Consider the following 57,671-nt stretch of genomic DNA (forward strand, 5'->3'; position numbering starts at 1 on the left):
CTCATTGGTTTCCCATAGTATTTATAATTCGGAACACTCTTTTCGATCATCCAGCCGACAAATGCCGGTAACGCTACTCCAATTCCGTTGACAACACCGTGAATCCAAACCATTTGAGCAATTGTAATCGTCATTACATGCTTCAAATTTCCGTATGAATATATAAGTGAGAACATAATTGTAACCATGAGTGTACTAGACGAAACGATTAAAAGAATCTTTGCACTGATAGCATTAAATTTTGCTCTCCAAACGTAAAATCCATATCCATAAATGGCACATAAATATAGGAGCACTGCAAAAAATTCAAATATTCTCGAGTATGTAATTCCTATTGCAACTGTCATAGGTGAAATCATGATGATAAACATAATAGCATCATATACTTTACTTCTCTTTTCTCTTTTTCTCCCTATTAAACCAGCTGATAATGGCAATAGAAACGCCGAATAATGAAAATGCGCTGCTGTGAGTAAAACAATGTCAGAGCTAAAATGCATAATTGAAAGTTTTGCTACTGAAGCAAAAAACCAAAAACCACCTAAAAACAAATAAATAAACGCACTATCTATGGCGATTTCTTCTAACGGCTTCCATCCTCTTTCTAGCAATCTACTTACACCAAATAACGCAACAATTCCTGTATATACAAACCAAACTAGCGCAAATACATTGTAATTTGTGACGAAAGCTAGCATTGCACAAATTGCTGCGATTGGATATAAAAACGATACGAATTTATAAAATAATAAATACGATCCATCTCTTTTTCTTTTATCAATAATACAAAGTGACATTGGTATAAATAATAAAACAGACAATAATATAATTGCTTCAACAGGATTTATATTCGACCACTCATATATTAGAAAAACAACATAACAAGCAAGCCCAAATATTATATTTTTCATATCGTTTATTTCCTTTCCACAAATGTTCCCTTATATGAAAAAAGCGAGCCAATTAACGGGTTTCGTACTTGTACATGAATTCGAAAACACTGTAGTGTTGCATCATAACTTTCAACAATTTTTGCTTCACCATACAAAAATTTTGGTAACGGCATTTTTCTTCCAAACATATAAAACCATTGTTTCTTTGAAGAAATATGCATTGCCCCTAACTCATCGATATGAAAATGCAGTGTAGAAACGAGTAAATGTGGTTCGCCAAAATAATCTACAATTTCATTTTCGTTTCCATCCAATTGCATAACTGCATTAAAATATCTTTTCTTATTTCACCTATTGATTCCCCTTCTCCAGCTATTTCAAACCCAAATCCAATCTTTGTTTTATACAAAAACTTCTGTGGTTCTCCTTCTTTTTTCTCTAAATACGAAATTTCAGTAAAGCGAGCATCCCACACTGTATGTATATGTGGTTCTTGCGTATATTCCCGTAATTTTCCATCTTCTTGTTCATTTTTGTCGCAACATAAATAGGCTGTTTCCTTTTCATTCTCCCCACCTCCTATGCACTATAAGTTTAATGTACATGCAATGCATTTATTTTGCTACATTTTTCACAAACTTCCTCAGAAAAAAGAAAGAATTTTTAAAATATATATAAAACACTTGATTCCCCGAAAAATTTAAATTATTATAAAACAAATGTTACCAACAACTTCATAAATCAAACACTCTCGCCTAAAACGTGAGATAGAGGTTGCGATACTTATGAGTATTCTAATGGAGACACAGAGATGTCTATGAACTTAGATGAAAGGAAGTATTGCCGAAATTGATAAATTTCTCTGCATTTATCAATTGGGGCTGTTTTCGAATAGAAACAGAACTGTCATATGTACAGACGTGTACGTATGAAGAGCTATCTACAAAAAAGAGATATCATTTTTTATGATATTCCTTTTTTGGCGGTTTTTTTATTAGCTCCGTTTTCTGTTTCCCTTTTCCTGTAACAGCACCATCCTCACTTATTTGAGATGGTGTTTTTTGTTTGTCTTTCTGGTAACTACAGGAGTATTGGGATTGATATATTTCCTAATCTATTCTTAAAAATAGACGAAAGAAGGAATTTGTAATGGAAACAATTGTTCAAAAATTTGGTGGCACTTCTGTCGGAAGCGTCGAACGCATTCAACATGTAGCAAATTTAATTATTGAAGAATATGAACGAGGTCATAGCATTGTCTCTGTCGTTTCAGCAATGGGAAAAAGCACAGATGAACTTGTCGCACTCGCTAACGCTATCACAGAAAATCCAAGTAAACGTGAAATGGATATGCTTCTATCTACAGGAGAACAAGTAACTATTTCATTATTAACAATAGCACTGCAAGCAAAAGGCTATCATGCAATTTCATTAACAGGGTGGCAAGCAGGTATTACGACAGAATCTGTACATAGTAGTGCACGGATTACTGACATTCATACAGATCGTATTCAATCTTATCTTGCTGAAGGTACGATTGTTATTGTAGCTGGTTTCCAAGGAGTCAGTGAAGATTTTGAAATTACAACGCTTGGACGAGGCGGTTCTGATACAACTGCTGTCGCATTAGCCGCTGCACTTAAAGCAAAAAAATGTGATATTTATACGGATGTTACAGGCGTATATACGACGGACCCACGAGTTGTAAAAGATGCTTACAAATTAGACGAAATTTCTTATGACGAAATGTTAGAGCTTGCTAATCTCGGTGCTGGCGTATTACACCCGCGCGCCGTTGAGTTTGCTAAAAATCATAACGTAGTTTTAGAAGTTCGCTCAAGTATGGAACAAGAAAACGGAACAATTGTAAAAGGAGAATGTAACATGGAACAACAATCAATCGTTAAAGGTATTGCATTTGAGGATAATATTACACGTGTCACAATTAAAGGACTAGAACAAGGCTCGCTTTCAACAGTTTTCTCTACATTAGCAGCAGCACACATTAATGTAGATATCATCATTCAAAGTATTACAAATGAAGGAACTGTACATCTCTCCTTCTCCATTCACTCGAATGATTTAAGAGAAACTTTAAAAGTTTTGGAACAAAATCAAGAAACTCTTCACTATGAATCTGTAGAACATGAAAACCACTTAGCAAAAGTATCAATCGTAGGATCTGGCATGGTATCTAACCCAGGTGTCGCTGCAAATATGTTCACTACTTTAAAAGAAGAAGATATTCATATTAAAATGGTAAGTACATCAGAAATTAAAGTGTCTGTCGTTATTGACCGCCTTCATTTAGTAACAGGCGTTGAGGCGCTGCATCAATCATTTATGGCGAAAATTGAGCCTTTCGTGCAAATGAGCTAATTTGATATGTTTAGTAACGCTTATAAAAAAATCATATTAATCTACTTCCTTCCTATTAAATAAAAAGCTATTCGTTAACAAGATGCTATATGACATATTAAAAGCACCTTGTCAATTTTTCCTATACTGTGACAAGGTGTTTTTGACTGAAAGGAATTTGTAACTACTTAGTAGTATAATTATGAGGATGATTAAATAATGAACTTTTATACATAAGGAGATAAGACTATGGCAAAAAACAAATTACTACGAATGGACAATGTCAGCATCGTTGTAGAATCCCTTGATAACGCAATCTCTTTCTTTGAGGAGATTGGCTTGAATCTCGAAGGTCGAGCCAATGTCGAAGGTGAATGGGCTGGTCGCGTAACTGGACTCGGTTCTCAGTGCGTAGAGATCGCTATGATGGTCACTCCAGATGGCCACAGCCGAATTGAACTTTCGCGATTTCTCACCCCTCCTACTATAGCAGATCACCGAACAGCTCCTGTAAACGCCCTCGGTTATCTACGCGTCATGTTCACCGTCGAGGATATTGACGAAATGGTATCGAGACTCACTAAGCATGGTGCAGAGCTCGTTGGTGAAGTAGTTCAGTACGAGAACTCGTATCGTCTCTGCTACATTCGTGGAGTCGAAGGAATTTTAATCGGTTTAGCGGAAGAACTCGGTAATAAATAAGCAAGTGACGTTTTATAAAAAGGCACTATCATTGAATAAAACGTAGACTCTTAAGCGATTTTATTATTATATTTTGAACCCCGTCCTAGCTTTAGAACGGGGTTATGCTTGTTTGAGCTTTTAAAATTAAATAACTTTATTATCATTTTACATATAGATTTCAAGGATCTACCCAAATAGCTTTCATATTACCGATATCCCAAAATCATTATAATACAATAAAAATATTCGTTATACCCTTTCCTAGGAAATATAACTAACTCTTCTCACTTTTTATCACATATATCTTTTCGCTCTTTCTCTTGAAAAAACGATCTATATTCATTCAAAATAACTTTCTTCACATTCGAATAAAAAACCATCATGAATAGTGCAACTCCTAATACAAATACTTGTATTCCTTCATAATCAATGAATGCACTCATAATTAGCAATCCAAACCCAATATAAAAACCAAAATCATTCTCTTTCTCAAAATCCTCATCTTCTGCATCACTATGTATTTTCTTTTTGAAATCTTGATTCCCTTTTATCAACTCATCTAGCGTAACATTATACATTTCGCTCAGCAAAATTAAATTATCAATATCAGGATAACTTTTATCATTTTCCCATTTGTATACTGCTTGCCTCGTTACACCAATCTTTTTAGCAACATCCTCTTGTGAAAATCCCTTTGACTCTCGTAGTTTTTTTAACTGTTCTCCTAAGTTCATAACGTCCCCTCCTTTGACAAATTATTACATAAAAAGAGATGTAAAAGAAAGAAACCATTAGTAAAATTCACTGTAAACCATTCGTTTACACAATAAAAAGAGAGGATAACTCTTTGAGCTACCCTCTCTTACTTCTATTAAAACAGATGAATGTTTTCTTTCTTGCAAGCTTCACGTAAATCGTCAGGCCATACAGAAGATTGAACTTCACCGATATGTGCTTTACGTAAGAAGTACATGCACATTCTTGATTGTCCAATGCCACCGCCGATTGTTAATGGTAGTACGTCTTCTAGTATACCTTTATGGAAATCATACTCACGTTTGAAGTCTTCACCAGTTTTCGTTAACTGCTCATCAAGTGATTTACTATCAACACGAATTCCCATTGATGATAACTCAAATGAAGATTGTAGTACTGGGTGCCAGAATAAAATGTCACCGTTTAATTTCCAATCGTCATAATCAGCTGCGCGTCCGTCATGCTTTTCACCTGAACGAAGTGCATCACCAATTCCGATAATGAAGACTGCACCGTGTTCTTTTGCAATTGCATGTTCACGATCTTTCGGTGTTAATTCTGGATATTTATCTTCTAATTCTTGAGAAGTAACGAAAACAATTTCTTCCGGTAAATACTTTCCAAGGAACGGATATTTTTCAAATAAGTGATCTTCTAAATCTTTGAATATTCCATAAATTGTTTGTACTGTTTTTTGTAAGTATTCAACAGTACGCCATTCTTTTTGAACGATTTTTTCCCAATCCCATTGGTCAACATAAATGGAATGCGTTGCATCAAGTTCTTCATCACGACGAATCGCGTTCATGTTTGTATATAAACCTTCACCAGCTTCATATCCGTATTCATGTAATGCAAATCGTTTCCATTTCGCTAGTGAATGAACAATTTCTAATTCTTCTCCTGAATGTAACATATCAAATTCAATTGGACGTTCTACACCGTTTAGGTGATCGTTTAATCCTGATTTTTTCGTTACGAATAATGGTGCAGATACGCGGAATAGTTCAAGGCGTTTTGCTAATTGGTCCTCGAAAAATGTTTTAACTTCCTTAATTGCGATTTGAGTCTCTCTTACTGTCATTAATGATTGATACATGGTGGTTTCCTCCTAAAATGTTTGGATGTTGTGAAAAGAAGCCAACAAAAAAAGCCCTTCTTTCCCAAAAAACTGGGACGAAAGGCTTTGGTTCCGCGGTACCACCCAAATTAGCAACAGAGGTTGCTCACTTATACAATACGGAGATGAAATATCTCGATACTGTTCTTCTTGTAACGGCGAAGTTCCCGGCTAAGTCTACTTTCCTATAAAGGATTTCGGTTAGCAACTCCAGGAGGTTCTTCATAATAGGCTTCGTATCAGGCTCACACCACCCCTGACTCGCTTAAACTACGTCCTACTACTACTCGTCCTTTCATAGTCGTTTTGTTGTCACATCTCTGAAACATTTTATTAATGATTATTCTATACAAAAAATAAAGAAAGTCAACAAAAAGTTTTAAAATATTTTTCAATTCTTTATTTTACGGCTTTATTGATTGTTGTTAATTTAACATCTTTACTTTTTCTGCCTCGTCAATCCAAAAAATGTTTCACTGACCGAAACTAACGTATACACAACAATTAATGTGATCGTTCGGAATATAGAATCTGCAGTATTTCTTATTATTTTCATTTTCTTTATAATTCCTTTCAGTTTACTTGCAAATTCATGTTATACTATAGCATTCAAGCAGTTTATTTTTACTTAAAGCAATCATAGTCATTTATAAAGAGTATTTTCTAAATCATTGACTATTATCAAATAAGATTTTTATATAACGGAGTGATCATATGAGTAAAACGAAAGCAAAACCGAAAAAAGGTGTAGGACAAGGTACAGGAAGTAAAGGATGGAACCGTTGGCAATCAAGTGCAAAGAAAAAGGCAGCTGCCAAACCATACAAAAGTAAAGGTACAAAGAAGTAATTTAAATAACATTTGATTTCTTTACTTTGTACAAAACAAAATATAATTATTACAACAAAAAAGCTATGCCCTCATAAATTTGAAGGCATAGCTTTTTTATATTAAATCATTAAAATATCTCGAATTTCTTCCTCTGTGATTGAGGACAATTTCTCTTCTCCCGGCTCAATCACTTCAGCGATTAAATTTTTCTTACTTTCTTGCAGTTCATGCATTTTCTCCTCAATTGTTCCCTGAGCTACTAGCTTTATAACTTGCACTGTATTTTTTTGTCCCATTCGATACGCCCTATCGGCCGCTTGTTGTTCAACAGCTGGATTCCACCATAAATCATATAATATTACTGTATCTGCACCAGTTAAATTAAGTCCGGTACCACCAGCTTTTAAAGAAATGAGAAATAGATCTCCTTCTCCTTCGTTAAACCGATCGCACAGCTCTACACGATCCTGCGCTGGTGTACTCCCGTCTAAATAAAAGTATGGAATTGCTTGTCGATTTAACTCACGACCAATAATGGAAAGCATCTTCGTAAATTGAGAAAAAATTAATATTCTCTTCCCTGTACTTCTACATTCCTCTAAAATCTCTAACAGTTGTTCAAATTTAGCTGAACTTCCTTTGTAATCATCAACAAATAAAGCGGGATGACAACAAATTTGTCGCAATCTCGTTAAACCAGCTAAAATTCTAATTTTATTTTTACGTAACGTGTCTTTGTCTAAATGCTTTAACGTTTCTTCCCTTAACTTCGCTAAATAAGCAGCATAGAGACTCTTTTGATCGGGTAATAACTCCGATGATTGTAAGTGCTCTATTTTCTCTGGCAACTCATTTAATACGTCCCCTTTTAATCGTCTTAATACGAATGGTTTCACTCGCTTCGCTATATCTTCACGCCTTAAATCACCGAACTCTTTTCTTCCTGGTAATAATTCCGGGAAGACGACATGGAAGATAGACCATAGCTCTTCTAATGAATTTTCTACAGGTGTACCAGTTAGTCCGAAACGGTATTCAGCTTGAATTGTTTTCACAGCTCTTGCCGTTTGCGTTGTAGGGTTTTTAAACGCCTGTGCTTCATCAAGAAATAGTGTATGAAATGGTCTTGCATATAATCTTATATCTCTTCTCAGTAATGGATATGACGTGATTACGACATCAAATCCCGTTATATCTTTCAAAATTTTCCGGCGCTCTGCTTGGTTTCCATCTGCAATAACTGCTCTAATATGCGGGGCGAATTTTTTCAATTCACTAAACCAATTATAAACAAGAGATGATGGTGAAACGACTAATATTGGCAGTTTCTTTTCTCGAATCTCAGTCAAAACAGAATCTATAAAAGCAATGCTTTGCAACGTTTTTCCAAGTCCCATATCATCTGCTAAAATACCGCCAAAACGGTAATGAGCAAGTGTTTTCATCCATTCGAACCCATATACTTGATACTTTCTCATTTCTGCATTTAAAGTATTTGGCACAGCAAACTTTAATTTTTTCGGGTTTTGAATGTTTTCTACTAACTCTTGAACAGAATCATCCAAACTTAAAACATTGCCTTCATGAAGTCCGTTCATCCATTTTACACTTCGAATAAGCGGAACATTTACCTCTTCTCCATGTAAAAATTCTTTCCGAATACCTGATTCTTTTATAAACTGATTAATTTCATTAAACTCTTTACTCTCTAGCGATAAAAACGAACCATTCGCCAATCGATAATATTTACGTTTCTCTTCAAGGGCCGCTAATACACCTTTAATTTCTGCTTCTGGTATTCCTTTTATATCAAAACGAAATGACAACCAATCAATTCTTTCTTTTCTTCTCACTCTAATAAGAGGAACTGCATCCCCTTTACTAATTCGCAATTTGATTGCTGTTGTCGCATAAATATCAACTAAACCTTTTAATGTTGGCACGACGTGATATAAAAAGTTATACTCAGCTTCTTCATTATGCATAAAGTAACCGCCTTCTGTTTTTGCAAAAGCACTTTCACTCATAATGTCTAAAATCTCTTTTTCTTTTTTCTCATCACGATTAAAAACAGACGGCTGTCCATCCTCTTCTAGCGGATTAATCATGACGTTCCCATAGTGAAATTCAAGACCTGCTAATAAGCGATTTTTCACGCGGTCTAAATACAATTTCGCTTTTAGCGAAGGTGTTTCAACACGATCCGATATTACTTCATCAATGTGTACAGTTCCGAGCTTCATTAATCCTGGTACAACTTTCGCGACGAAATGTTCCATCTTACTTTCTGGAATATAAAACTGATTACTATTTGAGCGACTCATCATCTTTTGTAATTCAATAAGTCGCATACAATCTTCAATGTGTAAGTGATATAATTTCCCATCGTAAAGTGCATTGTTATACATATCCATAACTTGTACACGATTTAAACCATCTATATGAAGTGTAAATCCGCCATTATTTCCCTTCGTAAATTCAAAGTGTAACGGCAACAAACCTTTTGAAACTTGTAATCCCTGAAACAGTTGTTCATTTTGTTTCAGCTGTACATATTCAGCTTTAGAAAGTGAAAAGAGCATATCTTTCCATGAAGCTGGTGGTATAAATATCATACTTTCATCTTGTTTCGCATGTACTTCTAGCGTATCTTCATACATTTTTTCGTTATGATACATTTTAATGAGCTGCTGAATAATTGCATCCGTTTCTTGTTTAAAACTATGTACATCTGGTGTATATGTAAATTCATTTGAACAATGAAAAGACTCTCTTTTCTCCACCTTAGAAAGAAATTCTCTAATATGATTTATGAAATACACTTTGGCAAGTTTCAATTGAATCCCAAGAAGAGCCCCACCACTTCTCGTAGCAACTGGTGTACATATAAACTCAATATCTAATATTTCACGTGTATCAAAACGGTGTTGTTTACTTTTTGGCCTCAGTGGTTTGTCTGCAAACAGCTGAAACATACCACTTGTCAATTGATCATTTCTGCTACTAGTGGAGCTCATTCCACCTGTTTGTTGATTATAGTTTATTTGTATTAATACTGCTGCAACATGTTGACAGTACGTTTGAAAAGACGCTAATGAAGGACAACTACATTTTGCAACAACATCACCCTTTTTGGCTTTTGCTACTGTAACATGGAAATCCTCGTTCCCTTTTACTGTCGCCTCACAAATTTCTTTATTTTCATCGTAATGATCTATTATCACTTTATTTGATTTATAATAGGCTTCACCTCTTTTATATGAGGTCTCTCCGCACACTTCTTTAATAATCAATTTATTCAATGTGAAACTCATCGCTTTGACACTTCCTTAATATAAAACCATTTTCTCTTACTTAACATTTTACATGCTCCACGAGAAAATATAAAATGTTGATTTAACAAAAGAAGATGCTTATTTATAAGCATCTTCTTCACTCTATCTCCATCAACCTCTTCGCCTCAAAATACAACACTTGAATAAACTTCTTCGTATTAATTCGCGTATGACCAGAAGATGCGAGTTCATCTTTCGTCATTTCTGTCATCCGTTTTCTAACTACGGTAAAATCGAAAAATTTTGGAGCATAGCTTTCAAATTTTGGATTTGAAAAGTCTGTTAATCCTAAAGAAGCCAAATGATTTAACGACTGATAAATAGCTCGACGTACTCTTTGTTCAGACGCTTTTTTCTCTTTATCAATATCCGCCTCTAAAGCTAGATCCCCTAATTTCCTTATCGTAATATGATGAAAAATTTCTTTTAACGCAGGAAAGCCAAACTCAAATGTCTGTGCCTTTTCTTGACCATATAAATATTCCAGCATACTAAGTAAATCTTTACTTCCATTCTCTCCGGCAATACCGAGTTCTGATAGTAAAAAGCGCCCTAAATCCCCTATCTTTTTTCCTTCTTGCACTGGTTCAGTACGCAATTGCGGCTTTTCCCACTGAAACACGTTATTCAATGATTTTTGAATATCATGTATAGAACGCTCCAATCTAATACGCTCCATCACTTTGCGTACAACAGATACAACTTCGATTTTGTTTAATGGTTTTGTAATATAATATTCTACACCAAGTGTATATGCCTCACCTATAAGCTGCTTCGATTCCACTTGAGAAATCATAATGATTTTCCCCGTGAAAGTTGACGCAATGTGACGAACTGTTTCAATTCCGTCCCTCATCGGCATCAACAAATCAATAAATAAAATATCTACTTTTTTAAAATTTAGTTGATCCGCTTCAATAAAAGCTCCGTCATCCGCCTCACCAATTACTTCTCCAAGATCTCCATCTTCAATAATTTGCGAAAGCATCGAACGGAAAACTTCATCATCGTCTACGATATAATAAAACAAATCTATTCCCCTTCCTGCTTTAAACTATCCTCTGGTAAACAAACGATAAACTTACATCCTCTTTTATTTTCTCGGTCTTCTAATTTCACTTCTCCGCCTAGCTCTGTTACCATTTCATTTATGTAAGAAAGCCCAATACCAGTTGACGGTGTTCCCGTTTGATCATACTTGGAAGTAAATCCTGGCTTAAATACTAATTTCTTATACTTTTGTGTAATACCAGGCCCATCGTCAATTACTTCAAAAAATATATGCTGATTTCTTTTATATAGCTTAATAATAACGAAACCTTTATCTTCAATTGCTTCAACTGCATTTGCAACTAAGTTATTAAAAATTGATAGCACTGTATACACGTGGTATGCAGCATGCTCACCTTCTATATGTTTAGAAAAACGTATATCCTTTTCTAGCATTTCAGCATACTTCTCGTTTATTCTAACAATCATCTCTGCTAACTCATGTCCTTCTACATATTCAGCCACATTTTTATCTAATAACAGTTTAGATAATCCTGCAAATATCCTTTGATTATCCTTTTTTATTTCATGCACTTCCCCCGCTATTTTCAATGCTGTTTTACTACTTGAATCAGCGCTTACTTGTAAATTTCGATATAGTTGATATGCTTCTTGTGTAATTAACTCCGCATTTTGTAACGTCTTTTTCAAATGAACAGATTCCACATATAAATTAGAAAGATGCATTAACATATTTTCATTTTCTTTTCGAACTTGCGATTCTTTTAATTTCGTTTCATATAAATTCATCATATTTAAAAAACCAAGTGCAAAGAAACTACGAAAAATAGCAATAATAATAAGTTTATTCACTTCAGAAATCGTTATTGTTGTACCTAGTACTAACATGTGATAAAACGCAAGTTCTGACATACTTGCAACAATTTCAATTGAAATTCCAAGGCATCCAATAATGATTGGTTTCTGATGGAACTTATTTACCCTACAAAGCGAAAAAAAACTGCCATAAATAAAATAATAGAAGAACACAGGATAACGCAAATAAAATGATTCTGTCATATGAAATGAACCTTGCATGATCCAGTCAAGACATACTCGGAATAAGACTACAGATATACCAACAAGAATACCTGCAACTCCTGCTGGTACTCTTCTTAAAAATAATAATAAAAAGAAGAATAGCGGTGTACCGAAGCTAACTCGAAACGTATCATTAAAGGGATGAAAGTTCAGCTCCCCAGCAATCGGAACAACGACCATTAATATAATTAAAAGGGACATATCTTTCTTCCATAATTGATTCCAATTCAAAGGTGACACTTCCTATACTTTTTTTCAGTAGTAAAAGTGAAAGCCCGCTTATTGTTATAAACGGGCTTTTTTTCTATATTCTAACCTTTTCTACCGCTTTTATTTGGCGATACTCTGGCTTCCACATTGCTTCTTGCACTGCCATCTTGATATCGTTATCACTTAAGTTCACTCTTGCAACACCTTCTGCAACTGCAACTTTCGCTACTTCAATTGCAACCATTTCTGAGATATTACGTAATTCTTCGACCTCTGGTAAAATAGGTGCTCCTGGCTGACTTGTATCTACCATACTTGCAACTGCTTCAGCAGCCGCTGCGAACATTCCATCCGTCATGACGCTTGCTCGTACTACAATTGTTCCAAGACCAAGCCCTGGGAAAATAAGTGCATTATTTGATTGTCCAATCACATACGTTACACCGTTATATGTAACTGGTTCAAATGGACTTCCTGTTGCAACTAACGCTCTTCCTTCTGTCCACTCGATTAAATCTGCTGGTTTTGCTTCAGCAAGTGGCGTTGGATTCGACATTGGTAAAATGATTGGTCTTTCTACGTGAGAAGCCATTTCTTTAATAATCTCTTCTTTAAATGCACCTGCAACAGTAGATGTACCAATTAAAATTGTCGGTTTTACATGTTTCACAACTTCAGCAAGTCCGATCACATCATTTTCTTTCCACTCACTTACTTCTGCTTCTTTTCTTGCGTACGGAATTTGGAAATCAAGAAGATCTTCCATATTATCTGTAACTAACCCGTTACGATCAATACACCAGAAACGCTTATATGATTCTTCTTCAGATACGCCTACGCGGACCATCGCATCTCTAACTTGATCTGCGATACCGATTCCAGCCGTACCAGCACCAAATACAACAACGCGGTGTTCACTTAGCGGTACACCAGAAGCTTTCACTGCCGATAATACTGCCGCAAGTGAAACTGCACCTGTACCTTGAATATCATCATTAAACGTACAAACGTCATGACGGTATTTATCTAAAATTTTTCGTGCGTTACGAGAGCTAAAGTCTTCCCAATGTAAAAGTGCTTTCGGGAATTGTTTGTTTACCGCTTGTACAAACGTATCAATAAATTCATCGTAAGCTTCACCTGTTATACGAGGGTGACGATTTCCAATATAAAATGGATTGTTTAATAGCTCCTCACGGTTTGTACCTACATCTAAAATTACCGGTAATACACGACTAGGATCGATTCCAACTGCAGCAGTGTAAACAGCTAATTTTCCGATTGCGATGTTAATACCACCAACGCCCCAGTCACCAATTCCTAATATGCCTTCTCCATCTGTTACAACGACTAAATCAATGTTCTCAGCTGTTGCACCGATATTCGTGAATGCTTCTTCGATACCTGATGGATCGTTAATTGATAAATAAACACCACGTGGTTTACGATATTCATGACTATATCTTTGAATTGCTACACCGACAGTTGGTGTATATACAATCGGTAACATTTCACGTAAATGATCTGTTAATATACGATAAAATAATACTTCATTTCGATCATGTAACGCAGTTAAGTATACATTCTTTAATAAATCATCCGGCTGAGAACTAAATTGTTCGTATGCTCGGCGTGCCTGTTCTTCTAACGTTAAAACCGCTGGCGGTAATAACCCTTTTAAACCTAACTCTTCTCTTTCATTTTGTGTGAAAGCTACCCCTTTATTTAAAAGTGGTGTTGATAATACTTCTGCTCCTCTTAATGTTGTTTCTAATGCACCATTAGAAGCTACTGTAAACTTGCTCATAACATCCCTACCTCTATTCATATATAGCATTTCTATATTGTAAACAAAAAAGAGGGGATTGTCCCCCTCTTCTTTTAATTTTTCTTTAAAAGAGTTGCTCCTGCAATCCCTGGGTGTGTCATCTCGAATGGATCTAGAATTAACTCTAAGTCTTCTTGTGACAATACACCATTTTTCACACAAAGTTCTCGAACGGATTGGCCTGTTGCAATTGCTTCTTTCGCAACGCGAGCTGCTGCTTCATAACCGATATGAGGGTTCACGGCTGTAATAATTCCTACACTTTTCTCAACATACTCTTTTAAGCGATCTTCATTCGCTTCAATTCCTTTTAAGCAATTATCTGTAAAGGCACGGAAACCGTTATTCATAATGCTAATCGATTGCAGTAAGTTGAAAACAAGTACTGGTTCCATCACGTTTAATTCTAATTGTCCTGCTTCTGAAGCAAGGCAAATTGTATGATCATTACCTATTACTTGGAACGCAATTTGATTAATAACTTCTGGCATAACAGGGTTTACTTTCCCTGGCATAATAGAAGAACCTGGTTGACGAGCTGGTAACATAATTTCCGCTAAACCAACACGTGGACCTGATGCCATTAAGCGAAGGTCATTTGCAATTTTAGACATATTCATCATACATACTTTAAGCGCTGCAGATACTTCAGTATAAGCATCCGTATTTTGTGTCGCATCTACTAAATCTTCTGCACCAACAAGCGGTAATTCACTAATTGCAGCTAAATGTTTTACAACTGCTTCAATATATTCTGGGTCTGCATTTAAGCCTGTACCAACTGCAGTTGCCCCCATATTTACTTCATATAAATGTTGACGCGATTGTTGAATTCGTTTCATATCACGTTCAAGTACGCGAGAGTATGCTTTAAATTCTTGTCCAAGACGGATTGGCACCGCATCTTGTAAATGTGTACGACCCATTTTAATAACATGGTCAAACTGTTCTGCTTTTAATTCAAATACATCATGCATATAACCCATCGTTTGTAATAAGCCTTCTAATGCATTTAATGTTGCGATATGAATCGCCGTTGGGAATGCATCATTTGTTGATTGGGCCATATTTACATGACTATTTGGACTAATATAATGATAGTCTCCCTTTTCCATTCCTAATAATTCAAGCGCACGATTGGCAATGACTTCATTTGCATTCATGTTCATTGAAGTACCTGCTCCGCCCTGAATTGGATCTACGATGAAATGATCATGCCATTTTCCATCAAGAATTTCTTGAGCAGCTTCTGCGATCACACCGCCCTTGTTTAATTCCAATCTTCCTACATCTGTATTCGCAAGCGCTGCTGCTTTTTTTACAATTGCGAACGCTTTAATTAAACCTTCATGGATTTTGTATCCTGTAATTGGGAAGTTTTCAACTGCACGCATTGTTTGTACGCCGTAGTATGCATAGTTTGGTACTTCTTTTTCACCTAAAAAATCTTTTTCAATTCGAACACCATTTTTAACTTCAGTTAATGTTGCCATGATTATTCACTCCTTAACGATTTCTTATGCTGCTTTTGTTTCTTTGACTGTTTCTACATATTGTTTTGCTTTCTCATTATCGAATTCGCCTTCCCACTTCGACATAACAATGGCCGCTAATGCATTTCCTAATACATTGACAGATGAGCGAATCATATCTAAAATGCGGTCAATTCCCGCAATTAATGCGATACCTTCTAGTGGTAACCCCATTGAACCTAACGTTGCTAATACAACAACGAACGATGCACCTGGAACTCCCGCCATGCCTTTGGATGTTAACATGAGAACGAATAATAACGTTATTTGCTCCGTTAGTGACATGTGCACACCGTACATTTGTGCAACAAACAATGCCGCTAACGCTTGATAAATAGCCGATCCAGTCAAGTTAAATGTATAACCTGTCGGAATTACGAAAGAGGCAACTGCCTTTGGACAACCGAACTCTTCCATTTTTCTCATTATATTAGGTAAAACAGCTTCTGAACTTGCTGTTGTAAACGAAAGAATCAGTTCTTCTTTTAAAATTTTCATTAATGTAAAAATGTTTACTCCAACCATTCGTGCATTAATACCTAATACAATCACAACGAATAGTATAACAGTTACGTATACAGCTAGCACTAGTTTTCCTAACGGAAGTAATGTTGCTACACCAAATTTTGCAACCGTAACGGCAATTAATGCGAATACACCAAATGGTGCAAATTTCATAACTTGATTTGTAACCCAAAACATGGCTTCGAGTACGCCTTCAAAGAAGTTAAAGACTGGCTTTCCTTTTTCTCCAATTGCCGCAACTCCTAAACCGAATAATACTGAGAAGAATATAATCGGTAATAGGTCACCTTGTGCAATCGATTCAAATACGTTTTTCGGTACAATGTGAACAATTGTCTCAGCAAAACCTTTCTTCTCTGTTGCATCTGCAGTTTGTTTATAAGAAGAAATATCACTTTGCTGTAAATTACTCATATCAACGCCAGTACCTGGTTGGAATATATTCGCTGCAAGTAATCCCATTAAAATAGCAATCGTCGTAATAATTTCGAAATAAAGAATTGTCTTACCACCCAGTTTCCCAAGCTTCTTCATATCTCCTACACCAGCTACTGCAACAATTAATGCTGAAATAACAATTGGTACTACAATCATCTTAATTAAGTGAATAAATATATCCCCAATTGGTGTGATATAAGAAATCGCCGTTTTATTGCCATAAAAGACTGCCCCTACTACAATCCCTAAAACAAGCGCGACAAAAATTTGTGTTGCCAATCCGAATTTTTTCATTTATGTTCATCCCCTTCATGCGAACGCTTTCAATTTGAATTTATAAAAGCTACTCACACATCTTATAAGCGAACCTACAAAATCATACAAAAACCTACAAGTTCGTCACAAAAAATTCAAATATTTTTCTTCTTTTTTTCATTGACACCATTTTGTTAAAAAACGATAAAATAAACTTGATAAGTAATCAGATTGTTTCGTATAATCAAAAAGATATATACTTAAAACAAATCAAAATGAAAAGGAGTGGATGTTATGAAAAACTATACAAAGCAATTCGTCCTATCTTCTTCTTTTCTTTTTCATTTTCTTAAAAAGGAACAAAGGCATTCGCCTTTGTTCCTTTTTTATTGCGATCTATATAGGGGGAATTGTTATGAGACCATATAAACGTGTCTTAATTAAATTAAGCGGCGGTGCACTTGCCGATCAAACTGGAAATAGCTTTAACTCCAAACGATTAGAACATATCGCAAACGAAATTTTATCCATTGTTGATTTAGGTATCGAAGTATCCATCGTCATCGGTGGCGGTAACATTTTTAGGGGGCATCTAGCTGAAGAATGGGGAATCGATCGCGTAGAAGCTGATAATATCGGTACGTTAGGTACAATCATTAACAGCTTAATGCTTCGCGGTGTTTTAACAAGTAAAACAAATAGAGAAGTACGCGTTATGACTTCCATTCCATTTAATGCAGTAGCTGAACCATACATTCGCTTGCGTGCAGTCCACCATTTAGATAACGGTTATATCGTTATCTTTGGAGGCGGAAACGGGCAACCGTTCGTGACGACAGATTATCCAAGTGTACAAAGAGCCATTGAAATGAATAGTGATGCCATATTAGTCGCAAAACAGGGTGTCGATGGCGTTTTTACAAGTGATCCGAAGCATAACAAATCAGCAAAAATGTACAGCAAACTAAACTATAATGATGTCGTTAGACAAAATATACAAGTTATGGATCAAGCGGCATTACTGCTTGCCCGGGACTACAATTTACCAGCACATGTCTTTAACTTTGATGAGCCTGGAGTCATGAAAAAAATATGTTTAGGCGAACATGTGGGGACGTTGATTAATGATGATGTTACGATGTTGGTGCATGAAAAATAATGATTTCCCACCAAAAAAGGGTGTCTTTTGTAGGCACCCTTTCCTAATTCATCATCACAAATAGAAGTCAACCAATCCCGCCACTTTCTCCTTACAACGCTCCCAAAAAGATAACTTTTCAAAAAACTCTTTCGTCATTTCTTTCGAATCATGAAAATCCTCTGTTAACGCCTTATTAACTTGTCCTACAATAGGACCACCATAAATATAAAAATTCATTTCATCATTTATATTGAAGCTACGCGAAGTAAAGTTTGTTGTACCAATAACGGTTAATTCATTATCAATAAGCATTAATTTGCCATGGAACATTCCTTTTTTATACCCATATACAGTAATCCCATTATTAACAGCTTGACTTATGTATGGATACGCCGCTTCTTTTATAAGAGGTAGATCTGGTTTATATGACCAAAGTATTTTTACTGTAACACCACGCTTTTGTGCTGCGATTAAAGCATTCATGGACTCTTTATTTTTTGCTATAAAATACGGCGTTGCAATTACAATGGAGTGCTGAGCTTGTTTTATGAGCTCTATATATTTTTCAGCAACGTAATGCCCATTGTAACTAGTCATAGTATGTAATGTATTCCCTTTACTAGCTTTATTCGTACTTCTCTTTATCTCTTCTTTCGTATCTCGTTTCCAGTCTAAAGCGAATTGCTGTTCTAAATCTTTTGCTCCTTCTCCTTTAAGTCGTACATGATAATCACGCCAATATCCAAATCGCTTATCTTTCCCTAAGTACTCATCTCCTATATTAAATCCGCCTGTATAGCCAATCTCCCCATCAATCGTCGTAATACGGCGATGATTACGATGGTGAAGTGAATAAAATCCGAATGGCAATGTAGGTTTTCTACTATATGTAAAATGTACACCACTTTTCCGCAATTCATTTATCACCTTTCTTTCAAATGATAAATCATTAATGCGATCAACTGATAAATAGACGTTTACTCCTTCTTTTGCCTTCTCTTTTAATAAGTTTAAAAAAGTATGACTACTTTTATCATCCGACAAAATGAAGAAATAAGTGTAGATGGAGCTTTTCGCTTCTCTTATATCAGTAAATAATTGTTTATAAAAAGACTTCCCTTCTACATATAATTGAAAGTCACTATAATGAGGCGCATACTCTGTCGGCATGTTTTTCCCGGCTTCCATTTTCCTACCTAAGGTAACATCGATATGCATCCAAATTAAAATAAAAACGAAAATAGCAATAATAATAGAAGTAACTCTTAATATTTTTTTAATCATTTTGGTTTCCTTCCAATCATATTCCTTACTATTTCGTAGTGTTTCATTTAAATATGTTTTCATACGAAATGTATTTCTTATTTTTATTGATACTAAACAGTTAAAGGAGATACGAATATGAGAAAAGGGAAAACTCCTATTGTTTTTATCCCAGGTCTTTTCGGTTCAATGAGCAATATTATTATTCCCGGCACTGGTAATTGGAGTTTTGGACTTTCTGCATTTGTTTACGAACCATTCATCATGATGCTAGAAAGTATGGGGTACGAACGAAATAAAGATTTGTTCATCTGTTTTTATGACTGGCGGCAGCGTATTGTTTTTTCTACACAAAAATATTTATTACAAACGATTGCTTATGCTAAAAAGATTACAGGTTGCGATAAACTAAATCTAATTTGTCATAGTATGGGCGGCCTTCTTGGACGTTCTTACGTTCAAAGTGCAACATATAAAAATGATGTAAATCAGCTTATAATACTCTGCACACCAAACGCTGGATCTTCACCAAATTATAGTTATTGGACTGGAGGTACTCTCCCTATCCATGCCTCTTCTAAAATAAATATCGTTCATTTTTATGTGGAACAATATATTTGTTACTTAAGCATCTTACATAAAATGAATAAAGTTGAGGCGATACACATTTACTTTCCAGGATTACAAGATGTTATTCCTTGTAAAGATTACGGAAATTATTTATTTATAAGATCCGGCTCTTCTATTACATTTCTTCCTTATAGTAAGATGAAAACGAAAAACCCTTTCCTCGATACATTAAATGAAAATAGATTTATTATACAAAAAAGAAATATTGAAACGACACTCATTGCCGGAGATGGAGAGGAAACAATTCAATATTTACAAGTCGTCCCTTCACATTCCAAACTGAAATGGACAGACGGCAAAGTCGTCGGTGATTTACTTACAAAACATGGTGACGGTAACGCTGTTCTACATAGCGTTTTTCTTCTAGAGGGAAATAAATATGTTTTGCATGCTTCACATAACGAAGTGCTCTACAAAAGCATTCCTATACTACAAAAGATACTCTAAATTTCAAAAAAAGGTATGGCATTAAGCCACACCTTTTCACATTAAACAAAATTCCTCGCATCATTATTTCTTCCAAACTTATAAATAGCAATTAAGAAGAATGCAATTGCGAAAGCGAATAAAATTAAAATGTTTAAATACAACTCCGAGAATGGTATTCCTTGTTGTAGTTTCGATACTGTGTCTAACAACCAGCGCTGTGGAAGAAAATTAGCTACTTTTTGTACTGCACTTGGCATAATGTCATATGGGAAATAACAACCCGCTAGTAAGCATGTTGGTACAATGACCATGTTTTGCATCGCATTTGCCGATGCTGAGTTTTTCGAAAAAGCTACAAGGACTAATGATATTCCAATTGCGATTAATGCAAATAGCATTAGTACGCCCATCATCACTATGAAAGGCATATTGATATTCGTATGAAAAACATTCGTTAGGAATAGGATTGTAATCAAAATTTGTACTGTTAGTATTATCATATTTACCCCGACATTAGATAATATGAACTTCTTCCCATCTATCGGCGTTGATAATAGTCTAAAGTACGTTCTATTCTCTTTTTCTTTTAAAATATGACCTGATAAGTTCGCTGCTGAAAACAGCATAAACATAATAAGGTAACCCATCGTTTGATTTGTCATATCTTTATTTTTCGAAGTATCTTCTAGCGTCTCAGTTTTCATTTTAAATGAACTTTTTTGATACCCTGCGTACATATTGTCGAATGTACTTTGATCTGTTCCTGCTACTTTACTAATAGCTGCTATATTATCAATATAATTATATAAATATGATTTTATAAATCCTGTTACTTGATCACCTTTAATCGATGAAATTTCAATATGCTCTGGTTTCCCTTCTCGAACACTTTTTGAAAAACCAGAATCTAATGTAATAACTCCATCAAGTTTTTTGGAAGTGAGTTTATCTTCTACTTCAGACTCCTTAACCTTACTCACATTCACATGATTTAATCCTTCTAAAAACTTTATCGTATCATTTGCTATTGGCTCATTTTCTTTATTTACAATCCCGATATTTAACGTTCCTTGCCCTGCATTTCCGTATATCGAAAAGGAAATGAGCGTCCCTATTATGGGCAAGCTAATTATAATGAGTAAACTTTTTTTATTTTTCAAAAGCACAGATAACGTTTTTTGTATGAGCCATAAAATATCCTTCATGCTATAGCCCCTCCCGTCTACGTAATGCAATAATTGCAATTAATAAAAAGAGTGCTGAAATTCCAATGTTTAAAGAAATGACTGGTAGTGCTGCCCCTACATCATTTGCATAAATAATTTTCATAACAGCTGTATTTGCCCAAGTTAATGGCGATAAATTCGTAACGAAATTTTCTTCTACTACGAAATATGCACCTCCAAAAATAGAAGCTAATTGCACAACAACCATAATAATTGCCCTAGACGCTTCAGCTGTTTTCGTGATATATCCGATTCCTAAACCGAAGCTAATTGCTAGAAAGACTTGTGTTAATAAAATAAGAAATATGATTCCAAGATGGTCGCCCCAATTCGCTTGAAAAACAAATTTACTAAATAACATGACGAGTAATATGCACAGGGCATTTGCTACTAGGCTACCAAGTACTTTTCCAATGAATATTTCAGCTTTACTTATAGGTGCAGCAATGAGACGATCTCCTGTTTTACGTATTCGTTCTCCTCGAATTAAAGAACTCGCTCCCATCGCAGCATATAGTGCAATCATCGTTGTCATTACAACCGCATAGTAATCCATAGAACCTGGTTTTTTCGCAGCTTGTAAAGATGTTTCTTTTATATAATCATTATGATTTCCGTTTGAAATAACCGTACTAACCTTAGTAGGATCTACTTTTGCAACTTCGACCGCTACATTGTACTTATCAACAAATGTTGTAAGCATTCCTTCCACAATACTTCCCTCAATACTACTTTTGTCACTCCCATAAAATTTTGCACCATCTTTATTTAACTCTACATAAGCGGCATATTTATTTTGCTTCACTTCTTCTTTCCCATCTATACTGCCGGAAGCTTTTTTAAAATGAATACCTGATTTATCCACTTCTTTCGTAAATGCTTCAAATGATTGAGAAAACGTGCTACTCGCTTCATCTTTATATAGCACTTGTATATCTTTAATCGAATGACTATCACTATTAAATGCGTTGGTTAACGCTGTTCCTAACACAAGCATAAGCACAATCGGAAATGCTAACATAAAAACTAAAGTTCTTACGTCTCTGAAATCTCTTTTAATATGCATAATTGCAATATTGAAGATGTTCAATTGATGAACCTCCCTTTACCTTTTCTTCATTTACTTTTTATTTATCTCGTAAGTTTCTTCCTGTCAATGTAAGGAATACTGTTTCTAAGTTGGGAGCCTGCTCCTCTAATGAACGAATTTCAATATCATGATTGATACAGTGTTGAATGATTTTATTTAAATTATTTAATCCCGCATCAGAATTCACTTTAATTACGTTTTCTTCAATTTGAACTGCTTTCACACCGTTTATCTCTTTTAATTTTTCTACATCTAAATTCTCTACCGATTTCACTTCAATCCAAATATCTTTCGTGTCAGTAATAATCGATTTTAATTGTTCTTTCGTACCTTCTGCAATCACTTTACCGTGATCTACAATCGCTATTTTCGTACAAATCTCTTCTACCTCTTCCATGTAATGACTCGTATAAATAATAGTGCTTCCCATTTCATTTAACTTCCGGACAGACTGAAGAATATAGTTTCTTGACTGTGGATCAATTCCAACTGTCGGCTCATCCATAATAATTAACTTCGGTCTATGTGCAATTGCACAAGCAATATTCAATCTTCTTTTCATCCCGCCAGAAAAGTTCTTCGGATAGCTTTTCTGTTTATCACTAAGTCCTACAAATTGAAGAGCTTCCTCTACCCTAGCTTTTAATTCGGCCCCTCTTAATCCGTACAATCCAGCAAAGAACTTCACATTTTCATAAGCAGTTAACTCTTCATAAATCGCAATATCTTGCGGAACAATACCAATATTCATCTTTGCAAATCGATTATGTTTCTTTATATTTTTTCCTAGTATGCTAATTTCACCTTCATTACTTCTTAACAAACCAGCAATCATATTTATCGTTGTACTCTTACCAGCACCATTTGATCCTAAAAAGCCAAATATTTCTCCTTCTTTAATAGATAAAGACATATTATCAACTGCGATGAAATCACCAAATTTTTTCGTTAAATTTTTAATTTCTAATGTATTCATCATTTCACCCCTATTTCGGTTTCTCTGCTGTTATTATAAACAAAAAGAATGAACCTGCTCAGTGCAGAAATTCATTCTTTTCACATGAGAATATTCACTTTTTTCATATGAGATGGTTCATCTTCATCCCATTCTCTTATATCGGAAACAACATTGTCACTGAAAAACCACTTGTTCCATCTACAATAATTTTTCCGTTTACTGATGCTGTTCGCTCCTCCATCCCCATAATACCGAGACCTTTCTTAACAAAAGCTGCGCCTTTCCCGTTATCCTTCACTTGCACCTTAACCATCTTGTTAAGCACATGAATATCTATAGAAATAACTGTCGCATCAGCATATTTCATTGCATTTGTTAGTGCTTCTGTAACATTCTCACCGATAATTTTCCACTGAATGGGAGAAATCATATCTAAGTTCCCTTTGTATACAAAAGGAATATTCACATCATTCTTACCGGCAAATTCCTCTATGAATAATTTCATACGATGAATACCAATTTGCTCAGTTGGTGGCTTCATATTTTTTAATGTAATGCGAATACTTTCAATTCCATCTTTTGAAATGTGAATTGCATTTTGTAATAACTCCGCAGATTTTTCTTTATCTATTTCCATTAATCTTTTTGCTGCTTCCATTTGAATAAGTGCACCCGTCATCGAGTGACCAATTTTATCATGAATTTCTTGCGATAACCGATTTCTCTCTTCTAGCTTAAATGTGTATTCAGATTGTCTTATGTACTCTTTATTTTCATGTAAGCTTTTCGTAAGTCGTTGCATATCTTTTCGCATCTTATCATTTTGTGATTCAAGCTTTACTACACGCGATATATATCGATCTGCCATAGTTAAAACGAGAAAAGAAAATGCAACAATTAATCCATAAGTCATTCGAATACTTTCATCTGCAATCGTAATTGGGAGCATCATAACGACAAAGCGTGGCCAATTCTTTTCTATGTAATGGAATGTAATTTCGTATAAGTTCAAAGGTAAAAACAAAATAAAAAATGGATGAACCCTCCATGTAAATAACATAACTATGCCAATGGACATACAGATTAATATTTTTTTATACATATCTTTTTTAAATATAGAAATCATTACGTTTACAGAGAGGTAAATAAGTAATGTAAATATAACCCATGGTAAATTTGCTACATTTGCGTAAATATAACTAAACACAATATATAAAAAGACAATTAATTTACTTACAGTTAACCAAAACTCCATATCATTAATCTACTTTCCCTGTTAAGTAATAAATCGCAATTTGTGTGCGATGTTCAAGTCCAGTTTTCCCTAAAACTGACGTAATATAATTTGCAATTGTTCCCTCAGATATAAAAAGCTGTTTCGAAATTTCTTTATTTGAGAAACCTTTTGCAATTAATGCGATAATACTAAGCTCCCTTTCTGTGAAAAGGCTCTTATCAATTTTACATTCTTCCTCCTTACTTTCCATTAAATTAGACTTAATTTTATCGAGGACAACATCTTGCATAACAGTTTGACCGTTATATACTCCTTTTATCGCATCACGAATACGCTCCGGATCGTTATTTTTTAATAAATAACCTTTCGCTCCGTTTTTTACTGCATCCAAAATATACTCATCATCATCAAACGTCGTTAAAATAAGCGGTTTTGTTTTCGTCTCTTCACAAATGAACTTCGTCGCCTCTACACCGTTCATATTTGGCATACGAACATCTAAAAGAGCAATATCAACTTCATGATTTTTACAATATGCTACAGCTTCTTCTCCATCATTTACAGTATCTACCACTTCGAACTCTTCGTATGTATTTAAAATAATTTTCATGCCTTCTCTAATAAAAGAGTTATCATCCGCTATTAATATTTTAATTTTCATGTTTGTTAGTATGGCCCTTCCCCTACTAACATTCACATCCTTTCTTCCCGTAACATTTCCTACTTGCTCATTATATACTTCTCTTTACCATTTTTTCACACCTTTTTTCATCTAGCTCTCCTGCAAAAAATATATTATTCTTTTTTTACAATATGTGTAGGGTGACTTATCATTCTTTACGTCTATATAATAGAATGCGTCAAAAAGGAGGGAGAGACCGATTGAGGAAAAACAATTAATTGAAAAAGCAAAGCAAGGAAGCGAGCATGCTTTTCGTATCCTTGTACAAACATATCGTCATTATATTTTTCAAATTATCTTTTCTATTTTAAGACATGAAGAAGATGCGAAAGATGTTACACAAGAAGTATTCGTAAAAATTCACACCTCTCTCCCAAATTATCAATTTCGCGGATTAAAAACGTGGATGGCACGTATTGCCACCAATCACGCTATTGATTATAAGAGAAAGAAAGCTAGAGAAAACGAAGAACTCTCCTTATGTAAAGAAACAGAGGAAAATATAAAATCCTCTCATAACATTGAAGCTTTACTATTGACGAAAGAGCAAAAATTACTCATTGCTCAAAAACTGAGAGAACTTCCCGAAAATTACCGTGACGTCGTTCTCGCACATTACTTAGAAGAAAAAAGTTATCAAGAAATTGCTTTACAGGAAAACATCGAAGTAAAAACAGTCGAAATGAAACTGTATCGAGCACGAAAATGGATTAAAAAACATTGGAAGGAGGAAGAGTTTCTATGATGCATTATTCAAAAGAAGATTGGCGCAATTATACATTAGATTTTATAGAAAGTAATGAACGTGAATCTATGGAAGAACATCTTTATGAATGTGATCATTGTTTAGCACTTTATATGGAAAGTATTGATGAACAACATGAAAACCTTCCAATGATAAATGATGATTCATTTACGAACGAAGTTATGACGCAAATTAATTTTGAAACACTACAGTCTAATGAAAATATAAAAACAACCTCACTAAAGCGCACGATCATTCATTACATAATTGCGACTGCGGCTACAATTATTTTTATGGTAAGTGGTTTATTTCAGTATATTTTTACAGCGACATCAAATTTAGAGAAATCTTCAAAACATAACGAGTCTTCTATTTCACAACAAATTGTAAACAAATCGGTAGACACATCGAAAAAGGACGGAGGTTCAAAGCATGAATAAAAATCCCTTTTTAGCACTTGTATTAGGGCTAATTCCTGGGCTTGGACATTTATACTTAAAAAAGCTAGGACGGTTTATTTTATATAGCGGGGGATCACTATTTCTATTCTCCTTTGCAGTATTTTGTACCATAGTAGTAAGAGAACGTGATATTGCTTTTCTTTCTCTATTTTTACTAGCTGTTCTATGGGCAATTAACTTACTAGATTTAGTTATCACCATTATAAAACAAACGAAAAAACAAGAAGCTGGAGAAGTGATAAATTCCTCTAAAGAGAGCGAACGATTTTATATCATTCTCTTATCCATCATCCCTGGACTTGGCCACTTCCAATTAGGACTTATGCAACGCGGACTTACATTTTTAGTAGCTTGCACAGGAATCGGAAGTATGATCATTTTCGTTGCACTTTTAACATCGCAAGAAAGTTTTCTTATCTTCCTTATTACGTTACCTGTTTTATGGATTTATAATTTCTTTGACGTTGTTCAGCAACTACAGAAAAAAGAACGTGGCGAGCAATTAATTGACCGTACTATTTTCGAAGATTTTGAAGAACATCGAGAGCAGGGAAAGAAAAGTAAAACATTTGCTTCTATTTTAGCGATGTTCCCTGGAGCAGGTCATATGTATTTAGGCTTACAACGCCGTGGTCTTCAGCTTATGGCGGCCTTCTTACTATCTATTTATTTACTCGACTTATTAAGACTTTCTGCGTTTTTATTTTTAGTACCAATCATTTGGTTCTATAGCTTTTTTGATGCGTTACAGCAAACAACAAAATACGGAAAAGAACGAGTTCAAGACGAACCCATTATCGATTATTTTATAAATCATCAAAGATGGATCGGTATCGGATTAATTACACTCGGTGGTTATTATTTATTAAATCAAACAGTCCTTCCTATTTTGAATGATTATTTTGCAACTATATTTAATATTCATCTTAGTGAACTATATTATCGCTATTTCCAAACATCTATCGTTGCGCTCCTTTTAATTGGCGGCGGCTTTAAATTGTTACTTGGAAATAAAGAAAACAAAGGTGGGACAAGCGAATGAGGACTTGGCGTGTTGGAACATTCTCAATGGGGCTTTCTATTATATCGTTAGGATGCTTTTTACTATTTTCAGTCGTAAAAGGAATTCAAGTATTAGATACACTAACTGCATGGTGGCCAGTTTTACTCATCATACTTGGAGCCGAAGTTTTACTATACCTTCTATTTTCTAAGACGGAACAATCATTTATTAAATATGATATTTTTAGTATTTTCTTTATCGGCGTTTTAGGAAGCGTCGGAATTGCTTTTTACTGTTTATTATCAACTGGATTACTAGAAGAAGTTCGTCACTCTATTAACACAACGAGGCAAACGAGTAATATTCCAGACGGACAATTTGATATACCTGAATCTATCAAAAAAATCGTAGTAGATGCAGGACATCAGCCTCTAACGATAGAGGGAAATAATACAAATCAAATTCATCTTTTGGGAACTTATGAAATGACAACGAAAGCAAATGAAAAACTCAATTTAAAACGAGATGATTTCCTTTCAGTTCAAACGGCTGGAGAAACGATGTATATCACTTTAAAATCTTTACCTGTTCAGCATACATTATTTAATTCAGCACCACAGGTGAAACCAACGCTTGTTCTTCCGCAAAATAAAAATGTGGAAATCCGTGCTTCAAATAACGAACTATCTCTTTATCCAGGTCAATTACAAAATAATTGGTTTGTACAGGAAAGCTCAAGAGTGTCTGTCCATCTTGCAAAAGAAAGTGATGTATCTTTAACAGCAGTAACGAATCAAAAAGAAACCCATGGAAGTACACCTTGGGAACAAGTAGAAGATTTAACGAAAAACGAAAATACTTCTTCAGAAGAACATCCAGAATTAAACAACCAAGAACATTGGTATAAAAATTCGATTAAAACTGGAGATGGGACGTACAAGTTAAATATTGAGAAAGCTTATAATTTGAATATGAGTGTTCTCGAAAAATAAAAAACCTTCCGCAATTGCGGAAGGTTTTTCTCATATAATCGCTTTAATTCCTTCTAACACTAATCCAATCATAAATCCGCAAACAGCCCCGTTTACTCGAATCCACTGTAAATCTTTACCGACGTTATTTTCAATCATTTCGATTAACGTCTTATCATCTAACTTATCAAGGTTTTCTTGTACAAGCTTACCAATTTTCGAATGGTTCTTCTCAACAAGACTTACAACTTGTTTTTGTAACCAATCTTCTATTTTTTGAACTGTCTGTTCATCTTCTTTTATTTTATTCATTTGTTTTTGTAAAAATGGAATAACATATTTATCAGCAAATTCTTCATTATTTACAAAAGCAACTGCTCTTTGCTGTACTTGCTCTAGCATCTCTTTTATTTTGTCAGTAGCATTCCAATTGGCAATCCATTTTTCTTTCCAATTTTCTAATTCTTGTAGTAACGCTTCATTTTCTTTTACATTTATAATTTCTTGACGAATTTTCGCTAATATAAGTTGTCTCGTGCTATTATCTGCATCTTGTAAGCTGTTAATATTGCTAATAATAAACTTCTGCAAAATGCCGCCAATTTTATCTTCATCTACAATATTCATAAACGATTTCAATGTAAACTGTAAGAATCCATCTACTTTTATATTTTCCATCGCCTTCATACCTAAACTTCCAAGCTGGTAGCGTGCTTCATCTTGCGCTGTCCAATCTTTCACTTTTACTAAAATGTAATCAAGTGTCTTCTCATCATATTCTTGCACAACTAATTGATCAACAAGCACTTGTAAGATGTTACTTGTATTAATTGTATGTAAATACGTCTTTAATTCTTTTTCAATAATAACCGCTAATTTTTCTGTATCGATTGAAACAATCGCCTTCTCAGCAATCGTTACAATGCCTTTTTTCACAGCATCAGACTGTATTTCTCTCTCTGCAATTTGTAGCACCATTTGTGCTAGCTGCATTTCTTTTACTTTATTCGTAATACTTTCTTTCGTTAGCCACTCATTTTCTAACGTATTGATGAGCCCTTTCGTTACTCGTTTACGGTTTTTAGGTAACAAAGCTGTATGCGGAATTGGAATTCCCATCGGGTGACGGAATAATGCTGTAACTGCGAACCAATCTGCAAGCCCGCCAACTAACCCAGCTTCAAATCCCCCTTGTATAATCTCTCCAGCTATCGTTCCTTGAAAAGGGATAGAAGCCGCAAAGCCTACACCCATAACCCCAAGCGAAATACCCGCTATATATTTAGTCTGTAATGACATCGTATACACATCCTCTTATTATGTAAAATAAAGCTTTTTGTTGTATTTATTCAATATTAGTTATCCTTTATATATACTATAAAGAACTATTGTGAAAATAACAAAGATTTTTATGTACATGAAAAAATGAGGCTACAACTAGCCTCATTTTCCTTATACCGTTAATTCCAAACCTTTCCTATAATATTCATTCATTACATCTTTTGGAACCATACTTCCACCCGTTCCCCACACAATATGAGTACCTTTTTTCACCTTCTCTGTTAACTGTTGCTTTTGTAAATACTCATCTTCTTTACATACTTTCACTGGCCCTATCATACCTGCTAGTGCAGAAGGCTCTAAATAAATATTCTCCGTATCAGCTAGTTCTTTTAACAATCTATATAACTCTTCATCGCTTACTGTGTAATTCCCACTCAAAAATGGTTCCATCGTTTTCCCGACAAATCCAGACGGTCTTCCTACCGCTAGTCCGTCCGCGTCTGTTACATTATCAATTCCGATATCTTGAACGGCAATTTTGTCATGAAGGCCTGTCATTAAGCCGAGTAACATACATGGAGAGTGCGTAGGCTCTGCAAAGAAACAATGAACATTGTCTTTATACAATAACTTTAAACCGAATGCTACTCCACCCGGTCCTCCTCCTACTCCGCACGGAAGGTAAACAAATAAAGGATGGTCTTTATCTACTACAACCTCTAACTCTTCTAATTGCTTTTGTAATCGTGATGCTGCTACTGCGTATCCTAAAAATAAATCATGTGAGTTTTCATCGTCTACAAAATAACAGCTAGGATCCGCATCCGCTTGTCTTCTTCCTTCTTCTACTGCTTTACTATAATCATCTTCATATTCAATAACGTTTACACCTTTACTTCTTAATAAATCTTTCTTCCATTCTTTTGCGTCTGCTGACATATGAACAGTTACATTAAAACCTAGATTCGCACTCATAATCCCTATGCTAAGTCCTAAATTTCCTGTTGAACCGACTGCAATTGAATATTTGGCAAAAAACTCTCTACATGTATCACTATCTAAAATGGAATAATCATCTTCTTCTGTTAACATACCATGCTGCAAAGCTAATTGTTCAGCATATTTTAGCACTTCATAAATGCCACCCCTAGCTTTAATTGATCCTGATATTGGAAGATGACTATCACATTTTAATAATAATTCTCCTGAAATAGGTTGCTTGTAAGTTGTCTCTAAAGCTTCTTTCATAGAAGATATTTTCACTAAAGGTGATTCGATTATGCCGTTCGTCCCTTTCGTTTCAGGAAAAACTTTCGCAATATATGGTGCAAAACGCTTTAATCTCTCTTCCGCATCTTTTACATTCTCTTCATTAAGTGGTGAATCTTTTATTGCCCTTTCATACTTTTCTATGTGTGGGTTTATCCAAAATACTTCTTCTGTTGCAATAAGTTTATTCACTAATGGGTATTCTGCTTGTAATGCCCCTATTTCTTTCATTTTGTTTCCTCCTTATATCCTTGTAGCTCACCATATAATAAATTATAATTAAATTAATTTTAATATAGTTTAACACAAATCGTTCACTTTAGTTAATTTTAATTTAATTTATTTAAATATAATTTAATAATCCTTAAGGAGATTTTCATTATGGAAAATATAGATATTGGTAAAAAAATTGAAAAACAAAGAAAAGAAAAAGGTTTAACTAGTAAAGAACTAGCAAAGATGGCCAATATTACACCATCTATGTTAAGTCAAATTGAACGTGGGTCCGCTAACCCTTCTATTCAAACATTAAAAGTGCTTGCTAAAGCTCTTGATGTGCCAACATTTAGCTTTTTACTTGAAGATACAAATACAGACGATTTAATTGTACGTTCCCATAAACGAAAGAAAATGATTATCGATAATTTATCATATGAAATGCTTTCACCTGATTTCACTGGAAATTTAGCAACAGCAATTATGACCGTCCCGCCTAATACAGCTTCATCAGAAAATGTGCTAGAACATAAAGGAGAAGAATTAGCATTTGTCTTAGAAGGGAAAATCATATTATATTTAAATGAGGAAGAATACGTATTAGAAACTGGTGACAGTGTAAAAATACCTGCTTATTTAAAGCATAAATGGGTGAATCATTTTGAGAAAAATACGGTAGTCTTATTTTCTGTTACTCCGCCGATTTTTTAATATATGTAATAAAAAAATAGCCATGTACGGGGAATATCCGTTAATGGCTATTTTTTATTTTTTAGGCACCAACAAAATCCCTAAACTAATAATACAAAAGCTCATTATTTGCTGTGCTGATAGACCAAACAGAACCGAATTTTGTTCACTAACAAGCGAAATAATAATATGAGCAAACCCCTCAACAATTAGAAAAATACTTATATTCCTTCCATTTCCGAGCCTTTCATTTTTCATCCATAACAAGCCCATTATACAAAGAGCAAGGATGATCTCGTATACGAAAATAGGGTGATATAATAGTTTAGATTCATATATTTTCATTCCCCATGGTAGTGTCGTTTGTGCACCTACTTCATGATGAAATAGAAAATAAAAGATAATGCTCACACACAATCCAAAAGGCAGTACATCAAGTAAAATACGAAGCGAAAATTCTTCCTTTTTACTTTTCCAAACAATGTATACACTAGCAATTACGCATCCTACTACAATATGTTGCATACTTCCAACAGCTAATATTGCTTGCACTGGCGATCCAAAAGCCCATACAGGATTTAAAATTGCTGGTGCAAACTTCCATACAAATACGATGATAAGAAACGCATTTGTTACGGCATCCATCATTTTTTCATATGATACATTTTGATGCCTCATCTTTCGTTTCATCAACATAAATCCAAATAGACTTCCAATTATAAGAGATACGGGTTGTAATCTCACGATCCACTCCATCATCACGAAATCCCCTTTTAGCTCTCAATCAATTTCTTAAATTTCTTTTCTAATTGATCTGGTGGCAATACACCTCGTACATGATCTACTATAATTCCATCCTTATTAACAAAAAATGTCGTCGGTAAAGAGAATACTTTATAATCTAGTCCAGCTACTCCGTCCATATCTAGTAGAACCGGAAACTCAAATCCATAGCGATTAGCAAATGCGCTTGCTTCTTGTACTGGGTCACTAACAGTTGCATTCACCGCAAAAATTTCAACATCCTTTTTATATTTATCATACATATGAACTAAGTCAGGTGCCTCCATTTCACACGGCCCACACCATGATGCCCAAAAATTAATAATATATGGTTTTCCCTTGGCATCATTTAACGACTGCAACTTTCCGTCTAATCCTTTTAATGTGATGCCAGGTGCTTTAAAACCTACTTGTGGTAATACTTCTTTCTCTTGTAACTCTGCTTGCCTTGCTTTTCTTTCCTTTTCTTCTTTCTTTGAATTATAAAAGTTAACCCCCGCCCAAGCGAGAGCACCTACTAGTATAATAGCAATTAGTTTCTTCACTTTTCTTCCTCCTCATTTTTAAAAACCTGTAAATCCACCGAATAGACGAATAAAGAATGCTGTAATTTTCGTCATTTGATTTGTATACAATAAAATACCTGTTACAATCATCATTCCACCGCCAATTTTCATCATGACATTGGCATATGTAACAATCCATTTTACCTTCCCAATAAAGAATGCCATCACGAAAAATGGAACCGCAAACCCAAGAGTATACGCTGTAATATAAAGAAGCGCCCCTTCAGGATTCGTCGCGCCAAGCATGAGTACAGCTGAAAATATCGGTCCAACACATGGCGTCCAACCGGCTGCATATGTCATACCGACTAAAATCGAGCGAATATATCCAGTCGATTTACTTCTATACTGCACCTTTTTCTCTGCCATAAGCCACTTAGGCTGAAACAAGCCCGTCATAAATAGCCCCATTAAAACAATAAAAATCCCACCAATTTGTTGAATCAATTTTTGGTTAGATGAAAATGTTATTCCAATCCAACTTACCGATAAACCTAACGCGTAAAATATAACCGAAAATCCGATCATAAAAAATACTGTATGTATAATCGCTGATTTTTGCATAATCCCACGATTTTCTTTTAAATCTTGAATAGACACACCTGTAATATAAGATAAATAAGATGGATATAGCGGTAAAGAGCACGGTGATATAAATGACAATACTCCCGCCCCAGCCACAAGCCAAATTGTTAAATCTGCTGCATTCATTTTATTCCCCCTAAAACACTACAATGAGTAGTGTTTATTCTTAAAAAAAGAGGCTATATGCACTCTCCGACAATAAGTACAACCGACATACAGAATAAACCTACTGTTACATATACCGAATTCGTATGTAACGGAATAGTAAGCTTAACAACCTTTTCATTTAACACTTGCTCGATTCGTAAATTTATTGCTGTTTTTGCAAATGAAGCTGTAACACATCGATTTTCCATTGTCTTTATTTTAATTAATTTTAATAACGCGCTACCTAACTCAAATGAAGATTCCATTTTTTGCATCGCATATTTATCAGCAGCTAGCTCCTGATACGTATGATATCGCTGTAACAACCCTTTTAATATCGGTATGTACATCATTCCTTCTGCTAATAGCGTAAAACAAAATAATTTTAGCGGATCCCAATTCTTTTCATGATATTCTTCATGGAAAATAATCGCATCAATTTCTTCATCTGAAAATGTTTGAAGCAACCCTTCCGACATGACAACTTTCGGACGGAATAATCCAATTGTAAATGCTGCAACTTCTGCAGTCGGCAGTATATGTATTTGTTTCCCTTTTCTAATAAATGGGATAAGTGCCTTTTGTACTTTTTTACTATAGAAAAATTGTCGCCAAATTCTTTTACAGACAATCAATACAGTAATTAATAATAACCCTGCTATTATAATACGAACCATTGATAGTTCTTTCATATGTTTTTCTAACTGAAACAAGCAAAACTTTGAAAGGAATAATGCCTTATTTTGAAAAAGAAATGGGTATGTAACATAATACAATAACAAGTTGAAAAAGAGGGTACTAACAATGAGCGCTAACAATACGATTTTACGCATTTGCCATTTCATTTCATTAATCCTCTCTTTTTAACTGACTCAATTTGTCTTCTAACTTTTTTATTAAAGTCGGATCAGCCTGCTCTAACTCATCTAACATATGATTTACAACTAAATCTCCAAATTCCCCCATCAATTCCTGTGTCATTTTCTTCGTTTGATTGGATAAGAATTCTTCTTTTGTTTGTACAGCACGATATATACCACTTCTTTTCACAGTCTGTTTTTCTAAGTGTAATTTCTCTACTAACCTGTTCATAACTGTCATAACAGTGTTAAAATTCACAGGTGATTCTTCACTTAATTTCTGCTGCACTTCTTTAATAGTAATACCATCGCTAGACCAAACAATCTCCATAATTTTCGCTTCAAGCGGTCCAAAGAAATGATTTAACCCGTGCTCATTTAACTTATAGTTTTGAGTAAACATTGTACAACTCCTTTCACACTACGAATTGTAGTATAAATTAAATGAAAGGTCAAACGTAAATGATATATATGAAAATTAACTACCCATAAATACATAGGCTATTCCATTCATTTTAAACCTAATTTTTCTCCAAATGTATCAAAAAGATACTGCTCTAATATTTGTACACTAAACTTCTCATTACGTCCAAGTGCAAATAATTCCCGATCTTTCGCTACGATAGTATCTAACGGAATAGCTACATTATCCACTATTTTTGTAATTTCAATTATATTACTTTTTACATTTACTTCTGTTTTAAATTCAACGTTTTCTAACACTATATGTGAACGTCTTCCTGATGCAAAAAAAGTAAAATTAGGATTTTTAACAACGCCAATTTCAGTCTCTAACGCATATAAATAGTGAAAAATTACATCTCTGTGTCCATCTTTTATTATTTTTTCATCCTTCTCATCGTCTAAGTATTCTTTCAGCTTCGTTGTAAATTCAAATCGAAAATCCACTTTTTTCACGCTCCTTCTTTGTATTTCATATTAAATAAATATATTGAAATAATTTTAACATATTGTAATACAACTTCCTATTAAAAGTAAAAACTGTTTTAAAAAATCGCTATTATTTCCGATACCCTTTTAAAATATAAGTATAAATTCAATATGAATCAATGCGTCATTATATCTATTTAAACATATTTTTTCCATATTTTGAAACATTAGTATGAAATATTATATATCAATGTATGGTTTCTAATGCATTGGTATATATAGTCAGTAGTTTCTTTACTATTCCGATATACTTAAGCTACATTTTCTAATTATTGATTACATTACGGAAGGAATGTAACTCTCTTCTATCGAATTTTTATATAACAAAAATAATTAGGTGGTGCTTTACTATGAAATTAGCTGTCATTGGTGGCGGTGATTTACAAGATTCAAATCACTTGCCTATTAATGAACGCCTTATAGAATTAACAAATAAACAGTACCCAAAAATATTGTTTATTCCAACGGCTAGTCATGATGATGAAAGCTATATAAAATTATTTTTAGACACGTTTGAAAAACAATTACATTGTGAAGTACAAATTTTACGCATTACAACAGATTCACCTTCTAAGTATGAAATAGACGAGATGATTCATTCAGCCGATTTAATTTATCTAGGTGGCGGGAACTATATTCACATGCTTACGCAATGGAAAGAACATAGACTCGATGAAAAATTATTATTGGCTCTGCAACAAGGAACACTTATTGCTGGTTATAGCGCTGGTGCTATGTGTTGGTTCACGTCTAGTATCCGATCAGATTATGAGGGTTCTGGTTATATAGAGAGTAACGGTTGGGGAATTGTTAATAAAAGATTCTGTCCACATTATAATCAATTAAACAGAATGAACGCCTTCCATTCCTTTTTACAAAATCATCAAGGGAATATAGAAGGAATTGCACTGGAGGATAATTGCGCTTTATATATTACAGAGGAATCCTTTGAGATTATCGGTGAATCGGAAAAAGCATGGGAGTTTTATATGAGTGATAAAACACTCATTAGACAACATTTTGATATAACTTTAAAAAGCTATTTATAAACCTGAACTTACGAAAAAATGTCCCTAAGTCTAATAACTTAGGGACATTTTTCTATTTAACTAACTAATCGTGTAATTCGTTTCTTTTGCCATGAAAGCTTATAATATGCATACTGTAATATTAAGCTGACAATAAATGCTGCTGGATACCCGATCCAAATGCCTTCTATTCCAAGACTTGTATGGTAAGAAAGATAATATGCTACGGGTACTTCTACAAGCCAAATTGAAACAACTCCAATAACAGTTGGCCAAAGTACTGTACCGCTCGCTCGCATTGTCGCACTAATAATTTGTGCATGACCGAAAATTAAATAACTCCATAATGTAATCATAACTAAGCTATGAGCAATTTCAATAGTAGTTTGACTCGTTAAAAATAGTGATAAAATGTCTCTTGAGAATACGTAAATAAGAGATATTAACACACCACCGATGACGTAGTTCATAATAATTCCGGCCTTCACAACTTTCTGTAATCGATCAAATTGATTCGCACCAATCGATTGTGCCGCAAAAATGGAAACTGTAATACCAAGGCTAACTGCTGGCATTTGTACATAACTTGCAACTTGATTCACAACGCCGTAAGCAGCTGTTGCATCCGAACCGTAACGATTTACAAATGCGATTACGGCAATTTCAGATAATGAAACTAATATCATATTAATACTCGCTGGAATACCGAGCCTTAGTAATAGCTTTAATAACTCCCCATCCATTCGAAGGTATTTTCTAACCGTTCCATCTAGTTGTAATGGGTGATTTTTCTTCTTTAAATACACAAGCATGACAATAAACGTAATAACTGTAGATATAACAGATGCATAGGCCGCTCCATACACATCTAATTTCGGAGCTCCTAACCATCCAAAAATAAGAATCGGTAATAAGATCATATTTAGCGCTGTACTTACAATTAAAAAGTAAAATGGCGTTTTAGAATCTCCTGTACCTCTCATAAATGTTGTATATGCGAAATATAAAAATAATACTGGCATCGATATAAATAAAATCCGTGCATAATGTACACTTATTTCAATAATATTTTCTGGCGTTCCCATTAGACGCATAATATCCATCGCAAAAATACTGCCTATTATCGCCAACACAACTCCAATAATAAAGGTAAACGTCAACGTCGTACCAACGATAGCTTTTAAACGATCTTCGTTTTTAGCACCAAACGCCTGACCAATTAAAATAGAGCTTCCTGAACCGATACCAATTACAAATGAAACGAGCAAGAAAAATAATGGGAAGAATGCTGATATAGCCGCTAAATCATTAACTCCAAGCCATCTTCCTACTACTACCATACCAAATAATTGTCCAACCGATTGTAGTACATTACTTAATAATAACGGTACTAAAAACATCGACATCGATTTCCAAATCGGTTTACTCTCACTTTCCAACTTATGTGACTCCGCACCTTCTTTATTGTTATCTGCAGGTGGTTTCAAATGTCATTTCTCCTTTTATTAAAAATCTATTTTCAATCTCTATCTCTTTGTATAGTTGTTATAATACTGTGCTTCTATTCATTTTCTTTTCGTATGATTATAACTTCACCCAATATTGACTTCCATCAGCTGTTCTATCTAAAAATCCATATTCGATTAAATACCTTCTTAAAGTTACAAAATCAGGGTATACATTTTCTATCACTGTATTTACTTCTTTTTCAGTATACTTTTTATTACTATCAAACTTCTTCACTAAATGGCGCAATATAATTAATTTACGCTTTTGTTTCTTCGGAAATTTAGAGAGAGGTCCATCCAATCCTTCTGGAAAATGAGCTTTTAATACTTCATTATTTTCTTCTTCCGTAATATTGTATCGATCATCCACCATCGTTGCTGTTCTATGAATTGGCACAAATTTCGTTTGTACTTTTGATTTTTCTTCTGATAATTCCATTAGCGCTAAAAATACTTTTGCTTGCTTCATTTTCTCTCGCAGTGTAAATCGATGATTACGAATTGTTGATGTACTCCCGCCATCCAACTCTTTTACAATTTCTTTATCATTCAGTCCCGTATAGAAAAACTGAACCATTTTCTTTTGTAAATCCGTTAATCCAGTAAATTTCTTATCCATATTTAGCAAATAATCAAACATAGACGTATGCTCATTTTGAATATGCAATTGGACGAACTTCTCTGCTTCATACAAAACTTGATTATCTTGATAAATAACACCTTTAATAAATGTTTCACCACAAGCTAAGCAAATGTACCCCTCTTTTTCTTCATCAAACACATACCCTTTCTTTAATTCCTCTATTGACGCATCCCAAAACTTCTCTGAAATATCGCTCACACTAAACACTCCTTCAAAATGTTTATTTAAAAACCAAACAAATCACTATATCGTTTATTATTACTTCATCATCTTATCACAACACAAACAAACATTTCAACGTTTCGTTTGCCCATTTTATAAACTTTTATAAAAACATCTATCGAAAGGATTTAATACAACGAAAAGCGAATATGTTTATACAAATTCATTTTATAGGATGTAAAATAGAACATGAATATTCTTCAAGACCTATGGTTTACCGTTAAGTAAATTGCACAGAATACATATGCGATTAGTGAATATGAAACCGGTATTCACTCATTCCAAAACTTCAGTATTCAATTTTAACTACAAAAAAGATGTTTCCGTATAAGAAAACACCTTTTACTTTTTATCCCGCTATTTACCGGGCAGTAAGCCTCCCACTGATTAACGTTTCACTTTATATATTCTATTTACAGTCTCTACTAAAACCTTACTTGCTTGTACAAATGTATGCTTTCGATTTCTATCTTCAACAAATTTATTAGCACAACTACTCATAATCATCATACAACTAATTATGACTAACGCTATCTTTCTATTCTTGTAAGTCACTTTATGCCACTCCACTATTACAAAACTTCTTTTGAATTTATCCCATCAAGAAATTTTACATGAATAATAAAATGTATGAATATGCAATTCTGCATATTCATACGTTTTATCACAATGTTATGATTTAATTTAGTTAAAGGACAAGTATACTGAGGTGACTAACTTGAAGTTTAAAGCGAAAAAAAATCCATTCCACGTCATTTTTATTACATTATTTATAATTATTTTTTTCATTTCGCTATTCTTCCAAAATGAAAATTCTATTTTTTTCACCCTCATGATGCTATTAAACATCGTGAATCTTTCTTCATTCTATTTCTCTCACTACAACATAACGGAATCATCTCTTGTTGTAAAACACGGTTTCATTTTTCATACTGAAATTCCATTTGAAGATATTCGTCACGTTAAATACTCTGGTAAAAAACTTCATTCAAAAAAATGGACTAGACAACAATTAGAAATCCATTACAATTTATTTGACTCAGTGACCACTTTCGTACCACTAGAAGAAGAAAAATTCATTTCACTCTTAAAAGAGAACTGCCCACAGATGAAAGTAATGAATACGCCTGCTAACAAATAATATATTTTGAAGCTTGTAGTATTGCAAGTAGATGAAACATAAAAATGAACATCAAAAAAGCCAAGATTCTATACTAAGAACCTTGGCTTTCTCTATTACTCTTTTGGAGCAATCATTTTCTTTGGATCTACAATTTCATCAAATTGCTCTTCTGTTAGTAGCCCAGATTGCAATGCTGCTTCTTTTAAAGTTAACCCTTCTTTATGAGCATGCTTCGCAATTTTCGCTGCATTTTCATATCCGATATGTGGGTTTAGCGCTGTTACAAGCATTAGTGAACGATTCACATTTTCATTAATTACTTCTTCATCTGCTTCAATACCAACTGCACAATTGTCATTAAACGAAACAATTGCATCCGCTAATAAGTGAGCTGATTGTAAGAAGTTATAGGCAATAACAGGTTTAAATACATTTAACTCAAAGTTACCTTGGCTCGCAGCAAATCCGATTGTTGCATCATTCCCCATCACTTGCGCTACAACCATCGTTAATGCTTCACTTTGCGTTGGATTTACTTTCCCTGGCATAATAGAGCTTCCCGGTTCATTTGCTGGAATAATAATTTCTCCAAGACCACTACGTGGACCACTTGCAAGCCAACGTACATCGTTAGCGATTTTCATTAAATCCGCAGCTAATGCTTTTAATGCACCGTGAGTATATACAACTTCATCATGGCTCGTTAATGCATGGAACTTATTTGGTGCAGAAACAAATTGTTTACCTGTAAATTGACTAATTTCCTCTGATACCATCTCACCAAATTTAGGATGAGCATTGATACCTGTTCCAACCGCAGTTCCACCAATTGCTAACTCTTTCATATATGTATTACTCTCTGCAATCATACGCTCTGTTTTTTCAAGCATACGGTGCCATCCGCTAATTTCTTGCCCTAAAGTTAACGGCGTTGCATCTTGTAAATGTGTACGACCAATTTTTATAATATGTTCAAATGCAGTTACTTTTTCTGCTAAAGTTTCTTTTAATTTCGTAATTGCTGGTAATACGTGATTTTCTACTGCGATTACACAAGCTACATGAAGCGCCGTTGGAAATGTATCATTTGAACTTTGTGACATGTTCACATCATCATTCGGATGAATATGTACCTCAGATCCCTTCTCTTTCAAAATGTGATTCCCACGATTTGCAATTACTTCATTCACATTCATATTTGACTGCGTACCACTACCTGTTTGCCATACGACAAGCGGAAAATGTTCATTCCATTTCCCTGCAATGACTTCGTCAGCTGCTGCAACAATTGCTTCTGCTTTTTCTTCTGATAGCTTTCCTAATTTTTGATTGGTAAGTGCTGCACTCTTCTTTAAAATTGCAAATGTTTTTACAATTTCAAGCGGCATTTGCTCTGTTCCAATTGGAAAGTTTTCTTTACTACGTTGTGTTTGTGCTGCCCATAATTTATCAGCTGGAACTTTTATTTCTCCTAATGTATCTCTTTCAATTCTGTACTCCATGTTTTCATCCCCTTGAAAATATAATACCTACATCTCTTATAATAACAGACTTTCTCTTAAATGATAAGAATTCTCACTCTTATATATAGATATTCTATATTTATTTTAAAAAATTCCTCTTGACCTAAACTTAAGTTTAGGCTGTATCCTTTCCATTGTAACCTACTATAACACTACTGGAGGAATTCAAAATGAAAAAATATGCTTTTATAACAGGTGCAAATAAAGGAATTGGATATGAACTTGTTCGTCAATTAGCAGAAAAAGATTATCACGTATTTTTAGGTGCTCGCAATGAACAACTTGGACAACAAGCCGTAGAATCTTTAAATGTTTCAAACGTTTCCTATATTCAAGTAGATATTTCAAATTCACAATCCATTCAAGAAGCAACAAAGAAAATTTACGAAACGACTGACCACTTACATTTATTAATTAATAACGCAGGCATAGCGCTAGACTTCAATATACTACCTAGTGAATTAAATATTGAAACTTTACGCCAAGGATTTGAAGTTAATTTTTTTGGAACTTTCCAAATGATGCAAGCCTTTTTACCATTATTAAAGAATTCGAGCAACAGTAAAATACTAAATGTAACAACTGACATGGCCTCACTAACAATGTTTGCTAATGGTGAAACACATCCAATTAATACACTAGGATATAATTCTTCCAAAACAGCTATTAATGCTTTAACATTAGCTTTTAGTAAAGAATTTGCCACTAACGGTCCAGAAGTATTTGGGGTAACTCCTGGTTTTACAACTACGGATCTTAATGGAAATTCCCCCGGTGGCCATACAACCACTGAAAGTGCTAAAATTATTATTAAATATGCATTAAGTGAAACAAACTATAATGGTAAAATACTTAACAAAGATGGCATTATACCTTGGTAATAAAAGGATGAATGATATGTATTATACAATTGGGCAAGTCGCCAAAATGCAACATTTAACTATTTCTCAAATACGTTATTACGATAAACAAGGACTGTTTCCTTTTCTGCAAAGAAACGAAAAAGGAGATCGAGTTTTTGATGAAGAAGCACTGAAATATTTAGAAATGATTTTGTGTTTAAAAAACACCAGTATGCCAATTCAAAAAATAAAACAATTTATCGACTGGTCTATGGAAGGAGAATCTACCATCCTTCAAAGGTTAGAATTAATGAAACAACAGGAGACCAATGTCTTACAGCTCATGCAAGACACTGAAAAAAACTTAAAAAAGATACAACAAAAAATTGCTAAATATGAGAATGAAATTACTTTAGCAAATGCTATTAAAAAATAAAAAAATCACCTTCTACATATTGTAGAAGGTGATTTTTATTTTATGATGCTTGCTTTCCTTTATCTGCATCATCTACATACCAGATGAATTTGCCTGTATATCCGTAAATAACTGCTAAAATTAACGATACGAAGCTTAACCACATAAACGGAACGTATGAGAACGTTGCTACACCTAAAATACCAGCCATAAAAATACCATTATCAGACCATGGAACCATACCTGAAGTTAACGTTCCACCTACTTCTGAGTTACGCGCTAATACACGACGGTCTATTTTTAATTTATCATAGCTATCTTCCATAATTTTTGGTGTTAAAATTAGTGATACATACATCGCACAACCAAATATATTAGCTAAGAATGCCACGATTAATGTAGACAATGTTACATTACCTGCAGAATTTAATTTCTTCTCAAATTTTGATACGATTACTTTTAAAACACCTAGTTTTTCAAGTAATCCACCAAATCCTAAACCGAAAATAATAACGGCTACTGAGCCAAGCATGCCGTTAATTCCACCACGGTTTAATAACTTGTCAACAAACTCAACACCAGATTGAATTGAGAATCCGTTATAAGCTGTTCCAATCGCCTCTCCAAAGTTCATCCCTTGGAAAAGAGTTGCCCAAATTGCACCAATTAAAGCTCCCATTGCAATTGTTGGCATAGACGGTTTCTTCATCGCTAATAGAACGATAACAATGACCGCCGGAACAAGCATCCATATTTTAATATCAAATTGCTTTAATAAAGCTTCTTTTAAAAATTCTACTCGATTCAAATCTACATTATCGCCGCCATACATCCAACCAGCTACAGTAAACATAATACTAGTAATAATATAAGCCGGAACATCTAATACGAGCATAGCTCGAACGTGAGCAATAACATCTACTTTCGCCATAGAAGCTGCAAGAACTGTGCTATCAGAAAGTGGTGATAATTTGTCGCCGAAATAAGCTCCTGAAAGAACTGCGCCAGCAACAAGCGGAAGTGGTAAACCAAGTCCTTCACCAATCGCCATCATAGCAATACCTGCTGTTCCCACTGTTCCCCAAGACGTTCCTGTTGCGATAGAAGTTATAGAACAAATAATTAATGTTGCTAATAGGAATATGCTAGGGTGAATAAATTCTAATCCATAATAGATTAATGTTGGTACTACCCCACCAGCAATCCATGTTCCAATTAAAGCACCTACTGCAACTAAAATCAGTATTGCTTCTAATCCGTTAGAAATCCCTTTCGTAATTGCATCTTGCAATTCTTGATAACGAAATCCTAATCTTAATCCAAGCGCAATTACTAAAAACCATGAAATAAATAGCGCTAATTGAATTGGGAGATCAAAAATCGTTTGGAAGGAAAAGACAACAGCAAGAAATAGTAATAAAAGAACTATGATTTCTAGCATCGATGGTAATCTTACACTTTTCATTTTTTTCTCTCCTTACAAGTCGATAACATGACGTATGTCGTCTTACATGTATGTAATATACAATTAGCGAAGACAAAACAAAATTTTCATATTATTTCGATTTATTTTTCCAGTATAATATATTCACAACCCTTTCTATTGTAAAAGTAGATTACGTTTTTCGCAATGAAAAATATAAAAAATGTTGTATTTTTATTTATCCCGATATTTCCGGCCAATAAGACCTCCGCCTTAAAATTCAGTAAGTGCAAAGCAATTAGTTAAGAAATTAACTACTGTAAAATCCCGGATTGACATGAACGTATTAAAGCTTCACTTTATTTACAAAGAACAATCCCATACTAACTTTTTTAATATTTGCTGCAACAAAACTTTTTACAACTATCTTAACTTTTTAATTAACACCATAATTTCCCACACAAAAATAGGGCACACATCATTAAAATGATGCATGCCCTACCTTTATTTATACATATTTTGTATTTCTTCTTTATTTTTAAGTATTTCCTCAAACTTATCACTACAACCCTTCGGAAATAACACTCCCAGTCCATATGAATGCGCAAATTGAAAATGAGGGTACTTCGCTTTTACCTCATCCCAAAACTTATACACGCCGAAATCACTACTTCTAACTTCAATATCATGAAATAATACAATACCGTTTTTCGCGACTTTCGGTATCCATGTATTATAATCGTGAGAAACAGCTTCATACGTATGATAGCCATCAATATGCAAAAGATTTATCGTTTCATCTTGAAACCGGTCTACAGCATCATCAAAAGTAGATCGAATTAAATTTCCTATATTAAGGTAGTTATCGCTCACTACTTTCTCTACTATTTGAAAAACCCCTTCTCCATATGGACCTGTATGCCCATCTCCAGCCCAAGTATCTACTGCAAAGCATTTAGTCGATAACCCTCCATCTTTTACTCCCTGGCAAAAACTAAAAAAGGAGGCTCCTAAATGTGTACCTAACTCAACTAAAGTTTCTGGTTTTTCAAATCGTACTAAGTCATATGCAAAATCTAAATGTCCACTCCAAGCAGATTGTGACCGAATAATAGGACTAAATGTTTCAAATTCAAATGATGGTTTATGAGTAACCCAGTTCATCGCATAACTCCTTCTGCACATATTTTTAACAAACCAAATTACTCTTATCTTTATTTTTTTATCGCCATGATTATGATTCTATTTCATGAAAATATGAAGAATTTATTCTTTTCTATTGAGGTAAAGCATCATATACATATGGATCAGTTGGTTTATTAATTTTCTCGATTTTGTTTACTTTTACAAGTGGAAAGACTGTTCCTTTATATGTCGTTTCATCTAATAATCCTGTTATTTTCACCCATGTTTCTTCTGGAATTTTTTCAATATTTTTCCCGGTAACAATCATCCCCCAGACTGATGCATCCGCAATACAACAAGTTATGCCATATCGAGCCACTACTACTTTATTACCCGTCACATCTTTATCCTTATATATAAACCCTAAGAATGTAATTTCTTTCCCTTTAAACCAATTAACATTTTGACCAATTACATTCATTGTTTGAACATAGTCCTTATCCTTTACTTGTAGTTTACGCTGTCCTAACATACTTTTTACTACTTGCTCTTCCGTTTTATAAGTCGTTGCTAAATTTGATGTTTCTTCTGGATCAACGGATACTTCTCGCCCATCAAAATTAACCTGTTCCCCCTCTTTTTCATTCCTTTCCAGACTTCTCGACTGTACACTTTGATTCATACCCCTTTTTCCTGCTAAACTTCCATCAATTGTTACACTTCCAAAGAGAAAAGCACTAACTATCGGAACAACAAATAAAACATATACAAAGAAACTTTTTATCCCTGATTTTGATGTTGTATGATGTTTACAACAATTACAATCATGCTGTTTTTCTCTTCCATCTCCCCAAACTTGTACAATACCAAAAATTAAAATTACTACAAAAGCTATATACGTAAATTTAATCATTTTTGGAGCGATAAAATTATAAATATTCCCTGTTACAAGTAGTTTAAATAAGAGCATTGCTAAACCAATTAAAATAATGCCACGTATATAGCGATGATACGCCTTCTGCTCCTCTTTCTCCATTCTTTCTCACCTCCTATAACATTATGATTTGCAGAATGGTATACACAGATACAATGACAATTCCTATCAAAAAGAATACAAATCTCTTTTGAAAATACGCAAATAGCATTAACGTATTTTTCATATCAAGCATAGGCCCAAACACAAGAAATGCGAGAAGTGCCTTTACCGAGAAAACATGTCCAAAAGATGCGGCTATAAAAGCATCGGCTGCAGAACAAATTGATAAAACATAACCAAATCCCATCATAATAACGGGAGCAATTACTTCGTTATGTGCTACTACATCCAGTACATTCCGATCAAAAAACGTTTGAAATACACTTGCTAAAAAAGCACCTATCAATAAATACTTACCAGTATCAAAAAACTCATCTACAGTGTGATTCATAACATCTTTCCAACTCTTTTTTTTGCTTGTTTGAACTGAAACCTCTACGTCTTTTAAAACATTTCTTTCGCGATAGCAATAATACACAATTAGACCTATGAATAGAGCAACTAGAATTGTTATCCCAAAGCGTGCATATACAACGTAATCATTTTTTGGAAACGCATATACAGTAGATAAAAGAACGACTGGATTCATAATGGGTGCACTCATTAAAATAACAATGCCTACATGAAGTGGTAACCCCTTTTGAATGAGCCTTCTTACAATTGGTATAATGACACATTCACACATTGGAAAAAGAACTCCCACAAATACTGCTGGAATCATTGCAACAATTGGAGATTTCGGCATTACTTTTTGAATCATATCTTCCGTCACAAACACTTGAATACATGAAGAAACAATGACCCCTAATAAAATAAAAGGTATTGCTTCAAAAATGATACTTAAAAATACCGTATTCACATTCAACCATTCCTGCGGCATATTTTTATGCAAATTTACTAGACTTGTAAAATCTACAAAAAATAATAAAAAGAGAAACATAGCGATAAGAGCTATGCCTACTACTTCTTTTGAAACTCTATTAAAGACCAAGCTTCTCGCCTCCATTTTATTTATATGTAAACATGTGCTTGTCCAAATGCTTCATACTACAGCACAAATTTTATAGTCTATTTCTATTCTTAAATCGTAATCATTATGATTTATTATTGATTTTTCTTTTCCCATCGTTTAATATAAAACGTAATCATTACGATTTAAAGGAGAGATCATTTCATGAAAAAAGTACCTATCACTGTATTAAGTGGTTTTTTAGGATCTGGAAAAACTACCTTACTACATCACATTTTGACTAATAAGAATAACTTAAAAGTAGCTGTTATCGTTAATGATATGAGCGAAGTAAACATTGATGCATCTCTTATAAAAAAGGGTGGTTTTTCACGTACGGAGGAAAAACTAGTAGAAATTCAAAATGGCTGTATTTGTTGTACACTACGAGAAGATTTAATGATAGAAGTGAATCGTCTTGTGGAAAATGGTGATATTGACTATATTATTATTGAATCTTCTGGTATAAGTGAGCCTATTCCAGTTGCTCAAACGTTTACTTATACAGACGAAGTTCTTAACATTGATTTAACGAAAAATTGTCGCCTCGATACGATGGTTACAGTTGTAGATGCAAATAGATTTTGGGATGATTTTGCAGATGGAGAAAGTTTATTAGACCGAAAACAAGCAATTGATGAGAATGATACCCGGGAAGTTATTGATTTATTAATAGATCAAATTGAGTTTGCAAACGTAATTATTCTTAATAAGATAGATTTGCTAGAAAAAGAAGATGTGATAGAGCTTCATCATTTACTAAAAAAATTAAATCCTAATGCAAAAGTTCTTGAATCTTCGTTTAGCAAAGTACCATTACAAGAAATTTTAAACACAAATCTATTTAATTATGAAGAAGCCAGTCAATCGGCCGGCTGGATACAAGAATTAAATAGTGACCATCATACACCGGAAACGGAAGAATACGGTATCAATTCCTTTGTTTACCGCCGCAAATATCCTTTCCATCCCAAGCGCCTTATGAATTGGCTAGAAAAATGGCCTTTAGATGTTGTAAGAGCGAAAGGATTCTTCTGGCTGGCATCTCGTAATAATATGATAGGGCTTCTATCTCAAGCAGGTTCCTCTATTACAATTCAAGGAGCCGGTGAGTGGATAGCGGCATTACCTGAAACTGAAAGAAATCAAATGATTACAGAAGAACCAGAAGTATTGAAAAACTGGGATAAACAATATGGAGATCGAATAACCGAACTCGTATTTATCGGAATTGATATGAACCGTTCTTTAATTGAACAATCATTAGATAGTTGTCTATTAACAGAGAAAGAAATGAAACAAAACTGGAATACATTTATTGATCCTATCCCGGCTTTTACTTATACTTCATAATAATTAATAAAAGGCTTCAGTAGAATGAAGCCTTTTTACTTTATAGCACTCTTATTTAATAGGTTTGCTTTAATTATAAATACAATTGTACCTAAAACAATTAATATAGCATATACGATACCAACTACCCCCCTATTTTTTCTAAGCCAAGCGGTAATATTATAGTAGCAACTCCAACTATATAAGAAAATGCTCCTGAAAGCTTCGCTAATTTATTTTTATCTCCAACAAACGTTTCTTCTTGATATCCTGCTAACAAAAACAACCTCTTTTTCACATGTATTTGATACCCTAAAAAAATGATAAGTAACCCAACAAATAAACAAACTAAAAATCCAGCTAACATATCCTCCCCCTCCTCTACAATATTTTACTATACATAAAAAAAATAAAATTAGAAATTTCAGTTTATTAACGAGTCATTCTGTGATATATTGCATATTGTATTCAATTTGTATTTTTAGAAAGGAGAATTTTAGATCATATGGATTCAAATCGATTAAAAGGAATTATAATGGTCATAATCGGTGCTTGTTTATGGGGCTTGTCTGGTACAGCTGCACAACAACTTTTTCAATATGACAATGTTTCAACCGAATGGTTAGTTACGATCCGTTTACTTATATCTGGAATTATTTTGCTCATTATTTCCTCATTCGGAACGAGAAAAAAAGAGATATTTGGCATTTGGAAACAAAAATCTGATGCTATTAAAATGATTTTGTTTGGTCTATTCGGTATGCTTGCTGTACAGTATACGTATTTCGCTTCAATTAAAGAAGGAAATGCTGCCGTGGCAACATTATTACAATATTTAGCTCCTATATTCATCACTGTATACTTACTTTTCAAATGGAACGTTCGTCCATCAAAAATTGATTTCATTTCAATTACCCTTTCATTAGTAGGCACTTTTCTCTTACTAACAAACGGGTCTGTTCATAACTTGGCTGTTTCTACACCAGCTATTATTTGGGGTATTTTATCTGGATTATCTCTCGCTTTTTATAGTTTATATTCAAAGGAATTGTTAGAAAAATGGTCTTCCTCCGTTATCGTTGGATGGGGCATGATTATTGGGGGTATTGGTGTAACGATTGTACACTTTATTTCTACAAACGAATTCATTTTATTATCAACTATGAAATATGTAAAACTAAGTACCCTACCGCTCATCACATTTGTCGTCATTTTCGGGACACTTATTGCCTTTTATTTATACTTAGACAGCATACGATACCTGACTCCGAAAGAAACAACATTATTTGGTTGCACAGAACCACTCGCAGCTATTATTTCTTCTGTACTTATATTGCACGTGCCATTTCAATCTTTTCAGTTATTAGGCGCTTTTTGTGTCATTGTAATGGTGCTCATCTTAAGCCAAAAGCCGGATGAAGGGAAACAAAAATTAAAGCTTGTTCATGCAAAAAAGGAAAATATACAATGAAAGGATTGAATTCACTATGCCTGTCCCTCAAAATTATAAAAAACCAGGAAGAATTTCAGCAAAATCACTCGTTTTAAATCAACTACAAAATTGGATTATTGAAGGTGTACTGAAGCCCAATGAAAAAATTAATGATGGGGAATTGGCTGAGGCACTAGGAGTAAGCAGAACACCTGTAAGAGAAGCACTTCAAATATTAGAGCTTTCTGGATTAGTGGAAATGGTACCAGGGCAAAAAACAAAAATTGCTCCTATTAAGTTAGACGACGTATCTATCATTTATGAAACGATGGCTGGTCTTCACTCTATTATAGGAAAGCAAGCTCTTCAAAACATTACAGACGCTGATATTCAACTACTTTCTGAAATAAATGATCATTTTCAGCACTCTATAGAGAAAAAAAACGCAAAACAAGCTTTAGAATTAGATATACAATTCCACAATACAATTTCTTCTATTGCTAAAAACCAATATATTAAACCCTTTTTAGAAAATATGCAACTTCACGTTTTACGTCTTGAATATTTGTTTTTCCAAAACTTTGTTCCAGCAAGTCAATCTATTGAAGAACATCACTCTATCATTCAAGCATTACAGAAGCAGGACGAAAAACAAATGGAACAAATAATGACCCAAAACTGGCTCCGTCCCATGAAAGAAATACAAAAAATAATTTCTACGAAATAAAAGGAGAGCTGGTTACACAAAATCGTAACCAGCTCTCCTTTTACTAATCTATATAGCTATGCCTGAACATTTGCATAATCTTCCATATCTTCGTACTCTTTTTCCAATTCCTCTAAAGACAGCTCGTATAATTGTCGGTCGCGAATCTTAAACACACCTGCCCCAATTAACTCATCAATTAAATGCCTCTTACGATTTTCAACAGCAAAACGGAGTTGACTACTCATCTTTTAAAAAACTCCTTTCTACAATCATTGAAAATGATAATCTTTATCAATTACCACTTTTGATTATAAAAGATGACTCTTTATAAGTAAAGTAATTTCATGAAATATTTACCTTGCAAAGTATTTGTGGCCACATTATATATATGTATGCCGTGCGAAAAATGTTATGACACTTTTTCTTATCCTTTTTCTTTCATACTTTGCAAGTTGTCTCATCGTGATGAAATTCACCATCTATTTCTACTTGAATGGTGACATGTTCTACATGAAATTTCTCCTTTAATACATACGTAGCCTCTTTTAATACACTTTGCGTTTCATTCCCTTTAATAATAAGATGACATGTTAATACTTGAAAATCTGATGTGACAGACCATATGTGCAAATCATGAACTTCTTTGACAATCGGAATATTTAATAACGTACTTTTTACCTCTTCAACATTTATGTGCTGTGGTGCACCTTCCATTAATATATGAACCGTATCACGTGTTACACGCCATCCACTAATAATGACTAAAATAGACACAAGAATACTAGCAATCGCATCTGCAGCAGTCCATCCGAAAAATTTAATAAGTAACGCAGCAATGATTGCTCCGACGGAACCCAATAGATCGCCTAGTACGTGCAGGAAAGCACTTCTTAAATTCAAATTACCTTTCACATCTCCGCCTCTCATTAATATCCAAGCTGATAAAATATTAATAAGCAGACCAAGGACTGCAATAATGAGCATCCCATTACTAGCAATCTCAACTGGTTCTTTAAAACGACGGATTGCTTCAATAAAAATGTATACCGAAATGACAATAAGAACGACACCGTTACATAATGCTGCTAACATTTCGACCCGCTTATACCCGTATGTTTTCGCAGTTGTTGCTGTTTTTTCTCCGAGTTTAAACGCAAGTAAACTTAAAGCTAAAGATACTGCATCACTTAGCATATGCCCCGCGTCAGATAGTAGTGCTAAGCTATTTGTTACAAATCCACCAACAACTTCTGCAATCATAAAACTTGTTGTTAGTAGGAAGGCAATTAGTAATGCCTTTTTATTTTTTGAATGACCATGATCATGCGAATGTCCCATACTTATACTCCTTTAAGTACAATATCTGTATGTTAGTATGAAACAAACTCCCCATCTTTATCCCGAATCGACTGATTGTAAACGCCCGCTTCCTCTGTATACACACTTCGCTACTTTTTAGACAATCCCTTTTTCTCAAATAAAAACAAGACTACTTCTTTTTTATTTTCATATTGTTTACTAATGAAAGAATTTTTAAGGAGGTTACTAAAATGAAACGTTTATTTCTCTGTATGGAACGTGAACTTGTTGTAGTGAAAGAACAATATGATAACTATGAAACGACTTACCACTTACAAAATATGCAACCTACCTGTATCGCTGTTGATCCGTTCCGCCCAAACCGTGTATATTGCGGAACATTTGGACGAGGTCTATGGTTAAGCGACGATAGCGGGGATTCATGGAGACCCATTGGAGATTCTTATCGTTACTTTGATTTCCCTAAAGAAGATGGTATTTTGCACTCCTCTATCACTTCCATAACAATAAGCTCAAATGAACAAGTTAACGGATATGGTGTCGTTTATGTCGGCACAGAACCGAGCGCTTTATTTCACTCTGAAAATGGTGGTGAAACGTGGACTGAACTTAAAAATATGAAATCATTATTATCTTCTTATACGTGGGCTTTCCCGCCTAGACCTTTTACCCATCACGTACGCTGGATTACAGTTGCCCCAAACAACCCTAATACAATACACGTTTCAATCGAAGCTGGTGCTGTTATTCAAAGTAACGATAAAGGGCATACATGGATTGATAAAAAATTCGGTGCCCCTATCGATGCACATCAATTGCTTATGCACCCTGAAGCACCAAATCGCCTTTATGCATCATGTGGTGACGGATTTATGGGCGGACCTGATCGTGCATATCTTGAAAGTTATAACAATGGAAACAGCTGGATCTCATGTAGTGAAGGACTTGAACATCATTATTTATACAGCATGGCAATTGATCCAGCTGATTGTGATACGATTCTCGTTTCTGCCGCGCCAAGTGCTGATCTCGCTCATCATCGTATCCCTTATGAATCTTATATTTATCGAAAAACGAAAGATACTCCTTTCCAGCAAGTACAACAAGGACTACCATCTGCAATCGGTACAGTCATTTCGATGTTTGCTACAAACGAAGCCGAACCACATACGTTCTACACGTTAAATAACAATGGCGTCTTTCAATCCAATGATAGCGGCGAATCGTGGGAACAACTAAACATTCCGTGGAAAGATGAATATAAAACGCAGCATCCGCATGCACTACTCGTCACTAGTTCTTAACGAAAAAAGACTGCCTAAATGATTTTAGGCAGTCTCTCTTTTATTTCTTTAAATCAATGACAATATCATCTAATACAATATCTTTACTCTTCGCTTCTTTTTTCGGCACTTCTATTTTCTTCTCTTTTCCATTCACATACTCCACTCCACCATGATTTTCAGATGTATGAACTCGCAAGTGTACACGAGGTGTAACGATAAGCTTTGTTGCATTTTCGTTTAGTTTTTGGAATGTAGCACTCCAACTACTTTTATGCGGTTCTGCTACTGTACTAGTTCCGCCATTTCCTTCACCTGCATATTTATTTCCTAAATCATCTTTTATTTCTAATTCCACATCAGCGCTATCCCATATACTTCGTAATGCCTTAGATTCTTCCTGATTGTAAAAAACGATAAAGGACATCGGGTTTACTTCCATTTTGTCTATATTTACTTTTATTAATTCATTTTCAGAAACCCCATTAACCTTTATTTCCTTACTATTCATTGCCTTTAAACTAAGTGCGAAATTCCAATTCCCCTTAATTGAATTACCTTTATAATCCATCTCAATTTCTTCCATATCCCACCAAACATTTGCAACATCTAACCTTTTACTACTATTCCCACTCATCGTAGTCATACCTACGTACTTTTTCTCTCCAACTTTTGTTACTTGAGAGCTTCCTCCCCCGCCATTAAACCCCATCACCTGCGGATACCCAAATATATTTGGCTTCTCCCCTAAATCTTTATCACTCTCAATAGAATATGTGATTGTAATTGTTCTACCATCGAACACCGCATCATTAATGGTAACCTTAACCCCATTACTCTCTCTCGTCATATTCAATTCAGTCGAAAACTCTTTATAATTTTCATATAACCCTGTTCTACCATTATCTAAAAATCGGAATATGTCCCCTACAATTGGCAATCCCCCGGCATATGTAGGAAAACCGATACCAAGAGTTGCAACTGATAATCCTACTAAAATAGATGCAGCAGCGACACCTTTTTTCCAACTTTTCATCTTTTTCTTCGTACGTATCGATTGTTTTACATTTCGTTTTACTTTTTCCTTTTCAATTTCAGAAGCCTCAATTTCTTCTAGTTCTTTTTCGTCTATATCAATATCATTTAATAGTTCATAAATGTCTTTCATATTGCACTACCTCCAAAACTAATATTCGTAGCATTTTGTTGTAGTTTCTTTTTCCCCCGGTACACTCGATTATCAATTGCTGCCCGAGTTAATCCTAACTTGTCACCTATTTCCTCTGTCTTCATACCAAGTAAATATTTCATAATGAACACCTTTTGATCTAGCGGTTCTAATTGATTAATGAGCTTCAATAATTCTTCCCTATCTTCCATAACGATTAATTCGTCTTCTGCTGATTTTTCTGTACTGATATGAAGCTCATCTGAAATGATTTCTACTGTTTTAGTAGATTTCCGGTAATAATCAATTGCTTTAAACTTTGCAATCGCTGCAATCCACTTTTTAAAATCACTCGGCTCTCCATGAAATTTATTTGCGTTATTCCAAATGGAAAGAAATATATCGTTTATACATTCCTCTATGAGTCCATCATTTTGAATGGGAAGTAGAACTTTATGCGTGATCCCCTTTATGAGTGGTAAGTATGTATCGACAACAAATTCTAACGCGTCTTCTTTTTGCCGCTGTAATCTTTTTATAAAATTTTTCTCATTTGATTTCATGTAGCGATTCCCCTTATTGTTTTGTAAAAGCTTTTACACCCTATATAACGTCTGAGAAAATTTTTTCTCTCATCTTTTTTATTTTTTGTATGTAATGGAATACTTTCCCTTAGCCATTGTCTCATATAACTATGCGTTCAAAGAAAATTTTCTCAAGTCTGTAATTTAATTCATGTAGTACACTATTTATATAGTCATTTTTTAACTTGGTGTACATTTTATTTCGTTAATCTACTATTTTAATTTAGGAGATGAGATGTGTATGTGTGGAATTACAGGTTGGGTAGATTGGAAGGAAGACCTTTCAAATCAACATGTTATTTTAAAAAAGATGGCAAATAGTATTCAGCATCGTGGTCCAGATGCTGAAGGATTTTGGTTTTCACCTCATGCGGCCTTTGCACACCGGCGTTTAATTGTAATTGATCCAGAAGGCGGTACACAGCCGAAGACATTCCGTGCTGGTGATTATACGTATGCTCTTACTTATAATGGAGAAATTTATAATTTCCGTGAACTTAAAGAGCAGCTTCAAAAATGTGGGCATGCATTTGAAACCCATTCAGATACAGAAGTGTTACTACATGCTTATTTAGAATGGAAAGAAGACTGCGTGCGATATTTAAACGGAATTTTCGCTTTTGCCTTATGGGATGATCAGAAGCAACAATTATTTTTAGCGCGTGATCATTTAGGTGTAAAACCACTCTTTTTTACAGAAAGAAATGGCAGTATTATTTTCGGCTCTGAAATTAAAGCATTATTAGCGCATCCATCTGTCCCTGCTGAACTTGATGCGGGTGGAATAAATGAAATATTTGGATTAGGCTTATTTCGCACTCCAGGATGTGGCGTCTTTAAACATATTCAAGAAGTACGTGCTGGACATTCTATAACATTTACACGTCATAAAAAAGTAGTTACGAAGTATTGGAATTTAGAAAGTAAGTTCCATACAGACTCTATAGAAGATACATCTTCGCATATTTTATCTATTTTACAAGATACAGTAAAAAGACAATTAATTGCCGATGTTCCTCTCGTTTGTATGTTATCAGGCGGATTAGACTCTAGCGGTATTACTGCACTTGCTGGTAAAGAATTTGCTGCTGAAAATAAAACACTTCATACGTATTCTGTTGACTTTGTAAATAGCGCAAAAGATTTCGAACTGACATTTGCTCGCACTGGTTTAGACGCACCTTGGGTAAAACGCGTTTCTGAACATGTCGGGACAGCGCATCATGATATTATTGTGAATGCTGAAGAATTAGCAAATCACTTATTCGTTCCCCTTCATGCAAAAGATTTACCGAGTGCTGGTGAAATGGAAACTTCACTATATTTACTATTTTGCGAAATGAAAAAAGATGCGACCGTAGCTTTATCCGGCGAATCGGCTGATGAAGTATTCGGTGGATATCCTTGGTTTCATCAAGAAGAACTACTATATGTAGATAAGTTTCCTTGGCTAACAAATTGGAAAAATACATCTCCTCTTCTACTAAATGAAGTAAGCAACCAATGTAATTTAGAAGACTATATTGATACACGATTCCAAGAGGCGATACTTGAAGTACCTACCCTTGAAGGCGAAAGTAAAAAATCCGCGAAACAACGTCAAATGTTTTATTTATTTTTAACAAGATTCCTTCCTTTCTTACTTGACCGTAAAGATCGCATGAGTATGGCTGTTGGATTTGAAGTTCGTGTACCGTTTTGTGATTATAGATTAGTTGAATATTTATGGAATGTTCCTTTCAACATAAAAAGTATTGATAATATTGAAAAAGGCATTTTACGTAGAGCACTACAACCAGCTTTACCTGACGATGTACGCAATAGAAGAAAAAGCGCTTATCCAACTTCACAAGATCCACTCTACTTACAAACAATCCGTAATTTAACACTTGATATGTGTAAC

The 57,671-nt window shown here is 34.3% G+C and carries 54 protein-coding genes, 3 pseudogenes, 1 riboswitch and 1 other annotated feature (2 of these 59 cut by a window edge); of the genes and pseudogenes, 19 read left to right on the forward strand and 38 right to left on the reverse strand.

What is annotated here, in order from left to right; all coding sequences use genetic code 11:
• The 3 genes and pseudogenes from HMAS_RS15380 to HMAS_RS15390 form a co-directional block, all read right to left on the reverse strand.
• Nucleotides 1-911, reverse strand: the 5' portion of a protein-coding gene (locus HMAS_RS15380; protein ID WP_025710154.1) for a YndJ family protein. Its footprint begins 715 nt before the window's first position; only the first 911 of its 1,626 coding nucleotides appear in the window; it begins with the start codon at nucleotides 909-911; its stop codon lies off the left edge, out of view.
• A gap of 5 nt (nucleotides 912-916) precedes the next feature.
• Nucleotides 917-1,240 (reverse strand): annotated as a pseudogene (locus HMAS_RS15385) (DUF4166 domain-containing protein); the annotation flags it as partial.
• A pseudogene (locus tag HMAS_RS15390) lies at nucleotides 1,183-1,460 on the reverse strand (hypothetical protein); the annotation flags it as partial. The pseudogenes HMAS_RS15385 and HMAS_RS15390, both read right to left, overlap by 58 nt.
• A 193-nt stretch (nucleotides 1,461-1,653) precedes the next feature.
• Nucleotides 1,654-1,840, forward strand: a riboswitch (Lysine riboswitch).
• A 202-nt stretch (nucleotides 1,841-2,042) separates the two neighbouring features.
• On the opposite strand from HMAS_RS15390, the gene HMAS_RS15400 reads away from it, so the two are divergent.
• On the forward strand, nucleotides 2,043-3,272 hold the full coding sequence (locus HMAS_RS15400; protein WP_000448028.1) for an aspartate kinase: 1,230 nt from the start codon (nucleotides 2,043-2,045) through the stop codon (nucleotides 3,270-3,272).
• Nucleotides 3,273-3,500: 228 nt separating this feature from the next.
• A complete protein-coding gene (locus tag HMAS_RS15405) occupies nucleotides 3,501-3,953 on the forward strand; it encodes a VOC family protein (RefSeq protein WP_001107259.1) in 453 nt (150 codons plus the stop codon).
• A gap of 266 nt (nucleotides 3,954-4,219) precedes the next feature.
• Here the strand turns inward: HMAS_RS15405 and HMAS_RS15410 are convergent, their stop codons facing one another.
• Both HMAS_RS15410 and asnA read right to left on the reverse strand, forming a co-directional pair.
• Complete coding sequence (locus HMAS_RS15410; protein ID WP_001048452.1) at nucleotides 4,220-4,669, reverse strand: helix-turn-helix domain-containing protein; 450 nt, start codon at nucleotides 4,667-4,669, stop codon at nucleotides 4,220-4,222.
• A 137-nt stretch (nucleotides 4,670-4,806) separates the two neighbouring features.
• Entirely contained in the window at nucleotides 4,807-5,790 is a 984-nt protein-coding gene (gene asnA / locus HMAS_RS15415) for an aspartate--ammonia ligase (protein WP_000284917.1), read from the reverse strand.
• 70 nt (nucleotides 5,791-5,860) lie between these two features.
• Nucleotides 5,861-6,119, reverse strand: a binding site (T-box leader).
• A gap of 406 nt (nucleotides 6,120-6,525) precedes the next feature.
• On the opposite strand from asnA, the gene HMAS_RS15425 reads away from it, so the two are divergent.
• A complete protein-coding gene (locus HMAS_RS15425) occupies nucleotides 6,526-6,660 on the forward strand; it encodes a DUF3934 domain-containing protein (protein WP_000047588.1) in 135 nt (44 codons plus the stop codon).
• 101 nt (nucleotides 6,661-6,761) lie between these two features.
• On the opposite strand, the gene HMAS_RS15430 is transcribed toward HMAS_RS15425, so the two are convergent.
• From HMAS_RS15430 to HMAS_RS15455, 6 genes are all read right to left on the reverse strand, one after another.
• Entirely contained in the window at nucleotides 6,762-9,956 is a 3,195-nt protein-coding gene (locus tag HMAS_RS15430) for a DEAD/DEAH box helicase (protein WP_044306966.1), read from the reverse strand.
• Nucleotides 9,957-10,074: 118 nt separating this feature from the next.
• Nucleotides 10,075-11,007 (reverse strand): response regulator, encoded by a 933-nt coding sequence (locus HMAS_RS15435; protein WP_000500302.1) that lies wholly within the window; start codon nucleotides 11,005-11,007, stop codon nucleotides 10,075-10,077.
• A gap of 2 nt (nucleotides 11,008-11,009) precedes the next feature.
• A complete protein-coding gene (locus HMAS_RS15440; RefSeq protein WP_002023846.1) occupies nucleotides 11,010-12,308 on the reverse strand; it encodes a sensor histidine kinase in 1,299 nt (432 codons plus the stop codon).
• 64 nt (nucleotides 12,309-12,372) lie between these two features.
• The gene (malS, locus tag HMAS_RS15445; protein ID WP_002023847.1) at nucleotides 12,373-14,085 is read right to left on the reverse strand and encodes an oxaloacetate-decarboxylating malate dehydrogenase; all 1,713 of its coding nucleotides are present in this window, start codon (nucleotides 14,083-14,085) and stop codon (nucleotides 12,373-12,375) included.
• Between the two features lie 74 nt (nucleotides 14,086-14,159).
• A complete protein-coding gene (gene aspA, locus HMAS_RS15450; RefSeq protein ID WP_016122264.1) occupies nucleotides 14,160-15,599 on the reverse strand; it encodes an aspartate ammonia-lyase in 1,440 nt (479 codons plus the stop codon).
• Nucleotides 15,600-15,623: 24 nt separating this feature from the next.
• Nucleotides 15,624-16,895 (reverse strand): cation:dicarboxylate symporter family transporter, encoded by a 1,272-nt coding sequence (locus HMAS_RS15455; protein WP_000713293.1) that lies wholly within the window; start codon nucleotides 16,893-16,895, stop codon nucleotides 15,624-15,626.
• 376 nt (nucleotides 16,896-17,271) lie between these two features.
• On the opposite strand from HMAS_RS15455, the gene pyrH reads away from it, so the two are divergent.
• The gene (gene pyrH / locus HMAS_RS15460; RefSeq protein ID WP_001248059.1) at nucleotides 17,272-18,015 is read left to right on the forward strand and encodes a UMP kinase; all 744 of its coding nucleotides are present in this window, start codon (nucleotides 17,272-17,274) and stop codon (nucleotides 18,013-18,015) included.
• 54 nt (nucleotides 18,016-18,069) lie between these two features.
• Here pyrH and cls read toward each other — a convergent pair whose 3' ends face one another.
• The gene (gene cls / locus HMAS_RS15465) at nucleotides 18,070-19,281 is read right to left on the reverse strand and encodes a cardiolipin synthase (RefSeq protein WP_116344912.1); all 1,212 of its coding nucleotides are present in this window, start codon (nucleotides 19,279-19,281) and stop codon (nucleotides 18,070-18,072) included.
• Between the two features lie 117 nt (nucleotides 19,282-19,398).
• Here cls and HMAS_RS15470 point away from each other — a divergent pair, with 117 nt between their 5' ends.
• Complete coding sequence (locus HMAS_RS15470; protein WP_001225397.1) at nucleotides 19,399-20,337, forward strand: esterase/lipase family protein; 939 nt, start codon at nucleotides 19,399-19,401, stop codon at nucleotides 20,335-20,337.
• Nucleotides 20,338-20,378: 41 nt separating this feature from the next.
• Here HMAS_RS15470 and HMAS_RS15475 read toward each other — a convergent pair whose 3' ends face one another.
• The 5 genes from HMAS_RS15475 to HMAS_RS15495 form a co-directional block, all read right to left on the reverse strand.
• Entirely contained in the window at nucleotides 20,379-21,524 is a 1,146-nt protein-coding gene (locus tag HMAS_RS15475; RefSeq protein WP_000651881.1) for an ABC transporter permease, read from the reverse strand.
• A 1-nt stretch (nucleotide 21,525) separates the two neighbouring features.
• Nucleotides 21,526-22,635, reverse strand: coding sequence for an ABC transporter permease (locus HMAS_RS15480; RefSeq protein WP_001020156.1), 1,110 nt, complete (start codon nucleotides 22,633-22,635; stop codon nucleotides 21,526-21,528).
• A 37-nt stretch (nucleotides 22,636-22,672) separates the two neighbouring features.
• Entirely contained in the window at nucleotides 22,673-23,611 is a 939-nt protein-coding gene (locus tag HMAS_RS15485; protein ID WP_001093823.1) for an ABC transporter ATP-binding protein, read from the reverse strand.
• Nucleotides 23,612-23,747: 136 nt separating this feature from the next.
• Complete coding sequence (locus HMAS_RS15490; protein WP_000397683.1) at nucleotides 23,748-24,848, reverse strand: sensor histidine kinase; 1,101 nt, start codon at nucleotides 24,846-24,848, stop codon at nucleotides 23,748-23,750.
• Between the two features lie 4 nt (nucleotides 24,849-24,852).
• Nucleotides 24,853-25,491, reverse strand: a complete 639-nt coding sequence (locus tag HMAS_RS15495; RefSeq protein ID WP_098272863.1) for a response regulator transcription factor — start codon at nucleotides 25,489-25,491, stop codon at nucleotides 24,853-24,855.
• 277 nt (nucleotides 25,492-25,768) lie between these two features.
• Here HMAS_RS15495 and HMAS_RS15505 point away from each other — a divergent pair, with 277 nt between their 5' ends.
• Genes HMAS_RS15505 through exsE form a run of 4 tightly spaced genes read left to right on the forward strand, consistent with a single transcriptional unit; the run spans nucleotide 25,769 to nucleotide 28,713 of the window.
• Nucleotides 25,769-26,257 carry an RNA polymerase sigma factor gene (locus tag HMAS_RS15505; protein ID WP_098272862.1) on the forward strand — a complete coding sequence of 163 codons (489 nt, stop codon included), beginning with the start codon at nucleotides 25,769-25,771 and terminating at the stop codon, nucleotides 26,255-26,257.
• Nucleotides 26,254-26,697, forward strand: coding sequence for a hypothetical protein (locus tag HMAS_RS15510; protein ID WP_000972351.1), 444 nt, complete (start codon nucleotides 26,254-26,256; stop codon nucleotides 26,695-26,697). The genes HMAS_RS15505 and HMAS_RS15510 overlap by 4 nt, the downstream gene beginning before the upstream one ends.
• On the forward strand, nucleotides 26,690-27,760 hold the full coding sequence (locus HMAS_RS15515; RefSeq protein WP_098272861.1) for a hypothetical protein: 1,071 nt from the start codon (nucleotides 26,690-26,692) through the stop codon (nucleotides 27,758-27,760). Before HMAS_RS15510 ends, HMAS_RS15515 begins: the two co-directional genes overlap by 8 nt.
• The gene (gene exsE / locus HMAS_RS15520; protein ID WP_098272860.1) at nucleotides 27,757-28,713 is read left to right on the forward strand and encodes an exosporium protein ExsE; all 957 of its coding nucleotides are present in this window, start codon (nucleotides 27,757-27,759) and stop codon (nucleotides 28,711-28,713) included. The genes HMAS_RS15515 and exsE overlap by 4 nt, the downstream gene beginning before the upstream one ends.
• Nucleotides 28,714-28,743: 30 nt before the next feature.
• Here the strand turns inward: exsE and HMAS_RS15525 are convergent, their stop codons facing one another.
• Together HMAS_RS15525 and HMAS_RS15530 are read right to left on the reverse strand one after the other, a co-directional pair.
• Nucleotides 28,744-29,991, reverse strand: a complete 1,248-nt coding sequence (locus HMAS_RS15525) for a DUF445 domain-containing protein (protein WP_000058294.1) — start codon at nucleotides 29,989-29,991, stop codon at nucleotides 28,744-28,746.
• Nucleotides 29,992-30,144: 153 nt separating this feature from the next.
• Nucleotides 30,145-31,476, reverse strand: a complete 1,332-nt coding sequence (locus tag HMAS_RS15530; protein ID WP_098272859.1) for a D-serine ammonia-lyase — start codon at nucleotides 31,474-31,476, stop codon at nucleotides 30,145-30,147.
• A gap of 150 nt (nucleotides 31,477-31,626) precedes the next feature.
• On the opposite strand from HMAS_RS15530, the gene HMAS_RS15535 reads away from it, so the two are divergent.
• A complete protein-coding gene (locus HMAS_RS15535) occupies nucleotides 31,627-32,172 on the forward strand; it encodes a helix-turn-helix domain-containing protein (protein WP_048656953.1) in 546 nt (181 codons plus the stop codon).
• Nucleotides 32,173-32,226: 54 nt separating this feature from the next.
• Here the strand turns inward: HMAS_RS15535 and HMAS_RS15540 are convergent, their stop codons facing one another.
• The 6 genes from HMAS_RS15540 to HMAS_RS15565 form a co-directional block, all read right to left on the reverse strand.
• Complete coding sequence (locus HMAS_RS15540; protein WP_025689552.1) at nucleotides 32,227-32,907, reverse strand: prolipoprotein diacylglyceryl transferase family protein; 681 nt, start codon at nucleotides 32,905-32,907, stop codon at nucleotides 32,227-32,229.
• Nucleotides 32,908-32,924: 17 nt separating this feature from the next.
• Nucleotides 32,925-33,479 (reverse strand): TlpA family protein disulfide reductase, encoded by a 555-nt coding sequence (locus tag HMAS_RS15545; RefSeq protein ID WP_000733177.1) that lies wholly within the window; start codon nucleotides 33,477-33,479, stop codon nucleotides 32,925-32,927.
• Nucleotides 33,480-33,497: 18 nt separating this feature from the next.
• Nucleotides 33,498-34,211, reverse strand: a complete 714-nt coding sequence (ccdA, locus tag HMAS_RS15550; RefSeq protein WP_000990443.1) for a cytochrome c-type biogenesis protein CcdA — start codon at nucleotides 34,209-34,211, stop codon at nucleotides 33,498-33,500.
• 53 nt (nucleotides 34,212-34,264) lie between these two features.
• Nucleotides 34,265-35,077 (reverse strand): M56 family metallopeptidase, encoded by an 813-nt coding sequence (locus HMAS_RS15555; RefSeq protein WP_116344913.1) that lies wholly within the window; start codon nucleotides 35,075-35,077, stop codon nucleotides 34,265-34,267.
• Nucleotides 35,078-35,081: 4 nt separating this feature from the next.
• A complete protein-coding gene (locus tag HMAS_RS15560) occupies nucleotides 35,082-35,495 on the reverse strand; it encodes a BlaI/MecI/CopY family transcriptional regulator (protein WP_000495053.1) in 414 nt (137 codons plus the stop codon).
• A 107-nt stretch (nucleotides 35,496-35,602) separates the two neighbouring features.
• The gene (locus HMAS_RS15565) at nucleotides 35,603-36,001 is read right to left on the reverse strand and encodes a DUF3942 family protein (RefSeq protein ID WP_000347525.1); all 399 of its coding nucleotides are present in this window, start codon (nucleotides 35,999-36,001) and stop codon (nucleotides 35,603-35,605) included.
• 392 nt (nucleotides 36,002-36,393) lie between these two features.
• On the opposite strand from HMAS_RS15565, the gene HMAS_RS15570 reads away from it, so the two are divergent.
• Nucleotides 36,394-37,092 (forward strand): peptidase E, encoded by a 699-nt coding sequence (locus HMAS_RS15570; RefSeq protein WP_000762111.1) that lies wholly within the window; start codon nucleotides 36,394-36,396, stop codon nucleotides 37,090-37,092.
• A 56-nt stretch (nucleotides 37,093-37,148) separates the two neighbouring features.
• Here HMAS_RS15570 and HMAS_RS15575 read toward each other — a convergent pair whose 3' ends face one another.
• From HMAS_RS15575 to HMAS_RS27700, 3 genes are all read right to left on the reverse strand, one after another.
• The gene (locus tag HMAS_RS15575; RefSeq protein WP_000804124.1) at nucleotides 37,149-38,558 is read right to left on the reverse strand and encodes an MATE family efflux transporter; all 1,410 of its coding nucleotides are present in this window, start codon (nucleotides 38,556-38,558) and stop codon (nucleotides 37,149-37,151) included.
• 97 nt (nucleotides 38,559-38,655) lie between these two features.
• Nucleotides 38,656-39,420 (reverse strand): DUF2087 domain-containing protein, encoded by a 765-nt coding sequence (locus tag HMAS_RS15580; protein WP_001280279.1) that lies wholly within the window; start codon nucleotides 39,418-39,420, stop codon nucleotides 38,656-38,658.
• Nucleotides 39,421-39,831: 411 nt separating this feature from the next.
• The gene (locus HMAS_RS27700; protein WP_000221433.1) at nucleotides 39,832-39,999 is read right to left on the reverse strand and encodes a hypothetical protein; all 168 of its coding nucleotides are present in this window, start codon (nucleotides 39,997-39,999) and stop codon (nucleotides 39,832-39,834) included.
• A 163-nt stretch (nucleotides 40,000-40,162) separates the two neighbouring features.
• Between HMAS_RS27700 and HMAS_RS15585 the strand changes: the two genes are divergently transcribed.
• Nucleotides 40,163-40,585 (forward strand): PH domain-containing protein, encoded by a 423-nt coding sequence (locus HMAS_RS15585; RefSeq protein ID WP_000669066.1) that lies wholly within the window; start codon nucleotides 40,163-40,165, stop codon nucleotides 40,583-40,585.
• 95 nt (nucleotides 40,586-40,680) lie between these two features.
• On the opposite strand, the gene fumC is transcribed toward HMAS_RS15585, so the two are convergent.
• Complete coding sequence (fumC, locus tag HMAS_RS15590) at nucleotides 40,681-42,069, reverse strand: class II fumarate hydratase (RefSeq protein WP_116344914.1); 1,389 nt, start codon at nucleotides 42,067-42,069, stop codon at nucleotides 40,681-40,683.
• Between the two features lie 191 nt (nucleotides 42,070-42,260).
• Here fumC and HMAS_RS15595 point away from each other — a divergent pair, with 191 nt between their 5' ends.
• Nucleotides 42,261-42,971 carry an SDR family NAD(P)-dependent oxidoreductase gene (locus HMAS_RS15595; protein ID WP_006923251.1) on the forward strand — a complete coding sequence of 237 codons (711 nt, stop codon included), beginning with the start codon at nucleotides 42,261-42,263 and terminating at the stop codon, nucleotides 42,969-42,971.
• A gap of 16 nt (nucleotides 42,972-42,987) precedes the next feature.
• The gene (locus HMAS_RS15600; RefSeq protein WP_016122254.1) at nucleotides 42,988-43,368 is read left to right on the forward strand and encodes a MerR family transcriptional regulator; all 381 of its coding nucleotides are present in this window, start codon (nucleotides 42,988-42,990) and stop codon (nucleotides 43,366-43,368) included.
• Nucleotides 43,369-43,408: 40 nt separating this feature from the next.
• Here HMAS_RS15600 and nhaC read toward each other — a convergent pair whose 3' ends face one another.
• The 4 genes from nhaC to HMAS_RS15620 all read right to left on the reverse strand — a co-directional run bounded on the left by nhaC (nucleotide 43,409) and on the right by HMAS_RS15620 (nucleotide 47,937).
• The gene (nhaC, locus tag HMAS_RS15605) at nucleotides 43,409-44,812 is read right to left on the reverse strand and encodes a Na+/H+ antiporter NhaC (RefSeq protein WP_000843992.1); all 1,404 of its coding nucleotides are present in this window, start codon (nucleotides 44,810-44,812) and stop codon (nucleotides 43,409-43,411) included.
• A 462-nt stretch (nucleotides 44,813-45,274) separates the two neighbouring features.
• A complete protein-coding gene (locus HMAS_RS15610) occupies nucleotides 45,275-45,934 on the reverse strand; it encodes a class I SAM-dependent methyltransferase (protein WP_001104667.1) in 660 nt (219 codons plus the stop codon).
• A gap of 112 nt (nucleotides 45,935-46,046) precedes the next feature.
• Nucleotides 46,047-46,931 (reverse strand): TIGR03943 family putative permease subunit, encoded by an 885-nt coding sequence (locus HMAS_RS15615; protein ID WP_000409935.1) that lies wholly within the window; start codon nucleotides 46,929-46,931, stop codon nucleotides 46,047-46,049.
• A 13-nt stretch (nucleotides 46,932-46,944) separates the two neighbouring features.
• Nucleotides 46,945-47,937, reverse strand: a complete 993-nt coding sequence (locus tag HMAS_RS15620; RefSeq protein ID WP_002023790.1) for a permease — start codon at nucleotides 47,935-47,937, stop codon at nucleotides 46,945-46,947.
• A gap of 168 nt (nucleotides 47,938-48,105) precedes the next feature.
• Here HMAS_RS15620 and HMAS_RS15630 point away from each other — a divergent pair, with 168 nt between their 5' ends.
• The gene (locus HMAS_RS15630) at nucleotides 48,106-49,293 is read left to right on the forward strand and encodes a GTP-binding protein (protein ID WP_006923257.1); all 1,188 of its coding nucleotides are present in this window, start codon (nucleotides 48,106-48,108) and stop codon (nucleotides 49,291-49,293) included.
• A gap of 35 nt (nucleotides 49,294-49,328) precedes the next feature.
• On the opposite strand, the pseudogene HMAS_RS15635 reads toward HMAS_RS15630, so the two are convergent.
• Nucleotides 49,329-49,639, reverse strand: a pseudogene (locus HMAS_RS15635) (DUF3784 domain-containing protein).
• Between the two features lie 138 nt (nucleotides 49,640-49,777).
• Here HMAS_RS15635 and HMAS_RS15640 point away from each other — a divergent pair.
• Nucleotides 49,778-50,743 (forward strand): DMT family transporter, encoded by a 966-nt coding sequence (locus HMAS_RS15640; RefSeq protein WP_000378080.1) that lies wholly within the window; start codon nucleotides 49,778-49,780, stop codon nucleotides 50,741-50,743.
• Nucleotides 50,744-50,759: 16 nt separating this feature from the next.
• Nucleotides 50,760-51,431, forward strand: a complete 672-nt coding sequence (locus HMAS_RS15645; RefSeq protein ID WP_116344995.1) for a GntR family transcriptional regulator — start codon at nucleotides 50,760-50,762, stop codon at nucleotides 51,429-51,431.
• 56 nt (nucleotides 51,432-51,487) lie between these two features.
• On the opposite strand, the gene fbpA is transcribed toward HMAS_RS15645, so the two are convergent.
• Together fbpA and HMAS_RS15655 are read right to left on the reverse strand one after the other, a co-directional pair.
• Complete coding sequence (fbpA, locus tag HMAS_RS15650) at nucleotides 51,488-51,658, reverse strand: Fur-regulated basic protein FbpA (protein WP_000098303.1); 171 nt, start codon at nucleotides 51,656-51,658, stop codon at nucleotides 51,488-51,490.
• Between the two features lie 193 nt (nucleotides 51,659-51,851).
• Nucleotides 51,852-52,751 (reverse strand): cation diffusion facilitator family transporter, encoded by a 900-nt coding sequence (locus HMAS_RS15655; protein ID WP_000510034.1) that lies wholly within the window; start codon nucleotides 52,749-52,751, stop codon nucleotides 51,852-51,854.
• 212 nt (nucleotides 52,752-52,963) lie between these two features.
• Between HMAS_RS15655 and HMAS_RS15660 the strand changes: the two genes are divergently transcribed.
• The gene (locus tag HMAS_RS15660; protein WP_116344915.1) at nucleotides 52,964-54,037 is read left to right on the forward strand and encodes a WD40/YVTN/BNR-like repeat-containing protein; all 1,074 of its coding nucleotides are present in this window, start codon (nucleotides 52,964-52,966) and stop codon (nucleotides 54,035-54,037) included.
• A gap of 40 nt (nucleotides 54,038-54,077) precedes the next feature.
• Here HMAS_RS15660 and HMAS_RS15665 read toward each other — a convergent pair whose 3' ends face one another.
• Entirely contained in the window at nucleotides 54,078-55,184 is a 1,107-nt protein-coding gene (locus HMAS_RS15665) for a DUF4179 domain-containing protein (RefSeq protein WP_116344916.1), read from the reverse strand.
• Nucleotides 55,181-55,747, reverse strand: a complete 567-nt coding sequence (locus HMAS_RS15670) for a sigma-70 family RNA polymerase sigma factor (RefSeq protein WP_048534371.1) — start codon at nucleotides 55,745-55,747, stop codon at nucleotides 55,181-55,183. The genes HMAS_RS15665 and HMAS_RS15670 overlap by 4 nt, the downstream gene beginning before the upstream one ends.
• A gap of 262 nt (nucleotides 55,748-56,009) precedes the next feature.
• Between HMAS_RS15670 and asnB the strand changes: the two genes are divergently transcribed.
• Nucleotides 56,010-57,671, forward strand: partial view of an asparagine synthase (glutamine-hydrolyzing) gene (gene asnB, locus HMAS_RS15675; RefSeq protein ID WP_048534373.1) — the 5' portion only. Its footprint extends 162 nt past the window's final position; only the first 1,662 of its 1,824 coding nucleotides appear in the window; it begins with the start codon at nucleotides 56,010-56,012; its stop codon lies beyond the right edge, outside the window.

The sequence above is a fragment of the Bacillus sp. HMA207 genome (assembly GCF_003402455.1).
Taxonomy (GTDB): Bacteria; Bacillota; Bacilli; order Bacillales; family Bacillaceae_G; genus Bacillus_A; species Bacillus_A cereus.

Coding starts and splice junctions, on each gene's coding strand:
- HMAS_RS15425 (WP_000047588.1), top strand. CDS start 6,526: ATGAGTAAAACGAAAGCAAAACCGAAAAAAGGTGTAGGACAAGGTACA.
- HMAS_RS15615 (WP_000409935.1), bottom strand. CDS start 46,931: ATGGAGAAAGAGGAGCAGAAGGCGTATCATCGCTATATACGTGGCATT.
- HMAS_RS15410 (WP_001048452.1), bottom strand. CDS start 4,669: ATGAACTTAGGAGAACAGTTAAAAAAACTACGAGAGTCAAAGGGATTT.
- HMAS_RS15620 (WP_002023790.1), bottom strand. CDS start 47,937: ATGGAGGCGAGAAGCTTGGTCTTTAATAGAGTTTCAAAAGAAGTAGTA.
- ccdA (WP_000990443.1), bottom strand. CDS start 34,211: ATGAATGCAGCAGATTTAACAATTTGGCTTGTGGCTGGGGCGGGAGTA.
- cls (WP_116344912.1), bottom strand. CDS start 19,281: ATGATTAAAAAAATATTAAGAGTTACTTCTATTATTATTGCTATTTTC.
- HMAS_RS15530 (WP_098272859.1), bottom strand. CDS start 31,476: ATGAAAGAAATAGGGGCATTACAAGCAGAATACCCATTAGTGAATAAA.
- HMAS_RS15470 (WP_001225397.1), top strand. CDS start 19,399: ATGAGAAAAGGGAAAACTCCTATTGTTTTTATCCCAGGTCTTTTCGGT.
- exsE (WP_098272860.1), top strand. CDS start 27,757: ATGAGGACTTGGCGTGTTGGAACATTCTCAATGGGGCTTTCTATTATA.
- HMAS_RS15455 (WP_000713293.1), bottom strand. CDS start 16,895: ATGAAAAAATTCGGATTGGCAACACAAATTTTTGTCGCGCTTGTTTTA.
- HMAS_RS15670 (WP_048534371.1), bottom strand. CDS start 55,747: ATGAAATCAAATGAGAAAAATTTTATAAAAAGATTACAGCGGCAAAAA.
- HMAS_RS15495 (WP_098272863.1), bottom strand. CDS start 25,491: ATGAAAATTAAAATATTAATAGCGGATGATAACTCTTTTATTAGAGAA.
- HMAS_RS15485 (WP_001093823.1), bottom strand. CDS start 23,611: ATGAATACATTAGAAATTAAAAATTTAACGAAAAAATTTGGTGATTTC.
- HMAS_RS15475 (WP_000651881.1), bottom strand. CDS start 21,524: ATGAAGGATATTTTATGGCTCATACAAAAAACGTTATCTGTGCTTTTG.
- HMAS_RS15640 (WP_000378080.1), top strand. CDS start 49,778: ATGGATTCAAATCGATTAAAAGGAATTATAATGGTCATAATCGGTGCT.
- HMAS_RS15515 (WP_098272861.1), top strand. CDS start 26,690: ATGAATAAAAATCCCTTTTTAGCACTTGTATTAGGGCTAATTCCTGGG.
- HMAS_RS15540 (WP_025689552.1), bottom strand. CDS start 32,907: ATGGAGTGGATCGTGAGATTACAACCCGTATCTCTTATAATTGGAAGT.
- HMAS_RS15600 (WP_016122254.1), top strand. CDS start 42,988: ATGTATTATACAATTGGGCAAGTCGCCAAAATGCAACATTTAACTATT.
- malS (WP_002023847.1), bottom strand. CDS start 14,085: ATGAGCAAGTTTACAGTAGCTTCTAATGGTGCATTAGAAACAACATTA.
- HMAS_RS15560 (WP_000495053.1), bottom strand. CDS start 35,495: ATGTTTACTCAAAACTATAAGTTAAATGAGCACGGGTTAAATCATTTC.
- HMAS_RS15665 (WP_116344916.1), bottom strand. CDS start 55,184: ATGAAAGACATTTATGAACTATTAAATGATATTGATATAGACGAAAAA.
- HMAS_RS15645 (WP_116344995.1), top strand. CDS start 50,760: ATGCCTGTCCCTCAAAATTATAAAAAACCAGGAAGAATTTCAGCAAAA.
- HMAS_RS15430 (WP_044306966.1), bottom strand. CDS start 9,956: ATGAGTTTCACATTGAATAAATTGATTATTAAAGAAGTGTGCGGAGAG.
- HMAS_RS15555 (WP_116344913.1), bottom strand. CDS start 35,077: ATGAAATGGCAAATGCGTAAAATCGTATTGTTAGCGCTCATTGTTAGT.
- pyrH (WP_001248059.1), top strand. CDS start 17,272: ATGAGACCATATAAACGTGTCTTAATTAAATTAAGCGGCGGTGCACTT.
- nhaC (WP_000843992.1), bottom strand. CDS start 44,812: ATGAAAAGTGTAAGATTACCATCGATGCTAGAAATCATAGTTCTTTTA.
- HMAS_RS15595 (WP_006923251.1), top strand. CDS start 42,261: ATGAAAAAATATGCTTTTATAACAGGTGCAAATAAAGGAATTGGATAT.
- HMAS_RS15535 (WP_048656953.1), top strand. CDS start 31,627: ATGGAAAATATAGATATTGGTAAAAAAATTGAAAAACAAAGAAAAGAA.
- HMAS_RS15660 (WP_116344915.1), top strand. CDS start 52,964: ATGAAACGTTTATTTCTCTGTATGGAACGTGAACTTGTTGTAGTGAAA.
- asnA (WP_000284917.1), bottom strand. CDS start 5,790: ATGTATCAATCATTAATGACAGTAAGAGAGACTCAAATCGCAATTAAG.
- HMAS_RS15405 (WP_001107259.1), top strand. CDS start 3,501: ATGGCAAAAAACAAATTACTACGAATGGACAATGTCAGCATCGTTGTA.
- HMAS_RS15525 (WP_000058294.1), bottom strand. CDS start 29,991: ATGTCATTACAGACTAAATATATAGCGGGTATTTCGCTTGGGGTTATG.
- fbpA (WP_000098303.1), bottom strand. CDS start 51,658: ATGAGTAGTCAACTCCGTTTTGCTGTTGAAAATCGTAAGAGGCATTTA.
- HMAS_RS15570 (WP_000762111.1), top strand. CDS start 36,394: ATGAAATTAGCTGTCATTGGTGGCGGTGATTTACAAGATTCAAATCAC.
- HMAS_RS15630 (WP_006923257.1), top strand. CDS start 48,106: ATGAAAAAAGTACCTATCACTGTATTAAGTGGTTTTTTAGGATCTGGA.
- HMAS_RS15610 (WP_001104667.1), bottom strand. CDS start 45,934: ATGAACTGGGTTACTCATAAACCATCATTTGAATTTGAAACATTTAGT.
- HMAS_RS15490 (WP_000397683.1), bottom strand. CDS start 24,848: ATGGAGTTTTGGTTAACTGTAAGTAAATTAATTGTCTTTTTATATATT.
- fumC (WP_116344914.1), bottom strand. CDS start 42,069: ATGGAGTACAGAATTGAAAGAGATACATTAGGAGAAATAAAAGTTCCA.
- HMAS_RS15510 (WP_000972351.1), top strand. CDS start 26,254: ATGATGCATTATTCAAAAGAAGATTGGCGCAATTATACATTAGATTTT.
- HMAS_RS15655 (WP_000510034.1), bottom strand. CDS start 52,751: ATGGGACATTCGCATGATCATGGTCATTCAAAAAATAAAAAGGCATTA.
- aspA (WP_016122264.1), bottom strand. CDS start 15,599: ATGGCAACATTAACTGAAGTTAAAAATGGTGTTCGAATTGAAAAAGAT.
- HMAS_RS15400 (WP_000448028.1), top strand. CDS start 2,043: ATGGAAACAATTGTTCAAAAATTTGGTGGCACTTCTGTCGGAAGCGTC.